General features: G+C 69.5%; 57 protein-coding genes and 1 tRNA gene (1 of these 58 only partly in view). 22 read left to right on the forward strand and 36 right to left on the reverse strand.

Features of this window, described 5'->3' with window-relative positions:
- The 4 genes from ABZV44_RS29395 to ABZV44_RS29410 form a co-directional block, all read left to right on the forward strand.
- Nucleotides 1-1,067: the 3' portion of an NAD(P)/FAD-dependent oxidoreductase gene (locus ABZV44_RS29395; RefSeq protein WP_354843048.1), read on the forward strand. Its footprint begins 550 nt before the window's first position; only the last 1,067 of its 1,617 coding nucleotides appear in the window; the start codon falls outside the window, past its left edge; it ends in the stop codon at nt 1,065-1,067.
- A 258-nt stretch (nt 1,068-1,325) separates the two neighbouring features.
- Nucleotides 1,326-2,138, forward strand: a complete 813-nt coding sequence (locus ABZV44_RS29400; RefSeq protein ID WP_354843051.1) for a carotenoid biosynthesis protein — start codon at nt 1,326-1,328, stop codon at nt 2,136-2,138.
- Nucleotides 2,139-2,246: 108 nt separating this feature from the next.
- Entirely contained in the window at nt 2,247-2,930 is a 684-nt protein-coding gene (locus tag ABZV44_RS29405) for a DUF3153 domain-containing protein (RefSeq protein ID WP_354843235.1), read from the forward strand.
- On the forward strand, nt 2,927-4,093 hold the full coding sequence (locus ABZV44_RS29410) for a glycosyltransferase family 2 protein (protein ID WP_354843054.1): 1,167 nt from the start codon (nt 2,927-2,929) through the stop codon (nt 4,091-4,093). Before ABZV44_RS29405 ends, ABZV44_RS29410 begins: the two co-directional genes overlap by 4 nt.
- A gap of 9 nt (nt 4,094-4,102) precedes the next feature.
- Here ABZV44_RS29410 and ABZV44_RS29415 read toward each other — a convergent pair whose 3' ends face one another.
- Both ABZV44_RS29415 and ABZV44_RS29420 read right to left on the reverse strand, forming a co-directional pair.
- Nucleotides 4,103-4,888, reverse strand: a complete 786-nt coding sequence (locus ABZV44_RS29415) for a hypothetical protein (RefSeq protein WP_354843057.1) — start codon at nt 4,886-4,888, stop codon at nt 4,103-4,105.
- A 93-nt stretch (nt 4,889-4,981) separates the two neighbouring features.
- Complete coding sequence (locus tag ABZV44_RS29420) at nt 4,982-5,980, reverse strand: methylenetetrahydrofolate reductase (RefSeq protein WP_354843060.1); 999 nt, start codon at nt 5,978-5,980, stop codon at nt 4,982-4,984.
- A 139-nt stretch (nt 5,981-6,119) separates the two neighbouring features.
- On the opposite strand from ABZV44_RS29420, the gene ABZV44_RS29425 reads away from it, so the two are divergent.
- The 4 genes from ABZV44_RS29425 (at nt 6,120) to ABZV44_RS29440 (ending at nt 11,600) form a co-directional block, all read left to right on the forward strand.
- Nucleotides 6,120-7,265, forward strand: coding sequence for a polyprenyl synthetase family protein (locus ABZV44_RS29425; protein WP_354843063.1), 1,146 nt, complete (start codon nt 6,120-6,122; stop codon nt 7,263-7,265).
- Nucleotides 7,266-7,290: 25 nt separating this feature from the next.
- The gene (crtI, locus tag ABZV44_RS29430; protein WP_354843066.1) at nt 7,291-8,904 is read left to right on the forward strand and encodes a phytoene desaturase family protein; all 1,614 of its coding nucleotides are present in this window, start codon (nt 7,291-7,293) and stop codon (nt 8,902-8,904) included.
- Between the two features lie 63 nt (nt 8,905-8,967).
- Nucleotides 8,968-10,632: an alpha-(1->6)-mannopyranosyltransferase A gene (locus ABZV44_RS29435; protein ID WP_354843069.1), complete on the forward strand. Its 1,665-nt coding sequence runs from the start codon at nt 8,968-8,970 to the stop codon at nt 10,630-10,632.
- Nucleotides 10,633-10,643: 11 nt separating this feature from the next.
- On the forward strand, nt 10,644-11,600 hold the full coding sequence (locus ABZV44_RS29440) for a phytoene/squalene synthase family protein (RefSeq protein WP_354843072.1): 957 nt from the start codon (nt 10,644-10,646) through the stop codon (nt 11,598-11,600).
- A gap of 208 nt (nt 11,601-11,808) precedes the next feature.
- Here the strand turns inward: ABZV44_RS29440 and ABZV44_RS29445 are convergent, their stop codons facing one another.
- On the reverse strand, nt 11,809-12,177 hold the full coding sequence (locus tag ABZV44_RS29445; protein WP_354843075.1) for an Rv2175c family DNA-binding protein: 369 nt from the start codon (nt 12,175-12,177) through the stop codon (nt 11,809-11,811).
- A 108-nt stretch (nt 12,178-12,285) separates the two neighbouring features.
- Here ABZV44_RS29445 and ABZV44_RS29450 point away from each other — a divergent pair, with 108 nt between their 5' ends.
- Nucleotides 12,286-14,298, forward strand: a complete 2,013-nt coding sequence (locus tag ABZV44_RS29450) for a PASTA domain-containing protein (protein ID WP_354843077.1) — start codon at nt 12,286-12,288, stop codon at nt 14,296-14,298.
- Nucleotides 14,299-14,654: 356 nt separating this feature from the next.
- On the opposite strand, the gene ABZV44_RS29455 is transcribed toward ABZV44_RS29450, so the two are convergent.
- Nucleotides 14,655-16,043 carry a class II 3-deoxy-7-phosphoheptulonate synthase gene (locus ABZV44_RS29455; RefSeq protein ID WP_354843080.1) on the reverse strand — a complete coding sequence of 463 codons (1,389 nt, stop codon included), beginning with the start codon at nt 16,041-16,043 and terminating at the stop codon, nt 14,655-14,657.
- Between the two features lie 138 nt (nt 16,044-16,181).
- Here ABZV44_RS29455 and ABZV44_RS29460 point away from each other — a divergent pair, with 138 nt between their 5' ends.
- Nucleotides 16,182-16,679, forward strand: a complete 498-nt coding sequence (locus ABZV44_RS29460; protein WP_354843238.1) for a polyadenylate-specific 3'-exoribonuclease AS — start codon at nt 16,182-16,184, stop codon at nt 16,677-16,679.
- 63 nt (nt 16,680-16,742) lie between these two features.
- On the opposite strand, the gene ABZV44_RS29465 is transcribed toward ABZV44_RS29460, so the two are convergent.
- From ABZV44_RS29465 to ABZV44_RS29510, 10 genes are all read right to left on the reverse strand, one after another.
- Entirely contained in the window at nt 16,743-17,468 is a 726-nt protein-coding gene (locus ABZV44_RS29465; protein ID WP_354843083.1) for a lysophospholipid acyltransferase family protein, read from the reverse strand.
- 283 nt (nt 17,469-17,751) lie between these two features.
- The gene (locus tag ABZV44_RS29470; RefSeq protein WP_354843085.1) at nt 17,752-18,756 is read right to left on the reverse strand and encodes an ROK family glucokinase; all 1,005 of its coding nucleotides are present in this window, start codon (nt 18,754-18,756) and stop codon (nt 17,752-17,754) included.
- Complete coding sequence (locus ABZV44_RS29475; RefSeq protein WP_354843088.1) at nt 18,753-19,652, reverse strand: hypothetical protein; 900 nt, start codon at nt 19,650-19,652, stop codon at nt 18,753-18,755. The genes ABZV44_RS29470 and ABZV44_RS29475 overlap by 4 nt, the downstream gene beginning before the upstream one ends.
- On the reverse strand, nt 19,649-21,025 hold the full coding sequence (locus ABZV44_RS29480) for an ArsA family ATPase (protein ID WP_354843241.1): 1,377 nt from the start codon (nt 21,023-21,025) through the stop codon (nt 19,649-19,651). Before ABZV44_RS29480 ends, ABZV44_RS29475 begins: the two co-directional genes overlap by 4 nt.
- A complete protein-coding gene (locus tag ABZV44_RS29485) occupies nt 21,022-21,459 on the reverse strand; it encodes an SRPBCC family protein (protein WP_354843091.1) in 438 nt (145 codons plus the stop codon). Before ABZV44_RS29485 ends, ABZV44_RS29480 begins: the two co-directional genes overlap by 4 nt.
- 19 nt (nt 21,460-21,478) lie before the next feature.
- Nucleotides 21,479-21,871, reverse strand: a complete 393-nt coding sequence (locus ABZV44_RS29490) for a polyketide cyclase / dehydrase and lipid transport (RefSeq protein WP_354843094.1) — start codon at nt 21,869-21,871, stop codon at nt 21,479-21,481.
- A 129-nt stretch (nt 21,872-22,000) separates the two neighbouring features.
- Nucleotides 22,001-23,155, reverse strand: coding sequence for a glycosyltransferase family 4 protein (locus ABZV44_RS29495; protein ID WP_354843097.1), 1,155 nt, complete (start codon nt 23,153-23,155; stop codon nt 22,001-22,003).
- A 73-nt stretch (nt 23,156-23,228) separates the two neighbouring features.
- Nucleotides 23,229-24,239, reverse strand: a complete 1,011-nt coding sequence (locus ABZV44_RS29500) for a hypothetical protein (protein ID WP_354843100.1) — start codon at nt 24,237-24,239, stop codon at nt 23,229-23,231.
- Between the two features lie 111 nt (nt 24,240-24,350).
- Nucleotides 24,351-25,355: an NlpC/P60 family protein gene (locus ABZV44_RS29505; protein ID WP_354843103.1), complete on the reverse strand. Its 1,005-nt coding sequence runs from the start codon at nt 25,353-25,355 to the stop codon at nt 24,351-24,353.
- Between the two features lie 257 nt (nt 25,356-25,612).
- Entirely contained in the window at nt 25,613-26,227 is a 615-nt protein-coding gene (locus ABZV44_RS29510) for a C40 family peptidase (RefSeq protein WP_354843106.1), read from the reverse strand.
- Nucleotides 26,228-26,898: 671 nt separating this feature from the next.
- Between ABZV44_RS29510 and ABZV44_RS29515 the strand changes: the two genes are divergently transcribed.
- Complete coding sequence (locus ABZV44_RS29515; RefSeq protein WP_354843109.1) at nt 26,899-28,638, forward strand: DEDD exonuclease domain-containing protein; 1,740 nt, start codon at nt 26,899-26,901, stop codon at nt 28,636-28,638.
- A gap of 108 nt (nt 28,639-28,746) precedes the next feature.
- The gene (locus ABZV44_RS29520; protein ID WP_354843112.1) at nt 28,747-29,367 is read left to right on the forward strand and encodes a class I SAM-dependent methyltransferase; all 621 of its coding nucleotides are present in this window, start codon (nt 28,747-28,749) and stop codon (nt 29,365-29,367) included.
- 76 nt (nt 29,368-29,443) lie between these two features.
- Here ABZV44_RS29520 and ABZV44_RS29525 read toward each other — a convergent pair whose 3' ends face one another.
- The 5 genes from ABZV44_RS29525 to ABZV44_RS29545 form a co-directional block, all read right to left on the reverse strand.
- Complete coding sequence (locus tag ABZV44_RS29525) at nt 29,444-30,403, reverse strand: AraC family transcriptional regulator ligand-binding domain-containing protein (RefSeq protein WP_354843115.1); 960 nt, start codon at nt 30,401-30,403, stop codon at nt 29,444-29,446.
- 112 nt (nt 30,404-30,515) lie between these two features.
- A complete protein-coding gene (locus ABZV44_RS29530; protein WP_354843118.1) occupies nt 30,516-32,135 on the reverse strand; it encodes a cytochrome bc complex cytochrome b subunit in 1,620 nt (539 codons plus the stop codon).
- Nucleotides 32,132-33,280, reverse strand: coding sequence for a ubiquinol-cytochrome c reductase iron-sulfur subunit (locus ABZV44_RS29535; RefSeq protein WP_354843121.1), 1,149 nt, complete (start codon nt 33,278-33,280; stop codon nt 32,132-32,134). Before ABZV44_RS29535 ends, ABZV44_RS29530 begins: the two co-directional genes overlap by 4 nt.
- Nucleotides 33,277-34,137: a cytochrome c gene (locus ABZV44_RS29540; protein WP_354843124.1), complete on the reverse strand. Its 861-nt coding sequence runs from the start codon at nt 34,135-34,137 to the stop codon at nt 33,277-33,279. The genes ABZV44_RS29535 and ABZV44_RS29540 overlap by 4 nt, the downstream gene beginning before the upstream one ends.
- 82 nt (nt 34,138-34,219) lie before the next feature.
- Nucleotides 34,220-34,831 carry a heme-copper oxidase subunit III gene (locus ABZV44_RS29545; RefSeq protein WP_083868641.1) on the reverse strand — a complete coding sequence of 204 codons (612 nt, stop codon included), beginning with the start codon at nt 34,829-34,831 and terminating at the stop codon, nt 34,220-34,222.
- Between the two features lie 169 nt (nt 34,832-35,000).
- Between ABZV44_RS29545 and ABZV44_RS29550 the strand changes: the two genes are divergently transcribed.
- Both ABZV44_RS29550 and trpD read left to right on the forward strand, forming a co-directional pair.
- The gene (locus ABZV44_RS29550) at nt 35,001-35,423 is read left to right on the forward strand and encodes a hypothetical protein (protein ID WP_354843128.1); all 423 of its coding nucleotides are present in this window, start codon (nt 35,001-35,003) and stop codon (nt 35,421-35,423) included.
- A 68-nt stretch (nt 35,424-35,491) separates the two neighbouring features.
- A complete protein-coding gene (gene trpD, locus ABZV44_RS29555) occupies nt 35,492-36,547 on the forward strand; it encodes an anthranilate phosphoribosyltransferase (protein ID WP_354843130.1) in 1,056 nt (351 codons plus the stop codon).
- 11 nt (nt 36,548-36,558) lie between these two features.
- On the opposite strand, the gene ABZV44_RS29560 is transcribed toward trpD, so the two are convergent.
- Nucleotides 36,559-37,113, reverse strand: a complete 555-nt coding sequence (locus ABZV44_RS29560) for a hypothetical protein (protein WP_354843133.1) — start codon at nt 37,111-37,113, stop codon at nt 36,559-36,561.
- Nucleotides 37,114-37,219: 106 nt separating this feature from the next.
- On the opposite strand from ABZV44_RS29560, the gene ABZV44_RS29565 reads away from it, so the two are divergent.
- A complete protein-coding gene (locus ABZV44_RS29565) occupies nt 37,220-37,528 on the forward strand; it encodes a hypothetical protein (RefSeq protein WP_354843135.1) in 309 nt (102 codons plus the stop codon).
- 9 nt (nt 37,529-37,537) lie between these two features.
- Here ABZV44_RS29565 and ABZV44_RS29570 read toward each other — a convergent pair whose 3' ends face one another.
- Both ABZV44_RS29570 and ABZV44_RS29575 read right to left on the reverse strand, forming a co-directional pair.
- Nucleotides 37,538-37,813, reverse strand: a complete 276-nt coding sequence (locus ABZV44_RS29570; RefSeq protein ID WP_040856541.1) for an Lrp/AsnC ligand binding domain-containing protein — start codon at nt 37,811-37,813, stop codon at nt 37,538-37,540.
- A gap of 66 nt (nt 37,814-37,879) precedes the next feature.
- On the reverse strand, nt 37,880-38,350 hold the full coding sequence (locus tag ABZV44_RS29575; protein WP_354843138.1) for a MarR family winged helix-turn-helix transcriptional regulator: 471 nt from the start codon (nt 38,348-38,350) through the stop codon (nt 37,880-37,882).
- Nucleotides 38,351-38,436: 86 nt separating this feature from the next.
- Between ABZV44_RS29575 and ABZV44_RS29580 the strand changes: the two genes are divergently transcribed.
- Nucleotides 38,437-39,288 carry an NAD(P)H-binding protein gene (locus ABZV44_RS29580; RefSeq protein ID WP_354843141.1) on the forward strand — a complete coding sequence of 284 codons (852 nt, stop codon included), beginning with the start codon at nt 38,437-38,439 and terminating at the stop codon, nt 39,286-39,288.
- 65 nt (nt 39,289-39,353) lie between these two features.
- On the opposite strand, the gene ABZV44_RS29585 is transcribed toward ABZV44_RS29580, so the two are convergent.
- A tRNA-Asp gene (locus tag ABZV44_RS29585) sits at nt 39,354-39,428 on the reverse strand.
- 300 nt (nt 39,429-39,728) lie between these two features.
- Entirely contained in the window at nt 39,729-40,193 is a 465-nt protein-coding gene (locus tag ABZV44_RS29590; RefSeq protein WP_354843144.1) for a carboxymuconolactone decarboxylase family protein, read from the reverse strand.
- A gap of 299 nt (nt 40,194-40,492) precedes the next feature.
- Between ABZV44_RS29590 and ABZV44_RS29595 the strand changes: the two genes are divergently transcribed.
- Nucleotides 40,493-41,257, forward strand: coding sequence for a YdcF family protein (locus ABZV44_RS29595; RefSeq protein ID WP_354843146.1), 765 nt, complete (start codon nt 40,493-40,495; stop codon nt 41,255-41,257).
- A 76-nt stretch (nt 41,258-41,333) separates the two neighbouring features.
- On the opposite strand, the gene ABZV44_RS29600 is transcribed toward ABZV44_RS29595, so the two are convergent.
- The 5 genes from ABZV44_RS29600 to ABZV44_RS29620 are packed head-to-tail and all read right to left on the reverse strand — an operon-like array spanning nt 41,334 to nt 46,420.
- On the reverse strand, nt 41,334-41,786 hold the full coding sequence (locus ABZV44_RS29600; protein ID WP_354843149.1) for a MaoC family dehydratase: 453 nt from the start codon (nt 41,784-41,786) through the stop codon (nt 41,334-41,336).
- Nucleotides 41,787-41,801: 15 nt separating this feature from the next.
- The gene (locus ABZV44_RS29605) at nt 41,802-43,289 is read right to left on the reverse strand and encodes a long-chain fatty acid--CoA ligase (RefSeq protein ID WP_354843152.1); all 1,488 of its coding nucleotides are present in this window, start codon (nt 43,287-43,289) and stop codon (nt 41,802-41,804) included.
- Between the two features lie 24 nt (nt 43,290-43,313).
- On the reverse strand, nt 43,314-44,471 hold the full coding sequence (locus ABZV44_RS29610) for an acyl-CoA dehydrogenase family protein (RefSeq protein WP_354843155.1): 1,158 nt from the start codon (nt 44,469-44,471) through the stop codon (nt 43,314-43,316).
- Nucleotides 44,472-44,489: 18 nt separating this feature from the next.
- Complete coding sequence (gene fabG, locus ABZV44_RS29615) at nt 44,490-45,239, reverse strand: 3-oxoacyl-ACP reductase FabG (protein ID WP_354843157.1); 750 nt, start codon at nt 45,237-45,239, stop codon at nt 44,490-44,492.
- Nucleotides 45,240-45,268: 29 nt separating this feature from the next.
- Entirely contained in the window at nt 45,269-46,420 is a 1,152-nt protein-coding gene (locus ABZV44_RS29620; protein ID WP_354843159.1) for an acyl-CoA dehydrogenase family protein, read from the reverse strand.
- 142 nt (nt 46,421-46,562) lie between these two features.
- Here ABZV44_RS29620 and ABZV44_RS29625 point away from each other — a divergent pair, with 142 nt between their 5' ends.
- Together ABZV44_RS29625 and ABZV44_RS29630 are read left to right on the forward strand one after the other, a co-directional pair.
- Complete coding sequence (locus tag ABZV44_RS29625) at nt 46,563-47,234, forward strand: TetR family transcriptional regulator (RefSeq protein ID WP_354843161.1); 672 nt, start codon at nt 46,563-46,565, stop codon at nt 47,232-47,234.
- A gap of 96 nt (nt 47,235-47,330) precedes the next feature.
- A complete protein-coding gene (locus ABZV44_RS29630) occupies nt 47,331-48,410 on the forward strand; it encodes an alkaline phosphatase family protein (protein ID WP_354843164.1) in 1,080 nt (359 codons plus the stop codon).
- Between the two features lie 294 nt (nt 48,411-48,704).
- On the opposite strand, the gene ABZV44_RS29635 is transcribed toward ABZV44_RS29630, so the two are convergent.
- A complete protein-coding gene (locus ABZV44_RS29635; RefSeq protein WP_354843167.1) occupies nt 48,705-49,118 on the reverse strand; it encodes a VOC family protein in 414 nt (137 codons plus the stop codon).
- A gap of 56 nt (nt 49,119-49,174) precedes the next feature.
- On the reverse strand, nt 49,175-49,777 hold the full coding sequence (locus ABZV44_RS29640) for a dihydrofolate reductase family protein (RefSeq protein WP_354843169.1): 603 nt from the start codon (nt 49,775-49,777) through the stop codon (nt 49,175-49,177).
- A 176-nt stretch (nt 49,778-49,953) separates the two neighbouring features.
- Here ABZV44_RS29640 and ABZV44_RS29645 point away from each other — a divergent pair, with 176 nt between their 5' ends.
- Complete coding sequence (locus ABZV44_RS29645; RefSeq protein WP_354843171.1) at nt 49,954-50,097, forward strand: hypothetical protein; 144 nt, start codon at nt 49,954-49,956, stop codon at nt 50,095-50,097.
- A gap of 11 nt (nt 50,098-50,108) precedes the next feature.
- Here ABZV44_RS29645 and ABZV44_RS29650 read toward each other — a convergent pair whose 3' ends face one another.
- On the reverse strand, nt 50,109-50,858 hold the full coding sequence (locus ABZV44_RS29650) for a helix-turn-helix domain-containing protein (protein WP_354843174.1): 750 nt from the start codon (nt 50,856-50,858) through the stop codon (nt 50,109-50,111).
- 129 nt (nt 50,859-50,987) lie between these two features.
- Here ABZV44_RS29650 and ABZV44_RS29655 point away from each other — a divergent pair, with 129 nt between their 5' ends.
- Nucleotides 50,988-51,518, forward strand: a complete 531-nt coding sequence (locus ABZV44_RS29655) for a DUF2231 domain-containing protein (RefSeq protein WP_354843177.1) — start codon at nt 50,988-50,990, stop codon at nt 51,516-51,518.
- 33 nt (nt 51,519-51,551) lie between these two features.
- Nucleotides 51,552-51,971: a hypothetical protein gene (locus ABZV44_RS29660; protein WP_354843179.1), complete on the forward strand. Its 420-nt coding sequence runs from the start codon at nt 51,552-51,554 to the stop codon at nt 51,969-51,971.
- A 76-nt stretch (nt 51,972-52,047) separates the two neighbouring features.
- Here ABZV44_RS29660 and ABZV44_RS29665 read toward each other — a convergent pair whose 3' ends face one another.
- The 4 genes from ABZV44_RS29665 to ABZV44_RS29680 all read right to left on the reverse strand — a co-directional run bounded on the left by ABZV44_RS29665 (nt 52,048) and on the right by ABZV44_RS29680 (nt 55,652).
- Nucleotides 52,048-53,403 carry a TIGR03118 family protein gene (locus tag ABZV44_RS29665; protein WP_354843182.1) on the reverse strand — a complete coding sequence of 452 codons (1,356 nt, stop codon included), beginning with the start codon at nt 53,401-53,403 and terminating at the stop codon, nt 52,048-52,050.
- A gap of 86 nt (nt 53,404-53,489) precedes the next feature.
- Nucleotides 53,490-53,990, reverse strand: coding sequence for a nuclear transport factor 2 family protein (locus ABZV44_RS29670; protein WP_354843183.1), 501 nt, complete (start codon nt 53,988-53,990; stop codon nt 53,490-53,492).
- Between the two features lie 13 nt (nt 53,991-54,003).
- Complete coding sequence (locus ABZV44_RS29675) at nt 54,004-54,837, reverse strand: TIGR03619 family F420-dependent LLM class oxidoreductase (protein ID WP_354843244.1); 834 nt, start codon at nt 54,835-54,837, stop codon at nt 54,004-54,006.
- A gap of 2 nt (nt 54,838-54,839) precedes the next feature.
- Nucleotides 54,840-55,652, reverse strand: a complete 813-nt coding sequence (locus ABZV44_RS29680; protein WP_354843185.1) for an SDR family NAD(P)-dependent oxidoreductase — start codon at nt 55,650-55,652, stop codon at nt 54,840-54,842.
- Nucleotides 55,653-55,685: the final 33 nt, after the last annotated feature.

The following is a 55,685-nucleotide window of genomic DNA, read 5'->3' on the forward strand; positions in this document are numbered from 1 at the left end:
GGGAGATGATGCAGACCGGAGACGCGCTGCTGGACAGCCTCTTCGACAGCGAGCGGCTCAAGGCCGCGCTGGCCTGGTTCGGCGCGCAGTCCGGGCCGCCCATGTCCGAACCCGGGTCCGCGCCCATGGTGGGATTCGCGGCGCTCATGCACGCGCTGCCGCCGGGCCGCGCGGTCGGCGGCAGTGGGGCGCTGACGACGGCATTGGTGGCGCGGCTGGAGTCCGACGGCGGCATCGTGAGCGCCGGGGACCCGGTCACCGCCATCGCCCGGACCGGCGACACCTGGGAGGTGCGCACCGCGGACGGGCGAAACGTGCAGGCGGACACCGTGATCGCGGGCACCCACATCCTCACCACGCTGAACCTGTTGGAGCAGGGCGGATTCGACGCCGGGGTGCTCGCCGGCTGGCGGCGGCGCATTCGGGTGGGGCCGGGCATCGGCATGGTGGTGCGGGCCGCGCTCAGCGACCTGCCCCGGTATCCGGGCGCGGAGACCGCCGAGTCCGCCCACGGCCTGCAACTTCTCGTCACCGATCGCCGCGAGCTGCGCCGCGCGCACGGCGCCGCGCTGGCCGGGGATCTGCCGCCGCGACCGGTCGTGCTGGCCATGAGTTTCAGCGCCCTGGATCCGAGCATCGCGCCCGTGGGCGAGCATCAGGTCACACTGTGGTCGCAGTGGCATCCCTACGACCTGGCCGACGGCACCGCCTGGTCCGCGCACGCCGACCGCGAGGCCGACCGCATCATCGCCGAAGTCGACGCGCACGCACCGGGATTCGCCGGGACGGTGACGCAGCGCTTCGTCCAGACGCCCGCCGACCTGGAACGCGAGATGGGCCTGCTGGGCGGCAATGTCATGCACGTCGAGATGTCCATCGACCAGATGTTCATGTGGCGGCCGCTGCCCGAGCTCTCGGGGCAGCGGGTTCCGGGGGCGCCGGGGCTGTACCTCACAGGCGCGTCCACGCATCCCGGCGGCGGCGTCTCCGGTGCGAGCGGCCGTAGCGCGGCCCGCCTGGTCGAACACGACCTGCGCCCGCGCCGCCTCCTCGCGCCGCGTCGATGACGGACCCCGGACCATCCTGCTCCGCCGCGAATCCGGTTGCGGCTGAGCCGGAGCCGACAGCACTCGGCGGCGATACCGCATGGCGGACCGGCGCGCGGCCCGCCTCCTGCACGGCGGTGACGTGGCCCGCACCGCACCCTCGACGGCCGGTTCGCGGATGCCGTCCCGTTTCGACCATCCGGCCGCCTTGCGGCCGCGGGTGGTCCGATGCGGCGACCCGCCTGGAGATCGGCTGATCGGGACATGGCGGGCAGCCGGATGCATATGTCGACCGCGGCGGCCGAGCAGGCCCCGAGGATCATTGCGATCCCGGCGGTGTTGCTGGTGCTGGTGCAGATTACGTATCCGCTGGCGCACGGGGTGGTGCGGGATCGGGTGACCGTGGTGGTCGTGTTGCTCTCGCTGGGGACGGCCCTCGTGCATGCCGGGGTGACGCGCGGGGTGCGGTGGGCTGCGGGTTTGCTGGCGATCGTGTCCGGGATCGGGTTCGGTGCGGAGGTGCTGGGGATCGCGACCGGGTTCCCGTTCGGTAGCTACGACTATGCCAGCGGGCGGCTGGGGCCCGAGCTGCTCGGGGTGCCGCTGACCGTGCCGCTGGCCTGGACCGGTGGGCTGTATCCGGTGTGGGTGGTGGCCGGGATGCTGGTTCATGGTGCGGCCGGACGGATTTCGCTCACGGCGCTCGGGGCCGTCGGGTGGGATCTGTTCCTGGATCCGCAGCTGGTCGCGGATGGGCAGTGGACGTGGCGCTCGACGGTCGCCGGACTGCCGGGGCTGGGCCAGATTCCGGTCACCAACTATGCCGGCTGGTTCGCGGTCGCGGTGGTGATGGCGGGATTGCTGGAGTGGTGGGATCGGACCGCCCCGGATACGGGTGCGGCGCGGGTGGTACCGGTGGCGGTGTTCCTGTGGACCTGGCTGGGCTCGACGCTGGCGCACGCGGTGTTCCTGGGGCTGCCGATCTCGGCCGGCTACGGGTTCTGCGGGCTCGGTCTGCTGGGGATTCCGCTGGTTCGGACGCTGAGCGCCCGTCGAATCACCCTGTCGCCCGGGTCGCATGGCACGATGTGACCCGTGCAGCCGAGTCCCAACATGTCGACAGCAGAGGAAACGCCCGAATCCATGACACCGTCGGATCCCAGCGCATCGGGAGCGCGGCGACCGCGCCGGTGGGTGCGGATGCTGGCCGTGGTCCTGTTCGCGGGGCTCGCCGTCATGCTGACCGGATGCCTGCGGGTGCAGGTGTCGATGGGTGTGTCCTCCAATGACCGGGTGTCGGGCCGCATCGTCGCGGCGGCCGTGCCCCAGAACGACAAGGACAAGGGGCCGCAGCTGAAGGCGCCCGACGGGTTGCAGGGCAAGGTGCGGGTCGATTCCTACGCACAGGACGGATACGTCGGCAGCCAGGTGTATTTCGACGACCTCACCTTCGGTGAGGTGCAGCAGCTGGGCGGCATGTCCGACCAGACCTCCGGCATGTTCAACCTGGTCTTCAGCCGCACCGGCGACCTGGTCACCCTGAGCGGCCGGGTGGACCTGAAGAGCCTGCCGGCCCAGGGTTCCGACGTGCAGCTGACCGTGGCCTTCCCGGCCCGCGTCGCCACCACCAACGGCACCCGCGAGGGCGACTCCGTGGTGTCCTGGAAGCTCCCCGCCGGCGATGTCAGCACGCTGCGCGCGGAAGTCGGCTACGCGGACCCGAATACGCGCTCCTTCGCCGGCTGGGCGGGCATCGTCGGCGGCATCACCCTCGCGGTGGCGGCCGTGGTCGCGGTCCTCGCCTTCATGACCCGTAACCCCGACCCGCCGGCCTACGTCCGCGCGGCCCGCTGGCTACGCCCCGATCGCACCAAGACTCGATGACCCTCGCCGCCAGGGCGGTGGCGGCCGGTAGCGCCGTCGCCGCCCTCGGCGCCGCCACCGCCCTGGCGAACCGCCTCGGCACCCGCCGCCTCCGGCCCGCCGGCCGACGCGTCACCGAACCGGTCACGGTCTGCGTCCCCGCCCGCAACGAGGCCGCCCGCCTCCCCGCCCTCATCGCCGATCTGCGCGCCCAGCAGGGCATTCCGCGGCTCCGGATCCTGATCCTCGACGACGGCTCCACCGACGGCACTACCGCCGCCGCCCGTACCGCCATCGGCGACGACGATCGATTCCTGCTCTCCCGCAACGACATCGACCCCGCACCCGGCTGGACCGGCAAGACCGCCGCCTGCGCCCGCCTGGCCGATCTCGCCCTCGAGCCACTTGCACCCGGATCCCCCGCCGGCGCGCTGATCTTCCTCGACGCCGACATCCGGCTCGCGCCGGCCGCGCTGGCGGCAGCCGTGCGCGAATTGCGTTCGGCCCGGGCCGACCTGGTGTGCCCGTGGCCCCGGCAGCGCGCCGAATCGCCCGTGGAGCGCCTGGTCCAGCCACTACTGTGCTGGTCCTGGGCCTCGACCTTGCCCATCGCCCTGGCCAACCGCACCCTGCGCCCCTCGATGGCCGTAGCCTGCGGCCAGTTTCTGGTCTTCGACGTGGCGGCCTACGCCGCCCTCGGTGGTCACGCGGCCGTGGCCGGCAGCATGACCGAAGACCTGGCGATCGCGCGCCGCCTCCGCCGCACCGGACGCCACACCGCTCTGGTCGCGGCCGGTCCCCTCGCCGAAACCCGGATGTACCGCAACACCACCGAACTCACCGAGGGATACACCCGCTGGCTGTGGTCCGCCTACGGCGGCCCGGCCGGCAGCCTCGCGGTCGGTTCGATTGCGGCACTGGCGTTCTGGGCCCCGCCACTGGCGGCAGTAGGTGGGCGGCGACGACTGCGCCGGATGGGACTGCTGGGTTACGGCGCGGCGGTCGCCGCCCGGCTGCTGGCCCGCTCGACCGAGAGCGGGGGCACCCCGGGCGGCGCGGATCTCGTTGCCGCGCTGGCACACCCGCTGTCGGTCGCGGCCTACCTGACGCTGTCGCTTCGCTCCCATCGCGCGTACCGGGCCGGTGGGCTGCGCTGGAAGGACCGCCCGCTCGGCACCCGCTGACCGTGCCGGTCAGGAGACGGGGGTCATGCCGATGGTCGGGAGGAAGAAGCAGGTGGAGGTGCCGTTGCGGACGGTGCCGAAGACGGCGGCCAGGACGGTGCCGGAGCCGGTGGTGACGGGGACCGCGCGGACGCCGCCGACTGGGAGGGCGGCGGTGAAGTAGTCGTGGACGGCCTGTTCGACCGTCGGGCGGAGTTCGGCGGGGACCTGGGGCGGGATCATGGCATTGAGGACCTGGCTCAGCGGGCCCATGGGGACGAGGCCGCCGCGGCCGGTGGACAGGTTGAACCAGGCGACCTGCATGCCGGAGGTGTCGGCGCCGTCGGGGTTGATGCCGTAGGGGACGAAGGCGAACATGGTCTGGCCCGCCTTGACGGCCGAAAGATCAAGGCCGGGAATGGAAACCGCGTACTTGGGCCACGGGCCGGGGATGGCGCCCGCCACGCCGGGGGCGATGCCGAGGGTGGTGCCGCCGAGGCAGAAGGGAGCGGCGGTCGGGTAGAGGAAGGGCTGGATGCCCAGGGCCTTCAAACCGTTGACGGCTTGATCGTAGGCCGAGAGCCAGTCGGCTGGGCCGGCGGTATTGGATCTGGCCGATGGATCGGGCCCGGCGGTCTTGCCCGCGGCGGTGATGGCTGCCAGGGCGGCGGCCGCCTCCTGGGTCACGGCCGCCGCGGGCGAATCGGCGGGGGCCGCGGCGGCCGGGCCGGCCAGGGTTGCCGGACCGGCGGCAGTCAGGACGGCGCAGGCGCCGACAGCGCCTGCGACACGGACGAGACTGTGGAACACGGACATGGATAGCTCCCCTCGAGGTCACGAATCGAGGGCGACGCTACTCCGCTGACCAGCACGTACCCGGGATTTGATCCGGCATGCCGGGTGGTTGGATCAGGCGTTCGCCGGAGTCGCCGATATGGTGTAGCCAAGGTTTGCCAAAACTTCGCTAGTGGCCTTGGCGAAATTCAGGGTGATGAAATGCAGGCAGGGCGCGCCCTCGGTGATGAGGCGCTGGGCCATCTCCGTGGCGATCTCGATGCCGACCTCGCGGACCGCCGCGCGATCCTCCTCCGGCCCGTCGCCCGCGGCCTTCCGCAGCCGCTCCATCACCGCGGCCGGCAGCGGACGGCCCGACAGCTCCTCCGCGCGCTGCACGGTGCGCAGCGAGGTGACCGGCATGAGCTCGGGAATGATCGGCTTGGCGCCCTCGACCGGATCGCAGGCGATGGCCCGATCCCGCAGGCGTAGATAGTGCTCCACGTCGAAGAACATCTGGGTGATCGAATACTCCGCGCCCGCACGGAGTTTCGACACCAGGAAGTGGGTGTCCTGGTCGAGGTCGGTGGAGCGCGGGTGGCCCTGCGGGAACGAGGCCACACCCACGTGGAAGTCGCCCAGGTCGCGGACGATGCGCACGAGCTCGTCGGCGTACTCGACGCCCTCGGGGTGCTTGATCCACTCCCCCAGCACGTCGCCGGGCGGGTCGCCGCGCAGCACCAGCAGATTCCGGATGCCGGCGTCGGCGTACGCGCCGACGATCGACCGCAGCTCGGCGACCGAGTGATCCACCGCGGTCAGGTGCGCGACCGTGAGCAGCGTGGTCTCACGCGCCAGCTGGCCGGTGACCCGGATGGTGCGGTCGCGGGTGGAGCCGCCCGCACCGTAGGTCATGGACACGAAGGCCGGGTGCAGCCGTTCGAACTCGCGTGCGGCCCGCCACAGGCGCGCCTCACCGGCGGCGTCGCGCGGCGGATTGAACTCGACCGAGAACGGGATCGACCCGTCCGGGCGCGGGCCCAGCTGCTGAACTATGGAGCGAGTTCCGGACACCCGAGGCGTGCGGGAAACTCGGCCTGGGGTCGAATATCCCCGTACATTGTCGAAACTCACGCGGACATTTTACGGGCCCGCACCGGGTGCTGGACCGCGACCTGCGCTTATCCCAGCAGGTGAGACCGATTCGAACCCGACCGATTCCCGTCGGCGACCCGGTGGTCGGTAGAGTCGGACGCAACCCCGCTGGCTGCGCATGCGCCGCGCCGCGGCTCTCACCAAGGAGGCTCCCCTGTCCGCCGGACCCGGTACCCCGACCCGCCACCCGGTCGGCGCGGGATCACTCGTCGCCGCCGTGGAGGACCGTCTCGCCGCCTTCTTCCGCACCCGGGAACCGATCGTCGCGCCGCTCGGACCGGTGTTCGTGGACGCGGCGGCGGCCCTGGAGGACTTCGTCATCCGTGGCGGCAAGCGGACCCGGCCCTCCTTCGCGTGGACCGGCTGGCTGGGCGCGGGCCGCAGCGCCGACGACCCCGACGCCGACGCTGTGCTCACCGCGTGCTCCGCGCTGGAACTGGTGCAGGCGTGCGCGCTCATCCACGACGACATCATCGACTCCTCGCGCACCCGGCGCGGCTTCCCGACCGTGCACGTGGATTACGAACAGCGGCACCGGGATCAGCGCTGGGCGGGTGACAGCGACCACCACGGCGTGAGCGTCGCCATCCTCATCGGCGATCTGGCCCTGGCCTGGGCCGACGACATGACCCGCGACGCCGGCCTGCCCGCCGACGCGGCCGCGCGTTTCGCCCCGGTGTGGGCCGCCATGCGCACCGAGGTGCTGGGCGGGCAGCTGCTCGACATCCACGGCGAGTCCGCCGGCGACGAGACCGTGGAGGCCGCGCTGCGGATCAACCGGTACAAGACCGCGGCGTACACCATCGAGCGCCCGCTGCACATGGGCGCGGCGCTGGCCGGGGCCTCCCCCGAACTGGTCGCTGCCTACCGCGAATTCGGCACCGATATCGGCATCGCCTTCCAGCTGCGCGACGACCTGCTCGGCGTCTTCGGCGATCCGGCCGTCACCGGCAAACCCTCCGGCGACGACCTGCGCGAGGGCAAGCGCACCGTCCTCATCGCCGAGGCCCTGCAGCGCGCCGACGCCACCGTCCCGGCCGCCGCGGACCTCATCCGCTCCAGCCTCGGCACCGACGTCACCCCCGAGCAGGTCGCCGAATTGCGTACGGTCCTCACCGAACTCGGCGCGGTCGACGCCGTGGAGCAGCGGATCGGCTCGCTCACCGACCAGGCGCTCACCGCCCTGGACGCCAGCACCGCCACCCCGGACGCCAAACGGCAGCTGCGCGCCATGGCCCTCGCCGCGACCGCGCGCTCCTACTGACCGGCCGGACGCGAGGGTGCGGGGCATGAGAACTGTTGGGGGACCGGCCGATCGGGTCGTGGTGATCGGTGCCGGACTGTCCGGGCTGGCCGCCGCACTGCACCTGGCGGCGGCCGGACGGCAGGTGACCATCCTGGAACGTGATGATCGCCCGGGCGGGCGGGTCGGCGCGTATCGCGGACCGGACTACGAGATCGACTCCGGGGCAACGATTCTCACCCTGCCCGAGCTCATCGACGAGACGCTCGCGGTGGTCGGGCAGACGCGCGAGTCGGTCGGCCTGCGGCTCCTCGATCTGGCCCCGGCGTATCGGGCCCGGTTCGCGGACGGCTCCGAGATCGGCGTCTACTCCGACGAGGAGCAGATGGCGGCCGAGGTCGCGCAGGTGCGCGGGGCGGGCACGGCGCGTCGCTACCGGCGGCTGCGCGGCTGGCTGAAAGACGTGTACGAGGCCGAGTTCCGGCAGTTCATGGACACCAACTTCGATTCCCCGCTGGACATGGTGCGGATTCCGGAGAAGCGGGTGGCGCTGGCGAAACTGGTGCGGCTCGGCGCGTTCGGGCGGCTCGGGCCCAAGGTCCGGCGCCTCGTGCGGGACCCGGAGGTGGCCCGGCTGTTCAGCTTCCAGGCCCTGTTCGCGGGCATGGCGCCGAACCGGGCGCTCGGGGTGTACGGGGCGATCCCCTACATGGACACCTGCCTGGGCGTCACCTACCCCGAGGGCGGGATGCGGGCCATCGCCGAGGCGCTCGGCCGCGCGTTCATCGCCGCGGGCGGGACGCTCGAACTGAACGCCGAGGTGATCGGCATCGACTACGCGGGCCGGCGGGCCACCGCCGTGCGCACCGCAGACGGACGCGTCGTCGACTGCGACGCCGTCGTGGTGACCGCCGACCTCGGATCGCTGCCGCGCTTCGGGCTGCGGCGCCGGATCGGACTGCGGGCCTCGCCGTCGGCGGTGGTGGCACACGGCACGATTCCCGCCGCCGTCGCCCAGAGTTGGCCCGTGCAGGCACATCACACCATCGACTTCGGCCAGGAGTGGGACCGGACCTTCCGCGAGATCGCCGCCCGGCGCGGCCGCGGGCGGCTGATGAGCGATCCCTCGCTGCTGCTCACCCGGCCCGCGCTCACCGATCCGGCCCTCTACATCGAGCGGGCCGAACAGCACATCGACCGGGACGGGCACCTGCGCGACACCGTGCGGTATGAACCGCTCTCGCTGCTGGCCCCGTGCCCGAATCTCGACGCCGCGCCCCTGGCCTGGGAACAGCTCGGCCTCCACTACCTGCGCGAACTGCTCGCCACCCTGGAAGAGCGCGGCTACCAAGGCATTTCGCGATACTTCCGGATCGACCACCTCGACACCCCGCGCACCTGGCGGGACAAGGGCATGATCGCCGGCACCCCGTTCTCGGCCGCGCACCTGTTCCGGCAGACCGGACCGTTCCGCACCCGGAACCTGGTGCGGGGCCGCGCGAATGTGGTTCTCGCAGGCTCGGGCACCGTGCCCGGTGTCGGCGTGCCGACCGTGCTGTTGTCCGGGAAACTGGCGGCGGCGCGCCTGACGGGTGATCTACGACATGCCGGGGTCGGATCCGCCGACTCCGGGGCTGTGGCCCCCGCGCCCACACACTAGACTGACCGCGTCCTGAACCAACGCGGCTGCCGCCGCCTACCTTTCCGGGGGGAACGACCGCCTATGCCGACCCCCTCCATGGACGCCGCCATCCCGGAGGCCGCGGGCGCCACGCGCCTCGCACCGGCCGAACCGGCCATCCCGAGCTCCCCCGCCATCGACGGCACCGCCACGCAGCGCTGGCTGCGCCACGCCTCCGACTTCACCCGCAGCCCCGAGGGACACGCGGCGACGCTCGGATTCTTCGGCGCCCTGCTGATCACCTTCGGCGGGTTCGGCGCGGGCAGTGTGCGCCGCAGCGACCCGCTGCTGGAGGTCATGCACCTGTCGTGGCTGCGGTTCGGGCACGGGCTGGTGCTGTCGTCGGTGTTCGTGTGGCTCGGCGTCATCGCCATGATCACCGCGTGGGTCCGGCTGGGGCGCATCGTGATCGGCAAGCAGCCGGGCGCCACCGTGTCGCTCAACGAGCTGCGCGCGATCGTCGGCATCTGGATCTTCCCGCTGCTGTTCTCGGTCCCCCTGTTCAGCCGCGACGCCTACTCGTATCTGGCCCAGGGCGCGATGCTCCGCGACCACATCAACCCGTACGTGTTCGGTCCGTCGGAGTTGAAGGCGAATGCCGCTGCGGTACTGGACAATGTGAGCCCCGTCTGGCTCAACACGACCGCGCCGTACGGTCCGGTCTTCCTGCTGATCGGGCGGGCCATCACCACCATCACCGGTGACAATGTGGTGGCGGGCACCATCGCGCTGCGGCTGGTGATGCTGCCGGGCCTGGTGCTGATGGTGTGGGCGATCCCGCATCTGACCAAGCACCTGGGCGGCAAGCCGACCATCGCGCTGTGGCTGGCGGTGCTGAATCCGCTGGTGCTGATCCACCTGATCGGCGGCGTGCACAACGAGATGCTGATGGTGGGCCTGATGGCCGCGGGCATCGCGCTGGTGCTCGAGCATCATCACGTGGCGGGCATCGTGGTGGTCGCGATCGGGGTGGCGGTGAAGGCGACCGCCGGTGTGGCACTGCCGTTCCTGGTGTGGATCTGGATGATTCACGAACGCGAGCGACGCGCGGCGCAGGACGAGGGCGATCTGCCGCATCCGATCCGGACCTTCGCCAAGATCACCGCGCTGGGCGTGGCCATCTTCGCGGCCGTGTTCGCGCTGGCCACCTGGGCCACCGGGCTGCGGGATCACCAGATCGGCTGGCTCACCGCGCTGTCCGGGTCCAAGAAGATCATCAACTGGCTGTCGCTGCCGACCATCATGGCGCACGTGGTCAGCTGGGTGACCCCGCTGCCGTTGGAGTCGGTGCTGCCGTGGACCCGCACCCTGTGCGCGGTGGTGATGGTGGCCGGCCTGGTGTGGGCCTGGTGGCGGTTCAGGAACAGTGAGCGGGAGGCCGTGCTCGGCATCCTCGTCGCGTTCGTGGCCATCGTGATCCTCTCGCCCGCGGCACTGCCCTGGTACTACTCGTGGCCGCTGGCGCTGGCCGCCGGATTCGCGCTGTCCACCCGGACCCTGCAGGTGCTGGTGGGGTTGTGCACCTGGCTCATGCTGGTGTTCCAGCCGGACGGTTCGCCCGTGACCAATTCCGTGCACGGCACGCTGGCCATCCTCGCGGCCGTGGTGGCGGCGCTGTCGCTGCGCACGATGGATCCGCTGAAGCTGCGGGCCGCCCGCCCGCAGACCGATCAGCTCGGCGTCGCGCCCGCGCCCGGCCCAGCGTGAACCAGCCCGCCGTGCCCGACCAGACCGTACTGCCGGATCAGTCCGGACGACTCGACCGCGCCTACCGCGACTGCCGCCGGATCGCGGCCGCCCACGGCCGCACCTACTTCCTGGCCACCCGGCTGCTGGAACCGGAGCGAAGACCGGCCGTACACGCGCTGTACGCCTTCGCCCGGATGGTCGACGACATCGTCGACGCGAGCGACGCGCCCAGCCGCGCAGCGGAATCCGCGGCGCGGCTGGATCGGATCGAACACGAGCTGCGGGCCCGCCTGGTGGACGCGCCCATCGACGCGGGCGCCGGGCCCGAGGACCCGGCGCTGCTCGCGGTGTCCGACACCATCCGCCGGTATTCGATTGCCGCCGAACACTTCTGGGTGTTCCTGGACTCCATGCGCATGGACATCCCCGGCGGGCCGCAGTATCGCGACCGCTACCCCACCATGGCCGACCTGCGCGACTACATGCGCGGCTCGGCGGCCGCCATCGGACTGCAACTACTGCCGGTGCTGGGCACCGTCGTCCCGGTGGCCGATGCCGAACCCGCGGCGGCGGCGCTGGGAGAGGCCTTCCAGCTCACCAACTTCCTGCGCGATATCGGCGAGGACCTCGATCGCGGGCGGGTGTATCTGCCCGCCGACGAACTGGCGGCCTTCGGCGTGGACGCCGAACTGCTGCACCACTGCCGGGAATCCGGCCGCACGGACCCGCGGGTACGACGCGCGCTGGTCCACCTGATCGCCATCAACCGCGGCGTCTACCGCCGCGCCACCCCCGGCATCGAACTGCTCAGCCCCCGCGTGCGCCCGGCCATCCGCACCGCGGCCACGCTCTACGGCAGCATCCTCGACGAGATCGAACGCGCCGACTACGCCGTCTTCACCCGCCGAGCGGTGGTACCGCAGCATCGCCGGTTGCGCGTCGCGGCACGGGAACTTGCCACTACACGGCGCATCAACCAGAACTGACCGCGGGCCGCATCGAAACACGACACGGCGCGCAGGTGTTCCGATCCCTACGTGTCAACTGATTTGGCACCGTGCGGGTAACTCGTCGGGTACGCCCAGAAGCCAACCCGCTCCCTACCGCCGGCCCGGCGACCTGCATGAGGGGGCTTCCCCACGACCGGCAAAAGGCGCGGAGAGGCGGATGAGCCGCGGGGAGGCGGGAGGCGGCTCAGAACGGGTCGGCCGCGGCGCGGCGCAGGACCTCACGGGCCAGCGGGCCGTGGATGGCGTCGATGGGACGGCCGGGGAGGCTGTCGTCCTCGGTGTAGATCCACTCGAGGATTTCCTCGTCGGTGTACTTGCCGTCGCGCATCACCGTGATCAGACCGGTCAGATGCTTGGCGACGGCGCCCGTGGAGTCGAAGAACTCCTTCGGGATGCCAGCTACGCCGTCCCGGCGGACGGCGAGGATCTGGTGGTCGCGCAGCATCTGGTGAACCCGCGTGACCACCATGCCCAACTGGTCGGCCACGTCGGGCAGCGGGATCAGGGTCACCGAATCCGGCAAAACGTCTTCGCTGCATGGAAAGGCACTCACGCCGACCACGGTAGTCTCTCGCGTCGCGACCGTCGCATCACACCCCGACGCGACTACCATCGGGTGAGCCGCACCGGGCGGGCTCGGGAAAATCGGAAGGGTTGCAGTTTGATCGGCCAGATGCTGGAAGGGCGCTACCGCATCGACGCGCCGATCGCGCGTGGTGGCATGTCCATGGTGTTCCGGGGAGTGGACACCAGATTGGATCGACCGGTCGCCATCAAGGTGATGGACCCGAAGTTCGCCAGCGACCCACAATTCCTCACCCGCTTCGAGCTCGAGGCGCGGGCGGTGGCCAAACTCAAGCATCCGTCGCTGGTCGCGGTCTACGACCAGGGCGTGGACGGCGACCATCCGTTCCTCATCATGGAACTGGTCGAGGGCGGCACCCTGCGCGAACTGCTGCGCGAACGCGGGCCCATGCCCCCGCACGCGGTGCGCGCCGTCGCCGAACCCGTGCTCTACGCCATCGGCGTGGCCCACGCGGCCGGGCTGGTGCACCGCGACATCAAGCCGGAGAACGTGCTCATCTCCGACTCCGGCGAGGTGAAGATCGCCGACTTCGGGCTGGTGCGCGCGGTCGCCGAAGCCAAGATCACCTCCGACAGCGTGATCCTCGGCACCGCCGCCTACCTCTCGCCCGAGCAGGTCACCAGCGGCACCGCCGACGCCCGCAGCGACGTCTACTCCGCGGGCGTCCTGATCTTCGAAATGCTCACCGGCCGAACACCGTTCACCGGCGACAACTCGCTGTCGATCGCGCTGCAGCGGGTCGAGAAGGACGTGCCCAGCCCGGGCCGTCTGATCAACGGCGTCCCACCGGAAATCGACGAGCTGGTCGCGCACGCCACCGCGCGCGAACCCATGCACCGCTACGCCGACGCCACCGAGATGGCGAACGACCTGCGCCGCATCGCCCGCGAACTGCAGCTGCCCGACTACCGGGTGCCCGCGCCCACCGAATCGGCCGAACATCTCAGCGCCAAGTACCGGGTCGGGCCCACCCCCGCACCGCGCGTACCGGTCTCGCCGCCGTCCCGGCCCCTGCCGGGCGCGGCCGATCTCACCACCCGGCTCCCCGCGGACCCGCCGACCGTGCACATGCAGCCGCAGGCGCAGCAGACCCGGGTGATGACCGCGGCGCGGGAACTCCCGCCGGAGTACCAGCCGCAGCCCGAGTACGCGCCGCCGCCCGGAGCGCCGGGCGGCCGCGGCTACGGCTCGGACCTGATCGAGGATCGCGGCAAGTCGCGGCGCAAGGTCGTCATCTGGTTGAGCATCGTGGTCGCGCTGGCGGTGCTGCTGGGCCTCGGCGGCTGGTGGCTCGGCGTCGGCAGATATTCGGCGGTGCCGTCGATCGCCGGCATGGACACCCAGAAGGCCGTTTCCACACTGCAGGGCGCGGGCTTCAAGACCGAGACCCGGCAGAAGGCCTCGGACATGATCCCGGTGGGCAATGTGGTCGGCACCGATCCGCCCGCGGGCACCCGGGTCACCAAGGGCTCATTGGTCGCCGTGCTGGTCTCCAGCGGCAAGCCGAAGGTCCCCGACATCCAGCCCGGACAGGACGTCACCTCGGTCGACAAGGCCATCAGAGACGCGGGACTGACGCCGGTGGACGCCGGTGAGATGGGCAGTACCGCGCCGAAGGGCACGGTCGCCAAGGTGGATCCGGGGCCCGGCACCGTACTCCCGGCCAATGCCCAGGTGAAGGTCTACCGCAGCAAGGGTTCCCAGCCGGTCAAGGTGCCGGATGTGCGCGGCAAGACCGAGGACGAGGCCAGGACGGCCCTGCAGAAGGCCGGGCTCACCGTCAGCTCCACCCGCGACCAGTACGACGCGAAGATCAAGTCCGGGCAGGTGATCGGCACCGATCCCGCCACGGGCACCAGCACCGAATCCGGCAGTGGCGTGGTCCTCATCGTCAACAGCGCGATCGACATGCCGAACCTGCTGGGCGCCAACGTCTCCACCGCCCGCAGCAAACTGCAGGCCCTCGGCCTCTCGGTCACCGTCCGGCAGCTCGCCAACAACGACAGCTCGATCGTCATCTCGCAGAGCACCGCACCCGGCGACACCGTCCAGCCCGGCTCCACCATCACCCTGGTAGCGATACCGTAGCTGTCCCGCCTCTCCGAGCCTTCAGCGGGCGGCCGGGAGCCGTTGACCGTTATGCATCCGTGCCGGCGGTTGGTTGCCGAACCGATTCCGGGCGTACCCGGTGAGTTACCCGCACCGGTACGAAATCAGTTGTCGCCTTGGGCGACGAGATGCGTAAAGCCAGAGCCCGGACCGCCTATCGCGGTCCGGGCTCTGAGCGTTCTTCACTTCGTTGCGAAGGGCGACAACTGATTTCGTGCCGGTGGGGGTAACTCACCGGGTACGGCCAAAATCGGTTCGGCAACCAACCGCCGGCACGGGTGCACGACCGGCAACGGCTCTCGGCCGCCCGCTCGAGTCCGGGGGAGGCGGGGGAGCTACCGCAGCATCTCCGCTACCAGGAAGGCCAGCTCGAGCGACTGCTGGGTGTTCAGGCGCGGGTCACAGGCGGTCTCGTAGCGCTCCTCGAGGTTGAGGTCGGAGATGTCCTGCGCGCCGCCGAGGCACTCGGTGACGTTCTCACCGGTGAGCTCGATGTGCAGGCCGCCCGGGTGGGTGCCCAGCGCGTGGTGCACCTCGAAGAAGCCCTGCACCTCGTCGACGATGCGGTCGAAGTGCCGGGTCTTGTAGCCGGTCGAGGACTCGTGGGTGTTGCCGTGCATGGGGTCGCACTGCCAGATCACCTGGTGGCCGGTGGCCTGCACCTTCTCGATGATCGGGGGCAGCACGTCGCGGACCTTCTGATTGCCCATACGCGCGACCAGGGTCAGGCGGCCGGGCTCGTTGTTGGGGTCCAGGCGCTCGACGTACTCCACGGCCTGATCGGGCGTGGTGGTCGGGCCGATCTTGAGGCCGATCGGGTTGGCCACCAGCTCCGCGAAGGCGACGTGCGCGCCGTCGAGCTGACGGGTGCGCTCACCGATCCACAGGAAGTGCGCCGACAGGTCGTAGAGCACCGGCTCGCCCGAGACCGGGTGCTCGCTCAGGCGCAGCATGGCCCGCTCGTAGTCGAGCACCAGCGCCTCGTGGCTGGCGTAGAGCCGGGCGCTGGACAGGTTGGGATCGTTGACGCGACAGGCCTTCATGAAGGCCAGCGCGCGATCGATCTCGGTGGCCATCTGCTCGTAGCGGGCGCCGGCCGGGGACTGGCTCACGAACTCGCGGTTCCAGTCGTGCACCTTGTGCAGGTCGGCCATGCCGGCGGAGGTGAGCGCCCGCACCAGGTTCATCGCGGCCGAGGCGTTGGCGTAGGCGCGGACCAATCGCGACGGATCGTGTTCGCGCAGCGCCGCATCCGCGACCAGCGAGTTCACCATGTCACCGCGGTAGGACCGCAGGCCCAGCGAATCGATGTCGGCGGAACGGGGTTTGGCGTACTGACCCGCGATGCGGGCCACCTTCACCACCGGCAGGCTGGCGCCGTAGGTGAGCACCACGGCCATCTGCAGCAGGGTGCGGATATTGCCGCGGATGTGCGGCTCGGTGTTGTCGGCGAAGGTCTCCGCGCAGTCACCGCCCTGCATGAGGAACGCCTCGCCGCGGGCCACCTCGGCCAGGCGCAGGCGCAGCTCCTCGACCTCGGCGGGCACGCAGATGGGCGGCACGCTCTCCAGTACGGTGCGCATCTTGGCGGCCTGCTCGGGATCCCAGGACGGCTGCTGGAGCGCGGGGCGGGCCAGCGCGTCGTCGAGACGCCGACGGAGCTCGGCGGGCAGCGGAGGAAGTTCCGGCAAGCGATCGATCGGTACGTCGACGGTCCAGTTCACCAGTTCAGGATACGGATTGCTCTTGGTGACCCGGAGCACCCCCAGGGCTCGAGTTCCTCACACCCGGTCGCCGCCTACGCTGGGACCCGATGATCTGCCCATCCGACCCGGACCTGAGCTGAGGAGAGACCCATCTCACTGCGGTACTTTTACGATTCGGAATTCATCGAGGACGGGACCGTCATCGACCTCGTGTCCATCGCGGTGGTGTGCGAGGACGGACGCGAGTTCTACGCGGTCTCTACCGAATTCGATCCCGAGAAGGCCGGGCCGTTCGTCCGCCGCAATGTCCTGCCCAAGCTACCGCCGCCGTCCTCGCCGCTGTGGCGTTCGCGCGAGCGCATCCGCGACGACCTCTACAAGTTCCTGGTCCCCCGCCCCGGCGTGGAACCCGAACTGTGGGCCTGGGTCGGCGCCTACGACCACGTGGCGCTGTGCCAGCTGTGGGGCTCCATGGTCGATCTCCCCAACGCGCTGCCCCGCTACACCAATGAGCTGCGCCAGCATTGGGAGCAGCACGGCCGCCCGCCTCTGCCGCCGGTACCGAAGGACGCGCACGACGCGCTCGCCGACGCCCGCCACAACCTCGCCAAATTCGAGGCCATCGAAGCGGCCCGGCGCCTGCGCGCGGTCTGAGATCAGCATGCGAAAGGCCCCGGGAGACTTGGTCTCCCGGGGCCTTCTCGATGGTCCGGCGGGCTAGCCCGCCATGGTCTCCGGAACGCGGTCCGCGTCGGGACGGCTGCCCGACGGCACGCCCTTCTTCAGGCTCGCGGCGTAGACGTCGACGTATTCCTGATCGCCCATCCGCATGAGCTCGTACATGATCTCGTCGGTGACGGCGCGCTCGACGAAGCGGTTGCCGCCCATGCCCTCGTAGCGCGAGAAGTCGATCGGCTCACCGAATTTCACGGTGACCTTGCGCGGCCGCCAGCGGAAAGGACCGGGCGGGCACACCTCGTCGGTACCGATCAGGGCGACCGGGATCACCGGCACTCCGGTCTCCAGGGCGAGGCGTGCCACACCGGTCTTGCCTTTGTAGAGGCGGCCGTCCGGGGAGCGGGTGCCTTCGGGGTACAGGCCCACCAGGCGACCCTCGTCCAGCAGCTTGCGCGCGGTATTGAGGGCGCTCTCGGCGGCGTCCGCGCCGGAGCGGTCGATCGGGTACTGACCGGCACCGGAGAAGAACCATTTCTGCAACCGGCCCTTGAGACCGGGCGTGGTGAAGTATTCGGCCTTGGCCAGATAGGTGATGCGGCGCGGGCTCATCAGCGGGGTGAAGAGCCAGTCGGTGAACGACAAGTGATTGCCGGCCAGAATCGCTGCGCCCTTGGCGGGAATGTTCTCGACGCCCTCAACCTGGGGCCGGTTGACGAGATGCATCCATGGACCCGGGAACACATACTTCAGCAGCCAGTAGAACATCGCGTCCTTTCCCCTGTTTTCGATACCCGGGACCGGCCTCGTTGCGGGCACCACTACTCGCTTGCCTACCCTACTCCACCGCCTCCCCGAACCTTCAGCGGACAGCCCGGAGCCGTTGCCCATCGTGCACCCGTGCCGGCGGTCAAGTGCCGAACCGATTTTGGGGATACCCGACGAGTTACCCCAACCGGCACTGAATCAGTTGTCACTTCGAGTGACGAGACACCAAATCAGTTGCTACTTCTAGCAACGGGACGACAAAGCGGAATCGGTCGGGCGGTGATCAGCGGTGGGCCGGCGCGACCGACACCGGGTCCTGCTGGGCAAGCACCGCTGCGCGGGCCAGTTCGGCAGCGCCGATCATGCCGGCGGCCTCACACAGCTGGGCGGTGCGGATGCGGGCCAGCCGGCGGTGCCGGGCGCCGGTGATGGAGGCCGCGTAATGCTCACGGGCATCGTCGAGGAACAGTGGGGCCGAACTACTCACGCCGCCCGCCACCACGATCAGGTCCGGGTCGAAGATGTCGCTCACGAAGGCCAGGCCCAGGCCGAGCCAGCGCGCGAAATCGGCCATCACGTCGAGGGCGACCGGGTCGCCGTCCTGCGCCGCGCCCGCCACCCGGCGACCGGTCAGCGAGCCCGGATCGCGCCCGGACTCCCGGGCCAGCACCGTGGAACGCTGCGGATCGGTGGCCAGCAGCTCGATCGCGGTGTCCACCAGAGCCGTTCCGCTGCAATACCTTTCCCAGCAGCCGCGCTTGCCGCAGGCGCAGGCGCGGCCGTTGGGCACCACCTGCAGATGCCCGAGTTCCGGTGCGACACCGAAGCTTCCGCGATACAGCTGCCCGTTGCTGAGCAGCGCCGCGCCGATACCGGTGCCGATGGCCACCAGCACCACATTGCGCCCGCCCGCCGCCGCACCGAAGCGATACTCCGCCCACAGCGCGGCATTCGCGTCGTGCTCGAGGATCACCGGCAGGCCGAGGCGGTCGGTGAGCCGCTGCGCGACCGGGGCGTCCTCCCACGGCAGGTGCGGGGCGAAACGCACGGTGGCGCGGTCCTCGTCGACGAAACCCGCCACCGCGAGACCGACCGCGCCGATGGCATGGCGGGAGCACAGGTCACGCACCGCCCGGGCCAGACCGTCCTCGAGGGCGCGGGCGGAATGCGGGGTCGGCGCGGTCACGGTGTCGAGCACCTCGCCCGCGCCGTCCACCACCGACGCCCGAATATTCGTGCCGCCCACATCGATACCCACGGTCAACGGCACGTCCTCACCGCCCGTCATGCCTTGATCGTCACGTCGATGGGCACGTACTTGGCGCGCTTGGACCGCCTTCCACCGGGCTGCGCACCACCGCGACCGGCGGCCGGGCCCGAGTCGCGGGCGGGCTGTCCCGTGGATCCGGCGGGACCGGGCTCGGCGTCCGGGTGCGCGACCGGCGGGCCGAAGGGACGGTCGGGGGCGGGCTGATCGCCGGTCACTCGTCCGCCGGCGGACTCGGTACGGAAATCGTTGCGCGGCACCGCGTCCGGGTCACGCGGGTCACTGCCTCCGGGGCGGCGTGCCGCACCCGGGCCGGGACCGAAGGGGTCGTCCGACGCCTCCGCGGCCGGGTAGGCCTGGGACCGGCTCCGGGCCGCCGCACGGCCCTGCGCACCGGCGAGGAAACGCGCGAACACCGCGGCCAGGCCCGCGGCACCGTGCGGGTCGCCGGATTGCCCGCCGGCACGGGAGAATTCGTCCTCATCGTCCGGGCCGACATCCCCGCGCGCGGCGGCGTCGTCGGCGAACGGCAGATCACCTGCACCGGAGCCCGTTCCGGCGACGTGCGAAAAGTGATGCCACGCTCGATATTCCGGCGATTCCGGATCCAGGTCCGGCGGGATCACCGGATCCACCGGCACACCGGCGAGCGCCTCGCGCAGCACGGTCACGATGGCGGTGCCGTGTTCGGCGATGGCCGCCACCACATCGTGGTGCTCGCCGCGCACGATGGCCGCGGCCGCGCACACGGGACACCAGCTGCAGCTGGACCATTCGGCGCGGCCGTCGGCGGCGGTGCGGCGCAGCACCGGTTCGACGCGTTCGAGGACGGCCTCGGCCAACAGCCGTAGCTCCTCGGCGAATTCGCCGAGATTCTCGTCGGGGTGGCCGGGACGCGGGTGATGCGTGGTGGTCATTTCGGCCAGACCTGAGGATCGGGCCGGAAACGGATCACCAGGTGGTCGCCGTCGAGCTCGGCGGCTTCGACCGTGCACCGCCGCAATACCGGGGCCAGCCGCAACCGCCGCCGGACCCCGTCCGCTCCCACGATCAAATCGTCCTCCACTCGTCCCAGCCGCAGGGTCGACGAATCGACCACCGGCAGATGCATGCGCATCGCGAACACCGAGTGCACGCCCGCCCCGGACTCGAGCCGCACCACCGGCTCGGCGGCGGTACTCGTCTCGGGGCCGGGCAGCACACCGTCGGCATCTGTGCCAAGCATAGGGACCGGACGCCCTCCCACCCAGTTACCACTCGCGTCCACCGCGTAGGACAGCGCCGCCAGCGAGCCGATCCCCACCGGTTCGGCTCCCGCATGCGCCACGACCTGGACCGGAACCCCGGGCAACCGCTTGCGCAGCTCCCCTGCGACATCGAGTTGCTCGCCGCGCCGGTTGAAATACCACTGCACCGCCGGATGCGGCGGCTCGACCGGATGCGGGGCGGGCATCTCGGGGAGCACCTTGTTCACCAGCACCGCGTCCAGGCGGAGACCCAGCAGCGCCGCCGCCGAGCGCACCCGCGCCGACTCGGCCACCGCGACCAGTTCCGCGGCGGTCACCAGGCGGGCGCCGGTGCGGGCCTGATCCGCCAGCAGGTCACGGGCTTCCGTCACCGCCTGCACGATCTGCTCGACGGTCACCGCCAGCACCGCCTTGCGGAAGTCCGCGCCGATCGCCTCCATCGTCCTGGTGTGCGCGGGCCACACCCGCTCCAGGTAACCGAGCACGGTGTCCGGCATGGTGACGATGCGCAGCATGTCCGCCGACGGCGGGCAGTCCACCACGATCACATCCCACCGCGCGTCGTTGGCGAACCGCGTGATCTCCAGCATGGCCAGCAGTTCCTGCACCCCCGGCAGCCCGGTCAGCTCCGCGGGATCCAGTGCCCCCAGATCGAATCCGTGCTCGTGCCCGGCCCCGGACGCCATGACCAGCACCTGCCGGAACCGATCCTCCAGCAGCGCAAGCGAATCCACCTCGATGACATCCAGCGCCGGCTCGGCGTCGGGGCCGCGGACGTCCGCGAAAGCCGGTGCCGGGCTGTGGAACATGGGGAGTGGCAGAGTGGCGACCGCGGGGGTCGCGCCGTGGCGCAGGCGGTAGCCCAGGGCATCGCCGAGGGAGTGGGCCTGGTCCAGGGAGGCCAGCAGGACGCGGCGGCCGTTGCGGGCGTAGGCGAGTGCGGTCGCGCAGGCCAGGGTTGTTTTTCCGACACCGCCCTTGCCGATGAACAGCTCGACGCGGGTGGCGGGGTGCGGCGAGCGTTCGGTACCGCCGGCGGTCAGCCTTCGACCCGTTTCTTGAGTTCCTTGAGGGCGGTGTCGGTGATGACCTTCTCCGCTTTGCGTTTGAACATGCCGATCATGGGGATGTTCAGATCCACGGTCAGTTCGTAGACCACCTGGGTGGTGCCGTCGGGCAGCGCGATCAACTCGTAGGTGCCGTCCTGTGCCTTCTGCAGGTCACCCGACACCAGGCTCCAACTCACCGCACGGCCGTCGGGCCGCCAGGTGTAGGACAGGGTGTAGGTGTCCTTCACGACGCCGGCGTCCAGCACGAAGCGGGCGGTGCGGGCGCGGCCGTCCGGCGATTTGTCCAGCACCTCGACCGAGCGGGCCGCGGAGACCCATTCCGGATACGACTCCAGGTCGGCGATGACCGCCATCACTCGATCCGAGGGGGCGTCGATCACGATCGACCTCTGAGTTCGATCGGCCATGGGCGGCAACGCTTCCTTTCTAGTGAGCGGCCGCGGGAGCGACCCCGGCCTTGCGCCCCGCCTCGAGGCGGGCCTTGATCTCGAAGGACATGGCCTTGCCCGCGACGCGGCGAGTCCGGTTCACGGCCAGCAGCTCACGTCCGGACATACCGCCGACGCCGCCGCGGGGTTCGGCGTGCATGAAGTAGTGCATGATGACGCCGTCCAGCATGGGCTCCAGCCAGACCTCCATGGTGCCGTCCGCACCACCGCTGACGGTCCAGCGAATTCCCTTGTCGCCCCGGTCTTCCCGGACCTGCAACTGCAGATCGGGCCACCAGCGGCGCCAGCGGGCACGATCGGCCAGCACCTCGGCCACGGCCGTGCCCGGCGCGGCGACGAATGTCTGGTCGGCAACCTGGATACTGCTCACGGTGCCTATCTTGCCCTACGCTTCGCTCCGGGCGGGTTCGCGGCCCCGAAGTCTCGATTCTTCCCTCCTCCGCTCCTCCGCTTCGCTCCCCCGCTCCGTCGGTCCAGAATCGAGACGGCCGCGAACCTTTCAGTGTTGTCTCAGTGCGGTTTCTGTCGGATTCAGTAGATGCTGTAGTCGCGCGCCCATCAGGTCCCAGCGCCACTGCTGCTGCACCCAGGCGCGCCCGGCCGCGCCCATACGGGCGGCGGCGTCCCGGTCGGAGAGGATGTCGACGATGGCGTCGGTGAGCTCTTCGGCGGAGCGGCCGTTCACCACCCGTCCGGTCTCACCCTCGCGCACGGTTTCCGGCGCGCCACCGGAATTGCCCGCCACCACCGGCACTCCCGTGGCGGAGGCCTCCAGGAACACAATGCCCAGGCCCTCGACGTCCAGGCCGAAACCACGGGTGCGGCAGGGCATAGCGAACACGTCGGCGATGGTGTGGTGGGCGGCGAGCTCGCCCGACGGGACGCGTCCGGCGAAGACCACGTCATTGCCGAGGCCCATGACCTCGGCGAACTGCCGCAGCTTCTGCTCGTACGGCCCGCCGCCGGCGATGACCAGCACCGCCCCGTCGACCCGCCTGCGAATCTCGAGCATGGCCGTGATCAGCATGTCCTGGCCCTTGCGCGGCACCAGCCGCGACAGGCACAGAATGGTCGGCCGGTCCCCCAGCCCGTAGCGGGCCCGCAGTTCGGCGCGGGCGGCCGGATCCGGCTTGAACACCTCCGAATCCACGGCGGGGGGCAGGTATTCGAGCGCGGCCTGCGCCCCGAACGCGGACGAGAACCGCCGCCGCGTGTATTTGCTGACATAGGTGACGACATCGGTGTGATCGCCGATGACCCGCAGCGCCTGCCGCGCCGCGGGCAACATCGACCAGCCCACCTCGTGCCCGTGCGTGGACGCCAGGATCCGCTCCGCGCCCGCCTGGCGCAGCACCGGCGACAGCAGCGCCAGCGGCGCCGCCGCCCCGAACCACACCCGATCGCACTTCTCGTCGCGCATGAGCTTCTTGGCCCGCCGCGCCACCAGCGGCGTCGGCAGCATCAGTGTCGTCGGATGCCGGACCACCTGAAAGGGCTGCTGCGCATCGAACTTCCAGTGACTGTCGCCCCGCCACCGCGGCGCGTACACCACCAGCTCGTCGGCGGGCAGCTGCCGGGCGAGCGCATGCAGATACGACTGAATCCCACCCGGTCGCGGCGGGAAATCATTGGTAACCAGCAGAGTTCGCCCCATGCCGTCAAACCTACTGCACCCGGGGCCCGCACTCCTCCCACCCCGAAACCTCGCACCCCCGGGCCTCCGAGTGCTACGCGCCTTCGGCGGTACGGGTGGCGAGCCAGGCGCGCCAATCGGTGACGAGGTCCTGGTAGCCGGTGCCGAGGATGGCGCGCAGGGCGGTGTCGACGGCGGCGCGGTCCTTCGGGCCCGACGCCAGTTGGCGGTAGAGCGCGACGAGTTTCGGGTCGCCGTACCGGTCGGCTATGAAAGCGCAGACGGACCAGCCCTGTTCGTAGGCCAGGGAGGCTTGGCCGCTGGTGGGCTCGAACATGGCGTCGGGCGGGAGGTCGGCGGGGAGGTCGCCGGCGCGGGCGCGGGTGGTCAGGGTGGGGGCGATATCGGTGATGGGCCGGCGCAGGTTGCGATGGGCCGAATACTCGGCGAAGCCCTCGAGCGTCCACATCGGGGAGCCGTCGACGGTGACCGCGCGCGAGGCCATGTGGGTGAGTTCGTGCCGCAGCACCGAGCGCAGGCCGTCGGGTCCCAGGCGGCGTCCGGCGTCGGGTCCGAAAACCACGCGCTGGCCGGTCAGTTGGGTGCCGGGGCGGAAGGGGTCGGCGACGGTCGAGGCCGCGACCTCGGCGGGCACGTCACCGGCGGCGTGGGTGAGGGCGGCGAATTCGGAGACGCTGGACGCCACCACCACGACGGGGGCCTGATTCCAGTCCGGACCCCACAGCGCGGTGACCGCGGCGGTGCTCGCCGCGAGTTCCCCTGCCAGCACATCGATATCGGCGCGCTGCCCGGAATGACCGAGCACGACACCGATCCGCCCCGACCCGGTAGCCGTGGTCTCGGCGACCACCCTGCCGTAGCTCTCCATGGTCCGCTTCACCTGCGGCACCTGAGGATCGGAGGCCGTGGCCTGACCCGAGTCCTGCCCCGGTACCACCGCACGCAGCTTGGGCAGCACCGAGTTCGGCAGCATGAGCAGCGCCCCGCAGGCCGCGGTCAGCGCGCTGACCATGACCAGGGTGGCGACGAACTGGAACCGCCGCCGCGCCGCCAGCCAGCCGCGCATCTGCCGCAGCGCGCTCATCGCCACCTCGTCGTGATCATGCTCTGCGCATCGGGCACGAGTGGGGACCCCACGTGGTTCCGCAAGCTGCCTCCTCCGGGTCCTGACCACTCATGCCGGGTCCGCGAGAGCTCAGAACCGGCGCGCCGAATGGAACGGTGTGGAGCTCATCGGCGCGACCTGAACCGGTATGCCGAAAGTCGAAGCGTGCAGCATCAATCCGTTGCCGGCATAGATGCCCACATGCGAGATGTCAGAGTAGAAGAAGACGACGTCTCCGGGCTGGAGGTCCTTCTCGTCGACCGGCGTGCCGTAGCTGGACTGCTGCTGGCTGGTGCGCGGCACGTTCTTGCCGACCTGGTGGAAGGCCCACTGCACCAGGCCGGAGCAGTCGAACTGGTCGGGACCGGTGGCGCCCCAGACATAGGGATCGCCGACGCGGGTGAGGCCCGCGGCCAGCGCGCTGGTGCCGGAACCGGGCACCAGGCCGCGGAGCAGGCTGTCGCGATCGAAGCCGGGCGGGAACATGGAGCCCGCGAGCGCGGACTTGTCACCGGCGGAGAGCTGACCCCAGGCGGCGATCACCTGAGCCATGGATCCTTGCAGCGCAGCACGTTTGGATTCCAGGTCCTTGCGGACCGCGTCGGCGGCGGCGCTGGCGGCGCGCGCGGTGTCGGCGGCGGAGCGGGCGGCGGCCTCGGCGACCGAGGCCGCGTCGGTGGCCTTCTCGTACTGGCCCAGTTGATCATTCGTGCGCGCGCCCACGAAGTCCACGATGGACATCTGGTCGAGCAGCTGCTGCGGCGAATTGCTGACCAGTAGCGAAGTGAGCCGGTTGGTGCGGCTGCCGAGCAGCGCGGAGGTCGCGGCCCGATCGATGACCGGTTGGTAGCGACGGATCTCCGCCTTGGCCGCATCCAGGGTGGCGGCCGCGTCGGCGGCCCGCTGGTCGGCGACGCCGGCGGCGGTGGCCTTGGTGTCCAGATCGGACTGCGCGTCGAGCGCCTGCTGATTGAGCTGTTCGGATTGCCGCGACAGATCGATGAGCCGCTGCACCGCTTCCCCAGCAGATGCCGGTGCGGAGGCCGGGTCGGCTGTCGCGGATCCGAGGCCCAGGGTGCCGTAGGTGCCGACCATGAGTGCACCTACCGTGAGGGCTTCACCCACCAGTCGCCTGGTTCGCTGACTGTGTGTCCGATGATGTCGCTGCTGCGCTGCCACCGCTGGTGTCGTCCCGTTCTCTTACCCCGAGCCGGTTCAGAAGGTCTCGGTAAGATTACGAAACGGCGACCGCTTGTGTCCAGCAGGCCACGGAATCATCACGGTCGCCGCCTCTTCCGCAGGTCGGCCGCCTGCGGTCGGCTACGGGGAAGACTCCCCGGTCGAGCAGGGGATCAGATGCGGCGCGCGCCCGCGAACGGCATCGAGGAGACCGGGGCGACCTTCACCGGCTGACCCGAGGTCGACGCGTGCACCACATTGCCGTCGCCGACGTAGATGCCGGAGTGGCTGCCGCCGTAGAACGACACCACGTCGCCGGGCTGCAGATCGTCGAACGACACCGGGCTGCCGGTGTTGAGCTGCTCATAGCTGGTGCGCGGCAGGCTGACTCCGGCCTGCGCGTAGGACCACTGCACCAGACCGGAGCAGTCGAAGGCGTCCGGGCCGGCGGCGCCGTAGACGTAGGGGTCGCCGACGCGGCTCAGGGCGGCGTTGACCGCGGCCTGACGCGGGCCGCTCTGCGGCGCGGGGGCGGCCGGGCCCCACGGGGTGATGATGCCGGGGATGGCGGGGATGTTGACCGGGAGGCCCGGGATGCCGGCGGGCAGCTGGATCTGGTCGGGCACGTCGATGGTGCCGACCGGAGTGTTCACCGGCTGGGCCGACGCGGGGGTCGCTGGCAGCAGCAGCGCGCTCACCGCGGCGGCGCCGACGGCACCGGCCGCAGCGGCACGACGCGCAGTGCGCTGCATGCCCTGGACCTGTCGCTTGACGGTGGTGGTCGCCATGATGAGGTACTTCCAATCTCCCCCGCGACGCCGCACCCGGTGGTGCGTCGGACTCCGCGAGGTCTCAGGAAGATTACGAGTCCATAACGGTGCTTTGTAAAGCCGAGACGGACGGCCCATCGGTCGAAATTGTTACGCGACCCTATTTCGGTGCGATAAACGTCACAGCAATCACGAAACGATAACAGCGGCCATTTTCCAGGGAGCGCACCAATAGCTACCGGCGAGTAGCCAGCGCTGACCCGAGGCCCTCCCGACCTCGACAAATTACGCATAACACAAGGTCAGGGCCATGGCCGCCGACCTGGGCGATTCCGACACGCCCACGCGACACGCCCGACCGCAGGACAGCGGGGCGGCACACGCCGGAGGCCGGTGCGAATCGACCACCCCCACGCCGGTGATTGATTCACTTTCCGAATAACTGTGACCCTGACCACAATCTCGCATATTTCCGCATTTTGGGGATTTCATCTCGAGAATCTCCACCACTTATTCAGAGCTTTCCCCAGGTCGCGCGGAGCAACTCCCGGGGCCCTGCCCGAGTTCCCGGCCCGACCTGCGGAAAGTGCCGGATCACGCGTTCCCGGAGACGGTCACGACCCTCCGGAGCTGCGGTGAATGCCTTGGCGGGGAAAGGTTGTCGGACCCTGCGCCTAGGCTTCCCGTCCGTGTCCGGACAGCTGGCCTTCGACGAGCTCGAAACCCCGCTCTATGACACGACGTTCGTGGTGGTGGACCTGGAGACGACCGGCACCAGCCCCGAGGGCGACTCGATCACCGAGATCGGCGCGGTCAAGGTGCGCGGCGGCGAGGTGCTCGGCGAGTTCGCGACCCTGGTGAATCCCGGCTGCGCGATTCCACCGCAGATCGTGCAGATCACCGGGATCACGACCGCCATGGTGGTGGACGCGCCTCGCATCGAGCAGGTGCTGCCCGGGTTTCTGGAATTCGCGCGCGGGGCGGTGCTGGTCGCCCACAATGCCCGCTTCGATACCGGATTCCTGAAGGCCGCCGCGGCCCGGTGCGAATTGCCCTGGCCCGCTTTCCAAACGCTGTGCACGGTCCAGCTGGCGCGGCGGGTGCTCGGCAAGGACGAAGCGCCCTCGGCCAAGCTCTGGTACCTGGCCCAGCTGCTGGGCGCCGAGACCCGGCCCACGCACCGCGCCCTCGACGATGCCCGCGCCACGGTGGACGTGCTGCACGCACTCATCGCCCGGGTGGGCAACCAGGGGGTGCAGAGTCTCACCGAGCTGCTCGACTATCTGCCCGAGGTGACACGCCGCCAACGCGCGAAACGTGTGATGGCGGCGGATCTTCCGGCCACGCCCGGGGTGTACCTGTTCCGCGGGCCGTCGGACGAAGTCCTCTATATCGGGACGGCGGTGAATCTGCGCCGTCGTGTCCGCACCTACTTCACCGGTTCCGACACCCGCCCGCGCATGCGCGAGATGGTGCAGCTGGCCACCCGGGTCGACCATGTCGAGTGCTCGCACGGCCTGGAGGCGGGTGTGCGGGAGCTGCGGCTGCTGCTCGCCCACACCCCGCCCTACAACCGGCGATCGAAGTTCCCGCAACGCGCCTGGTGGCTGACGCTGACCGACGAGCCGTTCCCGCGGTTCGCGGTCTCGCGCACCCCGGCCCGGGACGCGCTGGGCCCGTTCACCTCTCGCGCCGACGCGCTGGAGATCGCCGCCACCGTCGCCGAACAGTCCGGCCTGCGCACCTGCACCACCCGCATCCCGCGCACCGGCCGCCATGATTGCCCGCCGGCGGTGGTCGGCGGTTGCCCCGCGAGCGCCCACGGCAGCCCCCTATATATAGAGGAGTACGAGCGAGCTCCGGCCATGGTCCGCGCCCTGTTCGCGGGCGCCGACGACGCCCTGCTGCACGCGATTGCCGAGCGGCTCGAAAGCCTTTCCACCGCAGAACATTTCGAGGCCGCAGCGCGGCTGCGGGATCGCACCGTGACGGTAATCCGTGCCCTGCGCCGCACCCAGCGCCTGGTCGCCCTGGCGGCCATCCCGGAACTGATAGCTGCCCGCCCCGACGGTGCGGGTGGCTGGGAGTTCGCGATCATCCGCCACGCCCGCCTGGCCGCCGCGGGCACCGCCGTGCGCGGCATCTCCCCCATGGCGGTGGTGGATCGCCTGGCGGCCGCCGCCGAAACCGTCATCCCGCCCCGCCTCCCCGGCCCGGACGACGAGCCCGCCTATCCCCCACTGCGCGGGGCACTTCCGGAGGAGGCGGGCCTGCTGGTCCGCTGGCTCGAACAGCCCGGCACCCGCATCGTCCGCACCACCGACGGCTACGGCGAACCCCGCCGCGGCGCGGGCGCCTGGTTCGACTGGGTCACCCGCGCCGAAGCCGCCGCCCAGATCACCACCCCGGACCAGTCCCCACGAGGCTGATGACCAGCGCGGTGAAAACGCGCGGCTTCGAGGCCATTCCGGGGTAGGTGCGGATGTGAGTACCGCAACGTGCGGACGGCGGAAGCGGCGCGCTGCCAGAATGGCGGGATGTATGTGCCAGATGCGGAGCGCTGGAATCACAACATCGAGTACCACCCACTGCTGGCGGCGGCGGTCGCGGGGGCGCGGGAGGTGCTGGACGTCGGGTGCGGGGAAGGCATGCTGGCCAGGCGGATTCGACGGGGCGGGGCCGCGGTGACCGGGATCGATCCCGACGCGCGGAGTATCGAGCTGGCCCGGGACCAGTCCGGGGCGGACGACGTCACCTATCTCCAGGCGGATTTTCTCGAGTACCCCTTCGAGCCGGAGTCGTTCGACGGCATCGTGTCCATCGCGGCTCTGCACCACATGGACACCGTCAAGGCGCTCACCCGGATGCGGGAGCTGCTGCGGCCGGGCGGGACCCTGGCCGTGGTGGGGATGGCGCGCAACGACTTTCCGGCGGATCTCCCGTGGGAGGCCGCCGCCCTGCTCACCAGTTTCAAGGACCGGCTGTTCCGGGCGCAGTGGGCGCACCCCTCGCCGGTGGTGTGGCCGCCACCGCAGACCTATGCCGAAACGCGGCGGACGGCCGCCGAGATCTTGCCGGGCGTGCGCTACCGACGGCACGTACTGTGGCGGTTCTCACTGGTGTGGACCAGGCCGAATCCGGCTGCGCCGCAGGGTTAGCCGCCGAAGTGGGTCAGCGCCGACCGCGAGTGCGGCACGTCGGCAGGAACCCGATCGCGCACTGTCGACTCCCTCGCTAGCGCGGGATGTCGTGGGTGCGGCCGGGCTGGGCGCCCGGGCGCCCTCGGTAACCAGGGCCGAAAATGGGCTGGGCAGGTGCACCGACCATGCGGGCGACGGTCTCGGTGGTGAGTCCGAGCTCGAAGAGTTCGGCAGCGAGCTGCTGCCGGATCTGATCGACCAGGCCGCGAAAGCTGATGTGCTGGTCGGCGAGTCGGCGGTGCAGTCCGCGTTCGGACAGTGTGAGTTCCAGGGCGACCTCGGCGAGCGACGGCGCGGTCGCGGGGGTCCGTAGCAGCACTCGGCGCACCTGCGCTGCCGGACCGGTGTATCGATGCCGGCGGTCCAGTGCCAGCTCGCACTGCTGGACGCACAGCGCACCGGTGTGCGCGTCCGGCGGCCGGGCGGGGTATGCGAGCACCTCGGGCGGCACGGTGAACCCGCCTCGGCCGGGCCCGAATTCGAGGCCGAGCAGCACATCGGTGTCCGGGACCAGCGCCGAGACCAGCGTGCAGGCGGCGGTCAGATCGCGGGCCAGCAGGAACGCCCGCACTTCGCCGCGCACCTCCCCGTCCCCGGCTGTGACCGTCAGCCCCGCCTCGGTCTCGGTGAACGACGGCCCGAATCGGACGGAGGTCACCGCGAAGTACCCGGGCAGCAGCCGGATCGCCTCCCGCACGGTCGGACTCGTCATCATGGCGTAGCCCACGATCCCCGCGCCGGGGAGCGCGTACCGCCGCCCGGTCGCGGCCCCCAGTTCGGCCGGGTCTCCCCCGTGCGCGATCAGATTCCGGATGACCCGCAGTTCCTGGCCCGACCGCACCTGTGCGCCCGGTTCTTCCAGGTCACTGCGCCGCAGCCCCGTCCCGGCCAGGCAGGCCGAGGCCGGAATCCCCTGTGCCCGACCGGTCTCCACCGCATAGCGGGTCGCCACCGCGGGCCGGGCTACCGCCCGTCGATCCGGCTGGACGGCCATAGTCCGGAAGCTAACAGGTCCCGGTCACCTTGTCATCCGATCGGCCGAGTCCCGGAACGGGGAAGGCCCCGAGTCGAATTCGACTCGGGGCCTTCCCGTGTGACGGCGAGGATCAGTGCTCGTGCTTGCCGGCGGCGGCGTTCTGCGCCTCCTCCAGCACCTCGAGCATCTTGTGCTCTTCCTCGTGGGCGACGGCGACCAGGTCCGCCTGCTCCGACGCGGGGTCGGCGCGCAGGAAGGAGCCGGTGCCGGGCTTGCCCGCGGAACCCAGCTTGGCCATCTTCTTGGGCACCGGGGCGCCCTGGTACTCCAGCGGGATCGGGTGGCCGTGCGAGTCGACCGGGCCCAGCGGCTGGTGCACCTCGATGTACTCACCGTGCGGAAGCCGCTTGATGACACCGGTTTCGATGCCGTGCTCGAGCACCGCACGGTCACTGCGCTGCAGGCCGATGCAGAACCGGTACGCCGCGAAGTACGCGAGCGGCGGGGCCAGCAGCAGCGCGATGCGGAAGAACCAGGTCGTCGCGTTCAGCGAGATGTCGAACTTGAGCGACAGGATGTCGTTCACACACGCCAGGGTCAGCACCAGGTAGAACGCGATGGCCATGGCACCGATGGCGGTGCGGACCGGCACGTCGCGCGGACGCTGCAGCAGGTTGTGGCGGGCGGTGTCGCCGGTGAGGCGCTTCTCGATCCACGGGTAGGCGATCAGCACACCGAACACCGCACCCATGATCAGCGCGACCCAGAACGGCGCCGGGACCGTGTAGCGGCCCAGGTACAGCTCCCACGGCGGCATGAGACGCGCCATGCCGTCGGTCCACATCATGTAGAAGTCCGGCTGCGAACCCGCCGAGACCTGAGACGGGTTGTAGGGACCCAGGTTCCAGATCGGGTTGATCTGGAACACGCCACCCATGATGGCGACGACACCCAGGGTGAACGCGAAGAACGCGCCCTGGTCGGCGGCGAACACCGGGATGATGCGGGCGCCGACGACGTTCTTCTCGGTGCGGCCCGGTCCGGGGAACTGGGTGTGCTTCTGGTACCACACCAGCGCGACGTGCGCGGCGATGAGCGCCAGGATGATGCCCGGCAGCAGCAGCACGTGCGCGATGTACAGACGCGGAATGATGATGGTGCCCGGGAAGTCACCGCCGAAGATCAGCCAGTGCATCCAGGTGCCGATGACCGGGATGCCCATGGTGATACCACCGAAGGCGGCGCGCAGACCGGTGCCGGAGAGCAGGTCGTCCGGGATCGAGTAGCCGAAGAAGCCCTCGAACATGGCCAGGATGAGCAGCAGCGAGCCGATCACCCAGTTGGCCTCACGCGGCTTGCGGAAAGCGCCGGTGAAGAAGATGCGGAACAGGTGGATGATGATCGACGACGCGAACAGCAGCGCCGCCCAGTGGTGCACCTGGCGCACGAACAGACCGCCGCGCACCTCGAAGGAGATGTTCAGCGCGGTCTCGTAGGCCCGCGACATGGTGACACCGCGCAGGGGCTGGTAGGCGCCCTGGTAGACGGTCTCCGACATGGACGGGTCGAAGTACAGCGTCAGGTAGATACCCGACAGCAGCAGGATGATGAACGCGTACAGCGCGATCTCACCGAGCAGGAACGACCAGTGGGTCGGGAAGACCTTGTTGATCGATCGTTTGGCGAACGCCGCGAGGCGGTAACGCTCGTCCATCTCGTTGGCCTGGACGGCCACTTTGCTAGGGCTCATGAACGACGCTCCCAGTAGGCCGGGCCGAGGGGCTCGATGAAGTCGTGCTGGGCGACCAGGTAGCCATCGGCGTTGACGGTGATCGGCAGCTGCGGCAGCGCACGCGCGGCGGGACCGAAGACCGGCTTACCCCACTCGGTCGCGGAGAACTGCGACTGGTGGCAGGGGCACAGGATCCGGTTGGTCTGCTGCTCGAACAGCGAGGTGGGGCAGCCGAGGTGGGTGCAGATCTTCGAGTAGGCGAAGTAGTCGCCGAAGTTGAAGCTCTCCTGCCCCTTGCGCTTGATGGCGTGCTCGGCATCGTGGGTGCGCAAGCGAATCAGCATGACCGCGTTGCGGATACCGCGCAGCGATTCCAGCGTCTTGTGCTCGTCACCGCGCCAGGATTCCTTCCAGGGGAAGACGGTCTCCATGGCGCCGGCGTCCAGATCCTCCGGCTTGACCAGGACGATGTCCTCGGGACGGCCGGTGTCGCGACGCAGATAGATGGTCTCGCCCGGGTAGTCCGGGGTCCAGCCCGAGACCCACAGCGGCGACTTGTCGCGCTTGGCCCACGGGTTCTTGATCATGCCGCCGACGAAGACGAGCAGCGCGCCGACGCCCATGACGCCCACGCCCAGGCCCGCGGTGCGGGTGATGAGCTTGCGGCGGCCCAGGGTCGAGGTCTCGGCGGCGTCCTGCAGCTGCGCGACCAGGGTGCGCCGGTCGACCTCCTTGGACGTGCCGTCGTGGCGGTCCTGGATGGAGATCTCGGCGGGGATGAAGTGCTTGCGGATCAGCACCACCGCGACGCCGACGGCCAGCACGGCGATGCCGAGGGTGAGGCCGTAGAGCGGGGTGGTCAGCGTGTACATGCCGTTGCCGTCCTGGTGACGGCCCTTGTACTCCCAGGGCCAGAACAGGAAGACACCGATCAGCGCGGCACCCGCGAGCGCGGAGATGCCGAACCAGAGCGCCACCCGGCGCTCGGCGCGCTTCTCGGCCCGGGTACCCGGGACCGGCCAGCGCGGGGCACGGTAGGCGACGTCGACGCCGTCCAGCTCGGTGCCGAGCTTGACCAGCTCGTCCCGCGACATGGCGTCGAGCTGCTCATCGGTGGGTTCGGTGGGGTTGTCCCCCATGCTGTTTCGCTCCTGTTCACTCATGACCGGGAACCGATCCACATCGCGGAGCCGACCAGGACCACGATGCCGACGACCCAGATGGCCAGGCCCTCGGTCGCGGGACCGAAGCCGCCGAGGCCGTAGCCGCCCTCGGACGGGGTCTCCATGCGGTCCTTGATGTAGGCGACGATGTCCTTCTTCTCGTCCGGCGTCAGCTGCCGGTCGGAGAACCGGGGCATGTTCTGCGGGCCGGTCAGCATGGCCAGGTAGAGCTGCTGCTCAGTGGCCTCTTCCAGCGGCGGCGCGAACTTGCCGGACGACAGCGCGCCACCCTTGCCGGTGAAGTTGTGGCAGGAGGCGCAGTTCATGCGGAACAGCTCGCCACCGCGGCCGAGGTCACGGTCCTCGACGATGGACTCCTGCGCGATCTCGCCGTTGCTGTCGCGCAGCACGGTGGGACCGCCGCCCTGGGACTGGACGTACGCGCCGAGCGCGTCGGTCTGGTGCGCGTCGAACTTCGGGGGCTTGCGCACGATCTGCGCCTCGTTGCGGGCGGCGGGCATACGACCGGTGGAAACCTGGAAGTAGACCGCGGCCTCACCGACGCCGATCAGGCTGGGGCCGCGATCCTGGACACCCTGCAGGTTGGCACCGTGGCAGGTGACGCAGGAGGTGTCGTAGATCTGCTTGCCCTCGCGGATCAGCGCGGACTGGTCCTCTTTCGCGGTGGCGACCTGAGCCTGCGGGGTCAGGGCCGACGCCGCGAAGCCGGCTCCGACGAGGCCCATCAGGAGGACCAGACCGCCGGCCAGCTTCCGGCGCATCCGGCGCTGCTTGCGGATCTTGGTGGCCTGGCCGATCCCCTCGGGATCTGGCGCTGACGGGGGAGATGAACTCATCTGTGTCCCTTTGGAGTAGACGGAACCGACTTGTACAAGTTTCTGGGTTGCCGACGCGGGCTGGGCCTCGGCACGTCCGGTGCTAGCGGACGAAGTAGATCGTGGCGAAGAGGCCGATCCAGACGATGTCGACGAAGTGCCAGTAGTAGGAGACGACGATCGCCGCCGTGGCCTGCGCCGGGGTGAACTTGCTGAGCTTGGTGCGGATCAGCAGGAACACGAACGCGATGAGACCGCCGATGACGTGCAGACCGTGGAAGCCCGTGGTGATGAAGAACACCGAGCCGTACACGCTGCTGGAGATCGAGGTGCCCTCCGAGTACAGGGCGTGGTACTCGGTGGCCTGGCCACCGACGAAGAACGCACCCATCAGGAAGGTCAGCAGGTACCAGCGGCGCAGGCCGAAGACGTCACCCTTCTCCGCCGCGAACACGCCCATCTGGCATGTGAAGGAGGAGGCGATCAGCACCGCGGTCACCGGCACAGCGAGCTTCATGTTCAGCTCGGTCGGCTCCGGCGGCCAGTTTCCGTGCGCCTGCGCGCGAGCAACGAAGTACATGGCGAACAAGCCGGCGAAGAACATCAGCTCGCTCGACAGCCAGATGATGGTACCGACGCTGACCATGTTGGGCCGGTTCAGCGAATGCACACGCTGGGTAATGGCCGATCCTGGGGTCCCTACTGCGGTCGTCACGCCGGTAAGTATGACTTGTCGTAGTACGACAGGCGTAGGCGGGTACGAAACTTTGTCGTACGTGTCGGAAAGCCCAGGGCGAGCGCTCGTCTGGCCGGGCTCTCGGCGTGTCCCGGATGAGCCTAGATTGCGCAGGTAAGAGGAAGCTGAGCCCTGTGGAGAGGGATGTATGAGCGTGAAATCGTGGTGGCGGCGGATAGCCGGACGCGGCGGGGCAACGGAACTGGACCCGACACGGCCGGATCTGGTGGTGGTGGCATCGAGTTTCGATGACGCCGAAGCCTGTTCGGCGGCCCTCGGCAAGGCTCTGCAGTGGACATCGGACGATCCAGTAGTCCTTCGGCATCACCTCCGGGTTCCCGCCGACCGCGTCGGTGAGGTGCAAGTCATCGCCGCGCAGATCGGCTATGACACCGCCTCCGTGGACGCGGCCGACCCCGCGAACCTGGTGTTGCAGCGCGTGCAGGTGCTCGACGCCCTGCACTGCTCCCAGGAGCGTTCCCGCATGACGGGAATCGCCCATCGCTACGACGGCCATGTCCTCGGCTGGGACGCCCTGCAGCCCGCCGCCGGTCCTGGCGGAAAGAACTAGCCCCGCACACTAGGCTTGCCCCAACAACACTGGTGTCCGGCGTGGACCGGCAACGGGAAGAGAAGGCAATGAGCGCGCGCAGCTGGAGAGAAATTCTCGGCATCCTCACCGACGGCAACGATCTGTCCTCGGATGAGGCCGCGTGGGCGATGAACGAGATCTTCTCCGACAACGCCACCTCCGCGCAGATCGCGGCCTTCGGCGTGGCCCTGAAGATGAAGGGCCCGACCCCGACCGAGCTGAGCGGCCTGGCCACCGGCATGCTCTCGCACGCGAAGCGGGTGCCGTTCGAGGGCGCGGCGGTGGATATCGTCGGCACCGGCGGCGACCGCTCGGGCAGCGTGAACATCTCCACCATGTCCTCGATCGTGGTGGCGGCCAGCGGGATTCCGGTGATCAAGCACGGCAACCGGGCGGCCTCGTCCAAGAGCGGCGGCGCGGACGTGCTGGAGGCGCTGGGCGTGAAGATCGCGCTCGGACCGCAATCGGTGGCCGAGTGCGTGCGCCGGACGGGCATCGGGTTCTGTTTCGCGCCGGTGTTCCATCCCTCGCTGCGGTTCGCGAGTCAGGCGCGCGGTGAGATCGGGATTCCGACGGTCTTCAATATTCTGGGGCCGCTGACCAATCCGGCCCAGCCCAGCGCGGGCCTGATCGGCTGCGCTTTCCCGGATCTGGTGCCGGTGATCGCGGGCGTGTTCGCCGAACGCGGCGCCTCGGCGCTGGTGGTCCGCGGCAACGACGGCCTCGACGAGATCACCACCGCCGACACCACCGATGTGTGGGTGGTCGCGGGCGGCCGGTTGCACGAAACCACCATCGACCCAACCAAACTCGGCATCGAGCGGGTGGATCCGTCGGCGCTGCGCGGCGGCGACGCGGTGATGAACGCGGAGATCGCGCGCACCATGTTCGCCGGCGACCCGGGCCCGGTGCGGGACGCGGTGCTGCTGAATTCGGCGGCGGCGCTGGTGGCGTTCGAGCTGTCCGCCGCGGAGGTGGACGACGATCTGCACACCAAGCTGGCCGCGACATTGAAGCGGGTGGCCGAGACCGTGGATTCGGGTGCGGCCTCGGCCCTGCTGGATCGCTGGGTCACCGTCTCCAACGGGCTCGGCGCGAACTGACCCGGGGGGCTTCAGGCCCCCGGTTCGGACACGGAGTCCACGGCCTGCTTGAAACGACTCATGGCATCGAAACTCTTGATGCCAGGGGCGGTTTCGACCGAGCTGGAGACGTCGACGCCGAACGGCCGATGGGTCGTGATCACCTCGGCGACATTGCCGGGGCTGAGGCCACCGGCCAGCACCACCTGTCCGGGCACCTGCTCCAGCCAGTCCGGGAATTCGGCGAAGACGCCCGATCCGGTGCTGGCGTCGTAGAAGAAGTATTCGCAGACCTGTTCCGGGGTGGGTGCGACGGCCGAGCAGTAAGCCAGATTCGGCAGGTCGGTCCAGGTGTAGAGCTGGATGACGTCGAAGTCGCCGATCACCTCGGCGACCTCGGTCCGGTCGAACGCCACCACGAACGAGCGGATCCGGCCGCGCGCGTACGCCGCCAGCTCACGCGCCCGGGCGGGCTCGACATACCGCTTGCTCTTGGCCGTGCCGACCACGCCGATGGCGGAGTAGCCGAGCTCGACGGCCCAGTCGATCTGTTCCTCGGTGGTGAGCCCGCACACCTTCACGAACATGGTTCCTGGCCTCTCATGGAAGAGTTCCTCCGAGTGTCCTGAGAGTTCGGGTCACCCAGCTGTGTGTTTGCCGTTCGGGTCACCGAGGCGGCGTTACAGTTTCGACATGCGATACGGAGTGGTGCTACCCGGCCTGGTGGCCGTGTTCCTGGGCATCGGCATTCCGGTGAGCGCCGCTCACTGGGCTCACGACGAGACCGCCGATCCCGGCACCCTCAGTGTGGACGGCCGCAGCTACGGCATTCCGGGCGACTGCGTGACCATCCGCAGCGTGCCGCGCCGGCTCAGTGTCGACAATGAAACCGCTCTGCGCGCCCAGGTGTACCTGTTCCCCGGTTGCAAGGGCGGCGTCACGCACACCATCGAGCCCGGTCACACCGGCACCGCGCTGGGCGCGTCCGTGCAGACCCGCTGACCCGGGCGGCTATTCGCCGATCGAGAAGCCGGCCTCCACGTCCGCGCGCGAGTAGGACTTGAACGCGATGTGGGTGGCCGTGCGCAGCACGCCCGGCGTCTTGTTGATCCGGCCGGTGACCACGTCGGCGATCTCCTCGTGGTCGCGCACCCGGACCACGGCGATCAGGTCCACATCCCCCGCGCACGAATAGACCTCGGCCACCCCCTTGATGTCGGCCAGTTCCTGCGCGGTCTCCGGAATCCGATCCGGTTCGGCGGAGATCAACACGATCGCGGTAATCATGAGCCCAACTCTAGGTGATGGCCGGGACGGCAGCGCCGGTCCGGGATCGGACAGCGCGGGTCCGGGTCAGTCCGGGATCGAGTCGGTGTGGTCGAGCGGTTCGCCGAGGAGGTCGGTGGCGGCGCGGTGGATTTTTTCCAGCGCCGACATCAGGTGGCGGCGCTCGGCGTCGGTGAGGTCGGCGGTCACCTTGTCGGACAGGGTCTTCCGGTCGGCTTCGACGGGGTCGCGAAGGTCGCGGCCGCGGTCGGTGAGCCAGAGCCGGACCAGGCGGTTGTCCCTGTCGTCGCGGCGGCGGGTGAGCAGGCCGGCGGCGGCCATGCGGGTGGCCATCTTGACGACGGTCGGCCTGGTGACGTTCAGCACGGCCGCCATCTCCCCCGGTGTGCGGCCGTCCTGTTCCCACAGCACGGCCAGCACGTGATTCTGACCGAGGTGCAGGCCGAGGCGGCGCATATCGCGATCAGCCAAGGCGCGCAAGGCTTTCGAGGTGCGGCCGTGCAGGTCCAGGAAGTCGGCTGAGCCTGGGGAAGACATGAGGCCTCCGGTCGGGTGCGGGTATTGACCATCGATCGTTAGCCGTCTAACGTTTTTCGATAGACGGCTAACGATCTGGAGATGCCATGCTACTGCTGACCGGAGCGACCGGGAACATCGGCCGCGAACTCACCCGCATCCTCGATGCCAACGACCTCGATTTCCGTGCCCTGGTGCGTGATCCGGCACGGGCGGCGACCCTGCCCGCGCGTACCGAGACCCGCCTGGGCGACCTCGACGATCCGGCGAGCCTGGACCGGGCCATGACCGGAGCCACCGGCCTGTTCCTGCTGGTCCCGGGCATCGGGCTGGACCACACCCGCAACCTGCTGCACGCCGCCACCCGGGCAGGGGTGCAGCGGATCGTCATGATTTCCTCCGCCCACGTGCTGGTCGAACCGCTGCCCGCCATGGGCAGCTGGCACCACGAGCGCGAGAATCTGGTGCGCGCCAGCGGAATTCCGTGCACGATCCTGCGTCCGGGCGGGTACATGTCCAATGCCCTGGAGTGGATTCCGGCATTGCGGGCGGGCGACCCGATCCTCGACCCCGCCGGTCCGGGCCGCTTCGCCCCGATCGATCCCGCCGACATCGCCGCGGTGGCGGCCCGCTGCCTCACCCAGCCCGGCCACACCGGGGCCGCCTATCACCTCACCGGACCGGAGAGCCTGACCGTCGGCGAGCAGGTCGCGATCCTCGCCCGAATCCTGGACCGCGACATCAAGATTCGTGAAGCCGCGACGCCGGAGGAGGCGGTGGCGGCCCGCTTCCCGAACGGCGCTCCCCCGCCGCTGGCCGCGGCGATCGTGGCGGGCTTCGCCCTCATGCGCGCCGACACCGTGGGCGCGCGCACCGACATCGTCGCCTCACTGCTCGGCCGCCCGCCGCGCACCTTCGCCGAATGGTGTGCAGCCCATCGCGCCGCCTTCGAGAGCTGACCGAGCCTTCGAGAACCGACGGGGCCTTCGAGGACTGCCGGACCGCACCCGGCCGACATCACCTGCACCAGTGACGGGATTCGAACCCGTGGTTTCTTCCTGGACGGGGAAGCGAGGACTCCGGACTCCTCCACACCGGCTGGACCACCCCACGACCTGCGCGCCAGGGCGTCGGTGGCGACGACGACAGTAATGACACGCCACGGAAAGCGGTACCGATTTTCCGCAGCCGAGCCGGGCACGCTCGATCGGCCGCACGGACAAGGGTTGGCCGCCCGTCCTGAAAGATCGGGCCCGGCAGCCGAATCGCGGGGTCGGTTACGCGGCCCGAACGCCGAGTGGCACACCGCCGCGGGGATTCGATCGATTCCCCTCGGTGGTGTGCCACTCGAGAAGTGTCTACCCTTGCGCCCCAGGGTGATTGGGGCGCGGGCAGGTGGTCACCACTGGCCGGGGACGTACTGGCCGCCCAGCTGGCCGGAGATGACGTTCAGGCGGTTCCAGGCGTTGATGGTGGCGATGAGGGAGATCAGCGCGCCGATCTGGTCGTCGTCGTAGTTCTTGCGGACCAGGGCCCAGGTGTCCTCGGAGATGCCGCCGCCGTCCGCGAGGCGGGTGCCCTCGTCGGTGAGGGCGAGGGCCGCGCGCTCGGGCTCGGTGAAGACGGTGGATTCCTTCCAGGCGGCGACCATGGCCAGGCGGACCGCGGTCTCGCCGGCGTGGGCGGCGTCCTTGGTGTGCATGTCCAGGCACATGCCGCAGCCGTTGATCTGCGAGGCGCGGATCTTCACCAGTTCCTGGGTGGCCTTGGGCAGGCTGGACTCGTCGACGACGCGGGCGGCGGTGACGAGGCGCTTGTTGAACTTGGCGGCGATTTCGTTCTCGTACAGGGCGAAGCGGGTCATTGTTCTCTCTTTTCTCTGTGTCGTTCGTTGCCTTCGCCAGGTTGACGACACGGCCCATGCGGGTGTGACATCAGGTGTTATGTGATGCCGATCACATCCTACGGAGCGGTCCGACCGGTCGCGCCGACCTCACGACAATGCCGGTCCGGCTTGATATTTCCGCTGTTCGGACGCTGTCTCGCGACGATGTGAATCCTGATTTCGCGAAATCGCCTCCATGGAAGTGGATCCGGCGCGATCATGATTCGGACGATTGTGAACCGACCGGTAGTCACATCCCGGCTACCTAGGGGGTTGCGATGCTCGACGCAGGCAGACATCGGAGAATCTCACCCAGTGGTCAGTGGCAAGGAGTCCGCCCCCAGCTGGGGCGCGTCCGGCCCGGCCGCCATCACCGCAGGACATCGAATCAGTTACGCACCAAGGCCATCCGGGCCCTGCTGCCCGGCGCGACCGTCATCGCACTGGCGGCGGCCGCCGCCCCGGCCCACGCCGACGCGCCGCCGCAGCCGGTACAGATCGATTCCATCGCCGGGCTCTCCCAGAACATGCTGGAGACCATCAATGCGTTGCAGACCTTCAATATCCCCGGCATGGACCTGCCGGGCCTGAACCTGCCCGCGCTGTTCACCCCGGACACCGCGATCGTGGTGCTCGGATACGGTCTGCAGCCCGACGGCTCGATGCGCCCGGAGCTCATGGCCCGGCTCTACGCCGGCTACGTCTCGGCCCTGCTCTCGCCGCAGGCCCCGGTCATCGTGACCGGCGGCAATCCGCAGAACGGGGTGACCGAGGCGGACGCCATGGCGGACTGGCTGGTCGAGCGCGGTATCGACCGCACCCGCATTCATACCGAGACCAAGGCGAATTCGACGGTCCAGAACGCGGCGTTCTCGGCGCAGCTGATGGACGCCATCGGCGCGCACGCGGCGATCCTGATCACCTCGGCGAACCATATCGCCCGGGCGCTGATGAATTTCCAGGCGGCCGGCATCTCGGTGGTGGCGACCATGACGCCGGACGCCGCACCGCTGTCGGCGGTGCCGTTCGGACCACGCGGCTAGCCCGCGGAACACCGCCGGTCCGCGAAAAGCCGGGGCCCGCCGATCGATTCGATCGGCGGGCCCCGGTCTGCGCGCCTCAGGCGAGGTAGCGGGCGATGCTCTCCGCGACGCAGGCGGGCTTGTCCTGCCCCTCGATCTCGACGGTGACCGTCCGCACGGCCTGCACGCCGCCCGGGATGTCGGTGACGGCGTCGAGGGTGAAGCGCCCGCGGATGCGGCTGTCCACCGGCACCGGGTTGATGAACCGAACCTTGTTGAGCCCGTAGTTGATCGCCATGTTCGCGGCGCTGACGGTCATGACCTGCGCGGTCATCGGCACCACCAGCGACAGCGTGAGGAACCCGTGGGCGATGGTGCGCCCGTAGGGTCCGGCGGCCGCGCGGGCAGCGTCGACGTGGATCCACTGGTGGTCGTCGGTGGCGTCGGCGAAGGTGTCGATGCGCCGCTGGTCGACGGTGATCCAGTCGCTGACACCGATTTCGGTGCCGGCGGCGGCGCGCAGGTCGTCGAAGTCGCTGAAGTCGATCATGCGATGTTCCTCCCGTTAGGCGTAGCGCTGCTTCAGTTCGCGCTTGAGGATCTTGTGGGTGGGCCCCATGGGCAGTTCGGTGACGAACTCGACGCGGCGCGGGTACTTGTACCGCGCCACATGCTCTTTCGCGTAGTCGATGACGTCCTCGGCGGTGAGCGGCCCGGACGGCACGACGACCGCGAGGATCTCCTCGCCGTAGTTCTCGTCCGGCACACCGATGATCGCCACCTGCGCGATGTTCGGGTGCCGCAGCAGCGCGGCCTCCACCTCGGTCGGGTACACATTGAACCCGCCGCGGATGATCATCTCCTTGATCCGGTCCACGATGCGCAGGTAGCCCTGCTCGTCCTTGATGCCGAGGTCGCCGGTGCGGAACCAGCCGTCCACCATGACCTCCGCGGTGGCCTCGGGCTTGCCGGTGTAGCCACTGAACACATTGTGGCCACGCACCACGACCTCACCGATGGTGCCGGACGGCAGGAGTTCGATGCGGTCGCGCACGTCGGCGGCGGCGATCTCGACGTCGACGCCCCACACCGGGTGCCCGACGGTGCCGATCTGCGGGCCGAGCAGCGGCTGGTTCACCGTTGCGGTGGGCGAGGTTTCGGACAGGCCGTAGCCCTCGAGGATGTGCGAGCCGAAAACCTTCTCGAACTCCTCGATGATGACCGGCGGCATGGCCGCGCCGCCGCTGATGCACAGCCGCAGCTTCGGCAGTTCCGCCGCACCGCCCTCGGCCGCGTCGAGCAGCCCGTGGTACATGGTCGGCACACCATGGAAGGTGTTGATGTTCTCCTTCACCATGAGCTCGAGCGCCTGTGCCGCATCGAATCTCGGCAGGAGCACCAGGGTCGCGCCGAGCCGCCAGTGCGAGTTCATGGAGACGGTCTGTCCGAACACATGGAACAGCGGCAGCGCGCCCAGGGCGATGTCCTCGCGCTCGACCTCGTTGGCGTCGAAGGCGTTCACCGTCGCGCACATGACCATATTGAGGTGGCTGAGCTCCGCGCCCTTGGGGCGGCCGGTGGTGCCGCTGGTGTAGAACACCACCGCGGTGTCGAGCGGGCTGCGCGCCACATACGCCGGAATCGCCTCGCCGGAAAGCTCTTTCGGGCTCAGGCAGTCGATGCCGGCCCGGCCGGCCGCCTCCTTGCCGACGGCCTCCACCATCGGATGACAGATCATGACCTTGGCCTCGCTGTCGCGCAGCACGTATTCCGCCTCGTCCGCGGTGAGCAGCAGGTGCACCGGCACCACGGTCGCACCCGCCGCCAGAATGGCGAAGTACGCACGCGGGAAATCAGCGGTATTGGGTCCCATGAGCGCGACCCGGTCGCCCGGACGCACCCCGAGTTCGATGAGGGCACCGGCCTGTTCGCGGGCCTGCCGCCACAGGTCGCGGAAGGTGATGCGCTGGTCACCCTCGATCAGGGCGATGTGGTCGGGTCGCCGCCACGCTGGTTCGGCGAGGATGCCGGCCAGGGAGAGAGTCGCGTTCATCGATACCTCGGTTCGATCGGTTGGTCAGAGACCCATGTCCTTGGCGATGATCATCTTCATGACTTCGCTGGTGCCGCCGTAGATCCGGTTCACGCGGTTGTCGGCGTAGAGGCGGGCGACCGGGTACTCGTTGATGAAGCCGTAGCCGCCGTGGAGCTGCAGGCAGCGGTCGATGACGCGATGCGCGACCTCGGTGCAGAAGAGCTTGGCGGAGGCGGCATCCGCCGGGGTCAGGGTGCCCTCGTCGAGGGCCTCGAGGCCGCGATCCACCACGGCCTCGGCGGCGTCCACCTCGGCCTGGCAAGCGGCGAGTTCGAACTTGGTGTTCTGGAATGCCGCGACCGGCTGACCGAAGACGTTGCGCTGCCGGGTGTATTCCTTGGCGAAGCGGATCGCGGCCTTGGCCTGCGCGTACGCGCCGACGGCGATGGACAGCCGCTCCTGCGGGAGGTTCTGGCCCAGGTAGGAGAAACCCTTGTGCTCCTCGCCGAGCAGGTCCTCGACCGGCACCTCGACATCGGTGAAGTTGAGCTCGGCGGTGTCGGAGACCTTGAGGCCCAGCTTGTCCAGCTTGCGGCCGACGCTGTAGCCCGGGGACTTGGTGTCCACCACGAACAGCGAGATGCCGTGGCGGCGATCGGTGTCGCCGGGCGGGGCGGTGCGGGCGCAGACGATGACGCGGTCGGCGAGCACGCCGCCGGTGATGAAGGTCTTGGCCCCGTTCAGCACGTAGTGCGTGCCATCCTCGGAAAGCTTTGCGGTGGTGCGCATTCCGGCCAGGTCGGAGCCGGTGCCGGGCTCGGTCATGGCGATGGCGAACATGATCTCGCCGGTGACGAAGCCGGGCAGCCAGCGCTGCCTCTGCTCCTCGGTCGCGAGATTCTTGAGGTAGGGCAGACACAGTCCGACGTGCACGCCCGAGCCGCCGAAGGACACCGCGGCGCGGGCACATTCCTCCATGAGGATGGCCTGGAACTTGAACGACTCGATGCCCGCGCCGCCGTACTCCTCGGGCACCTCGATGCCGAAGACGCCGAGTTCGCCCAGCTTGTAATAGAAGTCGCGCGGCGCGATACCGGCGGCGTACCACTGCTCGTAGACGGGCACGACCTCGGCTTCGATGAACGCGCGCACGGTCTCGCGGAAGGCGTCGTGGTCCTTGTCGAAAACTGTTCTCTGCATGGGGAAGATCTCTCCGAACTAGAGGCGGCGGCCGCCGTCGACGTAAATGGTCTGGCCGGTGACGAACGAGGCGTCGTCGGAGACCAGGAAGGACACCACGCTCGCGATGTCGGCGGGCTCGCCGACCCGGCGCAGCGGGGTGATCTTGGCGGCCTCGGCGCGGAACTCCTCCGGCGAGACGCCCACGCGCGCGGCGGTGGCATCGGTCATCTCGGTGACGATGAAGCCCGGCGCGACGGCATTCACATTGATGCCGAACGGGCCCAATTCCATGGCGAGCGTGCGGGTCAGGCCCTGGACGCCCATCTTGGCGGCCGAGTAGTTGGCCTGGCCGCGGCTGCCCAGCGCGGACACGCTGGAGGTGTTCACGATCCTGCCGGACTTCTGCTTCACCATGTACTTCTGCGCTTCCCGCGAGCACAGGAACGTGCCCTTCAGGTGCACGGACATGACGATGTCCCAGTCGTCCACGGACATCTTGAACAGCAGGTTGTCGCGCAGCACGCCGGCATTGTTGACCAGCACGTCGACCGAACCCAGTTCCGCGGCAATGCGTTCGAACGCGGCGGCGACCTGCGCCTCGTCGGTGACATTGCAGCCCACCGCGATGGCCGTGCCGCCCTGGGCGGCGATGGCGTCCACGGCGTCCTTGCAGGCGGCCTCGTCGAGATCGACGATGGCGACGGCGAAGCCGTCGGCGGCCAGGCGGGCCGCGGTGCCCGCGCCGATTCCGCGGGCCGCACCGGTCACGACTGCGACTTTCGACATGACTGAATCTCCCTGTCTGTGAATGACGTTCAGAGGAAGGCGTTCACGCCGGTGAGGGCGCGCCCGATGAGCAGTTTCTGGATCTGGCTGGTGCCCTCGTAGAGGGTGAGCACGCGGGCGTCGCGCAGATACTTCGACACCGGGTACTCGTCGATGTAGCCGTATCCGCCGAACACCTGGATGGCATTGTTGGCGGCCTTCACCGCGGCCTCGCTGGCGAACAGCTTGGCGACCGAGGCCTCGGTGCCGAACGGCTTGCCCTTCCCGACCAGGTCGGCGACCCGCCAGGTGAGCAGCCGCGCCGCCTCGACATCGACGGCGATATCGGAGATGAGTTCCTGGACCAGCTGATAGGAGGCGATCGGCTTGCCGAACTGCTCGCGTTCCCGAGCGTATTTCACGGCGGCCTCCAGGCAGCCGCGCGCGACGCCGACACACCCCGCGGCCACCCCCATGCGGCCCTTGTCCAGCGCGGCCATGGCGATCTTGAAGCCTTGGCCGAGCTCGCCGAGCCGGTTGGCATCGGGCACCCGCACCTGGTCGAGGGCGAGTTCGGCGGTGGCCTGGCCGCGCAGGCCGAGCTTGCCCTTGATCTCGGTGCGCGCGAAGCCGGGGGCGTCGGTGGGCACCAGGAAGGCGGTCACGCCCTTGGGGCCGGGGCCGCCGGTGCGGGCGAAGATGATGGCGATATCGGCCCAGGTGCCGTTGGTGATGAACATCTTGGTGCCGGAGAGCAGCCAATCGTCGCCGTCGGCAACGGCTTTGGTGGTGAGGCTGCCCGCGTCGGAGCCGGTGCCGGGTTCGGTGAGGCCGAAGCAGCCCAGTGATTGCCCGGCGCACAGGCGCGGCAGCCATTCCCGTTTCTGGGTCTCGGTGCCGTAGGTCTTGATCGACTTGGCCACCAGGCCGAGCGAGACGGACACGATGCCGCGCACCGAGCTGTCGCCGCGGCCGAGTTCCTCGAGCAGGACGCAGTAGTCCAGGGCCGTGCCGCCGGAGCCGCCGTACTCCTCCGGGATCTCGATGCCGAGGAACCCCATCTCACCGAGCTTGCCGACGATCGCGGTATCGACCGCCTCGGCCCGATCCCAGGCGGCCGCGTGCGGAACGACCTCTTTGTCCACCCAAGCCCGGGCCAGTTCGCGCAGTTCGCGCTGCGACTCGCCGAGTTCGAAGTCCATGGTTGTGATAGCTCCTAACCAAACGTTGTTAGGTTTATGACTCGAAGTTATACTAACAGTGTTCGGTTAATCAAGGATCGAATGATAAGTTCGACGTCCGCCGGGGGATCGCCGAGGTCTTCCATCGAAGGAGGTGAGCCGGATGGCCAGGCCGAAGGTGCCGCTGCTGAGCCGCGAACGGATTCGCGACGCGGCCCTGACCCTGATCGATCGCGACGGGCTCGCCGAGCTGTCCATGCGCAAGCTCGCCGCCGAACTGGGTGTGCAGGCCGCCTCCCTCTACACCCACTACCCCACCAAGGACGCCGTCCTCGACGACATCGCGGGCGGTCTCATGGCGCGGGTCGATGCGTCGGCCTTCGACCAGGGCTGGCGGGCCGGCCTCACCTCGTGGGCCCACTCCTACCGCGACGCCCTGGTCCGGCACCCCAACTTCGTCGCCTACCTGGCCGCCGGACCCGGCACCCGCGACGAGAACCTGCGCGCCGCCGACGCCGTCCACGGCGGCCTGGTCTCCGCGGGCTGGCCCCCGCGCGACGCCACCATGATCGGCGCGGCCACCCGTTACCTGGTCATGGGCGCCACCATGGGCTCGTTCTCCCGCGGTTTCGTCGACGACGTCCAGGTCTACCGCGACCGCTACCCGCATCTGGAGCAGGCGCATCTGCTGCGCGCGAAGGCCGACGAGATCGATTCGGAGAGTTTCGAATTGGCGCTGTCGGCCTTCACCGACGGTCTGCAGTTGCGCTTCGACGCCATCGAGAAGGAGCGGGCCCGCCGGCGCCGGACCCGCTCGAACCCCCGCTCCGGCTAGGGGATGCGACCCGCCGACGTTTCACTCAGCGGGACAGTTCTGGTCAATTGTCCGAATTTGCTGCGGAAGTGCCGAACCCCGGCTAGGTTGCCGCGCATGTCTCGAACTCGTGCAATGGTGGCCGCCGCCGCGCTGGCCGCACTCCCGCTGGCCACGGCCGCCCCGGCAACGGCCGCACCCGTGGTGAACAAGGTCGTGGTGATCGGCATCGACGGCACGCTGTGGAGCGAGGTGCAGGCGGCCAATGCCCCGAACCTGGGCCTGCTCGCGGCCCAGGGCACCCTGGCGCGGACCTCCATCGCCCCGCACACCACCATGTCGTGCGTCTCCTGGGCGACGGCCTTGACCGGGGTGTGGGATACCAAGCACGGCATCAAGGACAATGACTCCACCTGCACCCCTGCGCCTTTCGCACAGTATCCGACGGTGTTCACGCAGCTGGAGCGCGCGAAGCCGAGCCTGGCCACCGCGTCCCTGGGTACCTGGGACAAGATCGGCATGATCGCCCGGACCGGAAATCCCGCGGCGGACAGGGTGTCCGTGACGCAGGTCGATCCGACCGGCGCGGGAGTCTGTGAGACGACCGCGGATTCGAATGCCGCGGCGGAGGTGGTGTCCGCCATCACCGACGACGGAACGGATTTCGTGTTCACCCACCTCGATCAGGTCGATATCGTCGGCCACACCCTGCGCGGCATCTGGCCGCAGGCGTACCGGGATGCCATCGGCCGGGTGGACGCGCTGGTCGGCAAGATCACCAAGGCGGTCGACGACCGCGCCCGTACGCACGCCGGCGAGCGCTGGACGATCCTGGTGACCACGGACCACGGGCACAAGCCCGAGGGCGGCCACGGTGGTCAGAGCGCCTACGAGACAGCGAGTTTCATGATCGCGCGGGGGCCGGACTTCGCCGCGGGTGCGCAGAACAACGGCTACACCCTGGCCGACATCACCCCGACGGTGCTGGACCTGCTGGGTGCACCGGCGGATCCGAACTCCGATGGCCGCTCGGTGCGACTCGGCGGTTCCGGTGATCCCGCCGCTACGCCGCCGAACACACCCGCCATCGACTCCGGCATCACCGGTTCGTCCTCGGGCTCGGCGCAAATGCTCATGGTCAACAATCCGCTCTGCCTGGTGGCCAGCGGCTCGGCCGGTGGATCCTTCGGCAAGTAACCGGTCGGAGCGCCACCGCTCGACAAGGAGCGGGCCCGCCGTCGGCGGGCCCGCTCCTTGTCCTCGACCCTCGCCGCCGTGGCGCCCCGGAATCCACTCCCTCCTACGGTTGAATGCCAGCCTGTGGAGCCCAAAGCGAAGCGCCTGCTATTCCTCGCTGCCGCGATCATCCTCGCCGCATCCACCTACACCTACGCCCTCTCCCCCGGCCGCTACGGCGCGGCAATCGCCCTCGGCGCAGTCCTGACCATGTTCTTCGTCGGCAAGGCCATGAACTGGTCCCGGCCCCCGCACCTACTTCGGCGCGACCAACTCCAGCGCGATGTTGTCCGGGTCGCGGAACTCCAGGATGTAGCTGACGCCGATGTCCTTGATGTCCTCGTGCGCGACACCGCAGGCATCGAGATGCGCCGCGGCGGCCTCCAATTCGGCCAGTGAACCGACCGGGAAGGCGAGATGGTCGAGACCGACACGGTCCTCGTCGAACCGATCGGTTCCGACCGGCCGCAGACCGATCAGCCCCTGCGCCATCCGGTAGATCACCCCGCCGTCCAGGAAGCTCAGCCGCTGCCGTGTTTCGTCGTCCGCATCGGCCGCGACCTCCAGCGCCACCGGCCACCCGAAGACCGCATCGTAGAAGGCTCTCGACCGCCCGATGTCACCCACGGTCAGCCGGATATGCGCAACAGACTCCACAGAGATCGCCATGCGGCCGATGCTGGCATACCGCGGCCCTACTCGCTGGTTCGACACCGCGCGGCTGCTCAGGCGAGGTGCGCTCGCGCGTCCTCGTAACCGGCCTCCTCGGGAGCGTCGGCGGGGCCGTAGATCAGGTGCAGCACACCGGTTTTGAACGACGCGGCCGACAGCAGCCGCAGCGGGATGGGAGTGCCCTCGTCGAAGAGCCGCAGGCCGTCGCTGCGCAGGGCGATGGGGTGCACGAACAGATGCAGTTCGTCGATGAGCCCGGCCGCCAGCAGCTGGCGCACGATCGAGGTCGAGCCGCTGAGCGAGATGTCGCCGCCCGGCTCGGCTTTGAGGGCGGCCGCGGCCGCCACCAGATCACCGCGGCGCTGTTCGGAATTGCGCCAGGTGAAGTCGAGTTCACGACGGGAGAACACGATCTTGCGCAGATCGCCGAGCGCCTTCGCGAAACCTGCGTCCTCGGCTCCGGCAGCCTCGCGTTCGGGCCACGCGCCGGCGAACGAGTCGTAGGTGACGCGGCCGAACAGCAGGGTGTCGGCGGTGGCGACCAGGGCCGAGACGGCCTCGCCCATCTCGTCGTTGTAGTAGGGGAAGTGCCAGTCCTGCGGGTCGGCGACGATGCCGTCGAGGGAGATGAACAGTCCTGCGGTGATCTTGCGCATCGGTGTGCTCCTTGCGAATGGGGTCGGGGTGGGCCGCGCGGTTACCCATGGGACGGGGCGACCGTCCCGGATTCATCGGCCGGGCCGCTGCCACTGCGCTGCCCTTCACCCATTACGCTGTGGCACAACCGAATCCACCGCTCGTACGGTTGGGAACGAGTCAGTGGGAGTCTGCGGTGAAGCGCTTTCTTTTCGTGATCATGACGATCGTCGTCGCCGCCTCCACCTATGACTACGGCCGCTCGTCCGGCCACTACGGAGTGGTCGTGGTGATGGGCATCGTCCTCACGCTGTTCCTGATCGGGAAGACCATGGAATAGCCGTATCTCCCTCAGGCGGAGGCTGCCGACGAGCCCGGGGCGGCAGAGTGGTCCGGGCGGTCACGGCCGTCGGCTGCCGGGCGCAGTTCGACGCAGCATTCACCGGGGGCCGGAGCCAGGACGGCTTCGACGCTGTTCGCACCCAGGCCGTCGAGGATGCCGGAGAGGTAGGCGTGGTTGAGGGTGCAGACGAGTTCGGGGGCGGAGGCGGCGAGGGGGTGGAAGGGGCAGTTGTGCAGGCGGATGCAGGACGGGGTCGGGCGGCCGGGTTCGAAGCCCTGGCCCGACAGTAGGGCTTGGAGGAGGGTGAGGGCGCGTTCGGGGCCGAGCCGGCCGGGTTTGCGGAGGTCGCGTTCGGCGGCGCCGAGGGCGGTGCCGCGCTCGGTGGCGACGCGGACGGCGACGTCCCGGGCGGTCTCGTCCGTGCCCTCGCGGAGCACCGCGCTGATCAGGATTTCGGCCAGAATCTCGTAGCGGCGCTCCGGAATGCTCACGCGCACATCGGTTTCGGCGGGTTCGTAGACCTTGGGGGCGCGGCCGACACGGCGGCGGGCGCCGACGGCCTCGTAGCGGGCGCGCAGCAGGCCCGCGTCGACGAGCTTGTCCAGGTGGAAGGCGGCGAGTTTGCGGGAGATGCCGACCTCGGCGGCGGCCTCGTCGCGGGTGACGGGGCGGCGGGCACGGCGGATGTACCAGTACATGCCGCGGCGCAGGTCGTCATCGAGAACGGCGACGGCACCGATAGCGGAAGTGCTGGTCACATGACCACATTAGCGCCGATCGCGTTGACCGAAAAGGAGTGGGTACTCCGCCAGCGTGTAGTCCTTGACCCGGCCGAGTAATTACGCCAAGAATTATTTCCTTAATTAAAGGCTGGTTGGGAGGTTGTCGTGACCGCTGATCCGCAGCAGGCCGAGCCAGATCCACGCCAGGCCAAGCGCCCGGTGAGCGCGGCGCTGGCCGGGCCGTACGGCCATCCGTTCCACCCGATCCTGGTCACCGTGCCTATCGGAACCTGGGTGGCGAGCCTGGTCTTCGACCTCGCCTCACACGTGGTCGGCGATCCGGAGTTCCTGGCGCGGGGCGCACTGTGGTTGATCGCCATCGGCGTGCTCGGCGCACTCGCGGCGGCCACCGTCGGATTCCTGGACTTCCTGGCCATTCCGGCCGGCACCCCCGCCTTCCGCACCGGTCTGCTCCACCTGAGCCTCAACCTCGCGGTGACCGTCGCCTTCGCTCTGGATTTCGTCTGGCGGCGAGCCGAGGGCACGCACGGTCCGGTGCCGTGGGGCCCGCTGCTGCTGTCCGTGGCAGCCCTCGCGGCCCTGACCGTATCCGGTTATCTCGGCGGCAAACTCGCCTATCGCTACGGCGTCCGGGTCGCCGACGAGACCACCCAGGCCACGGGTTTCCAGCGCTGAATCCCCCGCCCCCTCTCTCGACAGGAGTTGATCATGGCCATCGCGGCACTCATCACCTGGCTGCTCACCGCGGCCGGCGGTTTCGTTCTGCTCGGCACCTGGATCGCCAAAGGCGGTGTCCGGCAACCGAGTTCCAGCCATCTGCCCCCGCCCGTCATCTTCGGCCACTTCCTGCTGGCCGTCGCCGGGCTGGTGCTGTGGATCATCTACCTGGTGGTCAGCACCAAGGCCGTTGCCTGGGTCGCCTTCGCGCTGCTGATTCCGGTGGCGCTGCTCGGCTTCTTCATGCTGCTGCGCTGGCTGCCGGTCTATCGGGGCCGGACAGGCGGCATCCTGTCGTCCACACCACCCGAACACCACTTCCCCGTCATCGTCGTGGGCGGGCACGGCGTCTTCGCCGTCGTCACCGTGGTGCTGGTCCTGCTCACCGCACTGGGTGTCGGCGCGAGCTGACCTCGGCGACGAGCCGGCCCCGGAAAAGGAGTGAGCCCCGAGCCGGAATCGACTCGGGGCCCGGGGCCTTCGCGGGTTACTTCAGGCGGAGGCTGCCGAACAGGCCTTCCTTCTCGTCGTTGGGGCCCGCGGTGAAGTAGAGCGCATCGGCGTCGCCGAGGCTCTCACCGTTGCCGAACATGAGGCCCCAGAGGCCCTCGATCTCGGCGGGCTTGCCATCGGCGTCGCGCAGGTAGTCGACGAACTTGCCGGACTGGTCGTCGAGGGCCAGGATGTGGCCCGCGCCGCCGAAGTTGCCGACCAGCAGCTTGCCCGACAGCGGGCCGAAGCCCTGCGGGGCGATGGTGACGGCCCACGGCGCGTTGAGGCGGCCGTCGGCGTCGAGGGTGCGAACCAGCTTGCCGTTCTTGTCGAACTCGGCGACCTGGCCCTTCTTGGCCTTGTTGCCGGCGTTCTTCTCCTGGTCCTTGTCGAGCTTGTCCTCTTCGCCGGCCTTCAGCTTGTTCGGGTCGCCGCCCTCGGACTGGGTGACGGCGTAGGCGACGAAGACGCGGTCGCCGATGGTGGCGACATTGAAGGGGGCCGGGTCGCCGACCTTCACCTTCTTGCCCTTGGACGCGTCGGCCGGGTCGATGGCGTCACCGGTGGCGAAGGGGTTGGCGAAACCGGTGGTGGGCACCAGCTTCCAGTCCTTGTCGAAGGTGCGGACCTGCGGGTCCTTGCCGAAGTCGGCGGCCAGCAGCTTGGAACCGGACGGGTCCAGGGCGATGCCCTTGAACTTCATGCCCGCCGCGGTGCCGTCGTACTCGAGCACGGCCGGGCCGTCGTGGCGCACGATGGCGCCGCCCGCGCCCTGCTCGGTCCAGCCGGAGATCTTGCCGGAATCGGTCGCGAAGATGAATCGCGCGGAGCCGGTGAGCTTCTCATCCTTGCCGTCGTAGCTGACCGGCTGGTCCTTCACCGCGAAGATGTCGGAGGTGATGGGGGCCGGATTGAAGACGACGCCGGTGGTCTTGCCTTCGCTGTCGTCGCCGTCGTCGTCCGGGATGGAGTCCGCGCCCGGGATGGTGACCAGCTTCAGCGGGTCCTGGAACATCTTCTGGTACTTGGCATCCGGCGACTTGGTGACGTCACCGACGAACTGGAAGGAGTAGCCGCCCGCGCCCACCCAGAAGTGTCCGCCGGCGCCCTTGGGACGGTCCGCGATGCCCCAGGCGTTGATGAACTTCGGGTCGGTGAACTGAGCCTTGTCCGACTCCTTGTTCGAAGCGATATTGACCTGGGCGTAATGGTTGCCGTCGAGCGCCTTCACGTCGTCGCTTGCCGACTTCGAATTACTGCATGCCGCCGCGACCACCAGCGCCGCCCCCAGCGCCGATACGCGCAGCAGGGTCTTGCGCACCGGCGGCATGCCGCTCGAGCGTCCGTTCATCTCAGGTCCTTCCAGCAAACGCCCAGGTGCGGCGTTAGGTGATGCTAACCATAACTGGAAGAATCGGCGGTGTCGTTAGGGGACCCTCATTTCCATTCGGAAACGACATCTCCGCTGGCCCAGGGCGCATTGAGCAGTTTTCGGGCGGCCTCGGAGCCATCCAGAGCCCGGGTGATCCGCTGCGCGATCCGCCAGCCGTCGGAGGTGCGGACCAGGCGGAAGTGATTCGCCCCGGCCCGCCACACGAAGAATCCGCCGTCCCGCCGCCGGACCAGCAGCGACTCGCACACCGCCGTCGCGGTGTCCCCGTCCACGGTGACTGCGACGGGACCCAGGAAGTGCGCCGACCCGGCGGCGATGAGCGATTGGTGCGCCTGCGATTCGACCATGTCGCGGACCTGCCCGCGATCGCGCATGTGCCAGCCCTCGACGTCGTATTCGCCGTCCTGGGTCCACAATTCGGCGACCGCCTCGGCGGCCCCGGCATCGACCAGCGGGCCGTAGGAGGCGATCAGACGGGTGATGGCCAGCTCGTCCTCGACCCGGCGCAGCCGGTCCTCGAGCACGGCGAGACGCTCTTCGATCATGGAAATCCTTCTGCTACAGGAGATGACGGTCGACCAGATCGCGCAACGCCGCGAGCTGATCGCAGTAGTGGGCGGCATCGGTGGCCCGGACCGTGCAGGTGAGGTGGGTCGCCCCGGCCGCCCGCAGCCCTGCCAGCCGGCGCAGGGAATCCTCGGAGTTCCCCCGCGGATCCAACGGCACACCGGGCGAGAGCACCACATCGAAACCGTCGGGCACGGTCACCGTGGCCAGCAGGCCCGCGATCTGGTCGGCGGGCAGGCCGAACGGCACCCAGCCGGTGCCCAGCGACACCGCGCGGCGCAGCGAGCGGCGAGTGCGCCCGCCCACCCAGATCGGCACGGTGGTGGCGGTGGCGTGCGGCTCCAGCACGAAGCCTTCGACATCGCGGCGACCCCAGGCCCGGCGCAATCGGGTCAGCGCCGCATCGGCCCGCGCGCCCCGGTCCTCCCAGGTCGCGCCGAGCAGAGCGAATTCCTCGGCGAGAGAGCCCACTCCGACCCCGAGCACCACCCGGCCGCCGCTGAGCCGGTCGAGGGTGCCGTAGCTCTTGGCCAGCGCCAGCGGATGGTGGTAGCCCAGCACCAGCACCGAGGTGGCGAGCCGGATCCGGGTGGTGTGCGCCGCCAGGTACGACAGTGTGGCCAGCGGGTCCCAATAGGTCGCGCCGCGCACCGAGGCGGCCGCCGCGGGCACGCCGACGTGGTCGGAGCAGGTGAGGTGGTCGAAGCCGAGTTCATCGGCGGCCGTGGCGATCCGGGTCAGGTCCTCGGGGCCCGCGGTGGCCTCCCAGGGCGAGGCGACGCCGGGCACCTGCACCACGATCGGTGTGGACAGACCGAGCCGGATACTCATCGCACCACCCGTTCCGGCAGACCCATGAGCCGCCGCATGCCCTTGTCGGCGCGCAGCACGGCGGCGGCCCGATCCGGGTCATTGCGCTGGGCGGCTCCCGCCTCGTTGCCGGACATGATGTGCACCGGCCCGTGCCCGAGCCGCGAAAGTCCTTCGCGCGCCACGTCATCGGGCTCGGACACCGTCATCCCCGGCACGGTGAAGTCGAGTCCGACGCGTTCCATGGCCGGCGTCCGGGTCACGCCGAGCACCAGTTCGAGCACATCCACCCCGTACTCCCCGAGCTCCAGCCACAGGCTCTCGGCGAAGATCCGCCCGAACGCCTTGACCCCGCCGTACACGGTGTGATGCTGCGAGCCCAGATACCCGGCCAGCGACCCGACCATCAGAATCCCGCCTCGTCCACGGGTTTTCATGGCGCGCCCGAAGTGATGGATCAGCGCGAGCGGCGCGGTGATGTTCAAATCGATGACCTGCCCGAACGCGGTCAGATCCCCATCCACGAAGGGCGCGCTGTGGGTATTGGCCCCGGCATTGAGAACCAGCAGGCCGACCTCCACGTCGGCGACCGCGGCGACGATCTCGCCCACCGCATCGGCAGCGGTCAGATCGATTGCGAGCGTGCGCACCTCGACCCCCAGCTCCCGGCATTCCGCGGCCGTCGCCGCGAGCGGTTCCACCCGCCGCGCCACCAGCAGCAGCGCGATCCCGGCCCCGGCGAGCTCCAACGCGAACGACCGCCCGACCCCCTCCGATCCCCCGGTGATGACCGCCCACGGCCCATAACGCTGCGGGTCCACACCGTTCATCGCTACTTCCTCACCTGTGAGATCGAACTCGGT

This window comes from Nocardia sp. NPDC004860 (genome assembly GCF_040609015.1).
GTDB lineage: Bacteria > Actinomycetota > Actinomycetes > Mycobacteriales > Mycobacteriaceae > Nocardia.

Coding starts and splice junctions, on each gene's coding strand:
- ABZV44_RS29400 (WP_354843051.1), top strand. CDS start 1,326: ATGCATATGTCGACCGCGGCGGCCGAGCAGGCCCCGAGGATCATTGCG.
- ABZV44_RS29405 (WP_354843235.1), top strand. CDS start 2,247: ATGCTGGCCGTGGTCCTGTTCGCGGGGCTCGCCGTCATGCTGACCGGA.
- ABZV44_RS29410 (WP_354843054.1), top strand. CDS start 2,927: ATGACCCTCGCCGCCAGGGCGGTGGCGGCCGGTAGCGCCGTCGCCGCC.
- ABZV44_RS29415 (WP_354843057.1), bottom strand. CDS start 4,888: ATGTCCGTGTTCCACAGTCTCGTCCGTGTCGCAGGCGCTGTCGGCGCC.
- ABZV44_RS29425 (WP_354843063.1), top strand. CDS start 6,120: ATGCGCCGCGCCGCGGCTCTCACCAAGGAGGCTCCCCTGTCCGCCGGA.
- crtI (WP_354843066.1), top strand. CDS start 7,291: ATGAGAACTGTTGGGGGACCGGCCGATCGGGTCGTGGTGATCGGTGCC.
- ABZV44_RS29435 (WP_354843069.1), top strand. CDS start 8,968: ATGCCGACCCCCTCCATGGACGCCGCCATCCCGGAGGCCGCGGGCGCC.
- ABZV44_RS29465 (WP_354843083.1), bottom strand. CDS start 17,468: ATGTTCTACTGGCTGCTGAAGTATGTGTTCCCGGGTCCATGGATGCAT.
- ABZV44_RS29470 (WP_354843085.1), bottom strand. CDS start 18,756: ATGACGGGCGGTGAGGACGTGCCGTTGACCGTGGGTATCGATGTGGGC.
- ABZV44_RS29475 (WP_354843088.1), bottom strand. CDS start 19,652: ATGACCACCACGCATCACCCGCGTCCCGGCCACCCCGACGAGAATCTC.
- ABZV44_RS29485 (WP_354843091.1), bottom strand. CDS start 21,459: ATGGCCGATCGAACTCAGAGGTCGATCGTGATCGACGCCCCCTCGGAT.
- ABZV44_RS29495 (WP_354843097.1), bottom strand. CDS start 23,155: ATGGGGCGAACTCTGCTGGTTACCAATGATTTCCCGCCGCGACCGGGT.
- ABZV44_RS29500 (WP_354843100.1), bottom strand. CDS start 24,239: ATGAGCGCGCTGCGGCAGATGCGCGGCTGGCTGGCGGCGCGGCGGCGG.
- ABZV44_RS29505 (WP_354843103.1), bottom strand. CDS start 25,355: ATGGTCGGCACCTACGGCACCCTGGGCCTCGGATCCGCGACAGCCGAC.
- ABZV44_RS29510 (WP_354843106.1), bottom strand. CDS start 26,227: ATGGCGACCACCACCGTCAAGCGACAGGTCCAGGGCATGCAGCGCACT.
- ABZV44_RS29520 (WP_354843112.1), top strand. CDS start 28,747: ATGTATGTGCCAGATGCGGAGCGCTGGAATCACAACATCGAGTACCAC.
- ABZV44_RS29525 (WP_354843115.1), bottom strand. CDS start 30,403: ATGGCCGTCCAGCCGGATCGACGGGCGGTAGCCCGGCCCGCGGTGGCG.
- ABZV44_RS29530 (WP_354843118.1), bottom strand. CDS start 32,135: ATGAGCCCTAGCAAAGTGGCCGTCCAGGCCAACGAGATGGACGAGCGT.
- ABZV44_RS29535 (WP_354843121.1), bottom strand. CDS start 33,280: ATGAGTGAACAGGAGCGAAACAGCATGGGGGACAACCCCACCGAACCC.
- ABZV44_RS29540 (WP_354843124.1), bottom strand. CDS start 34,137: ATGAGTTCATCTCCCCCGTCAGCGCCAGATCCCGAGGGGATCGGCCAG.
- ABZV44_RS29550 (WP_354843128.1), top strand. CDS start 35,001: ATGAGCGTGAAATCGTGGTGGCGGCGGATAGCCGGACGCGGCGGGGCA.
- trpD (WP_354843130.1), top strand. CDS start 35,492: ATGAGCGCGCGCAGCTGGAGAGAAATTCTCGGCATCCTCACCGACGGC.
- ABZV44_RS29560 (WP_354843133.1), bottom strand. CDS start 37,113: ATGTTCGTGAAGGTGTGCGGGCTCACCACCGAGGAACAGATCGACTGG.
- ABZV44_RS29565 (WP_354843135.1), top strand. CDS start 37,220: ATGCGATACGGAGTGGTGCTACCCGGCCTGGTGGCCGTGTTCCTGGGC.
- ABZV44_RS29570 (WP_040856541.1), bottom strand. CDS start 37,813: ATGATTACCGCGATCGTGTTGATCTCCGCCGAACCGGATCGGATTCCG.
- ABZV44_RS29575 (WP_354843138.1), bottom strand. CDS start 38,350: ATGTCTTCCCCAGGCTCAGCCGACTTCCTGGACCTGCACGGCCGCACC.
- ABZV44_RS29580 (WP_354843141.1), top strand. CDS start 38,437: ATGCTACTGCTGACCGGAGCGACCGGGAACATCGGCCGCGAACTCACC.
- ABZV44_RS29590 (WP_354843144.1), bottom strand. CDS start 40,193: ATGACCCGCTTCGCCCTGTACGAGAACGAAATCGCCGCCAAGTTCAAC.
- ABZV44_RS29595 (WP_354843146.1), top strand. CDS start 40,493: ATGCTCGACGCAGGCAGACATCGGAGAATCTCACCCAGTGGTCAGTGG.
- ABZV44_RS29600 (WP_354843149.1), bottom strand. CDS start 41,786: ATGATCGACTTCAGCGACTTCGACGACCTGCGCGCCGCCGCCGGCACC.
- ABZV44_RS29605 (WP_354843152.1), bottom strand. CDS start 43,289: ATGAACGCGACTCTCTCCCTGGCCGGCATCCTCGCCGAACCAGCGTGG.
- ABZV44_RS29610 (WP_354843155.1), bottom strand. CDS start 44,471: ATGCAGAGAACAGTTTTCGACAAGGACCACGACGCCTTCCGCGAGACC.
- fabG (WP_354843157.1), bottom strand. CDS start 45,239: ATGTCGAAAGTCGCAGTCGTGACCGGTGCGGCCCGCGGAATCGGCGCG.
- ABZV44_RS29620 (WP_354843159.1), bottom strand. CDS start 46,420: ATGGACTTCGAACTCGGCGAGTCGCAGCGCGAACTGCGCGAACTGGCC.
- ABZV44_RS29625 (WP_354843161.1), top strand. CDS start 46,563: ATGGCCAGGCCGAAGGTGCCGCTGCTGAGCCGCGAACGGATTCGCGAC.
- ABZV44_RS29630 (WP_354843164.1), top strand. CDS start 47,331: ATGTCTCGAACTCGTGCAATGGTGGCCGCCGCCGCGCTGGCCGCACTC.
- ABZV44_RS29635 (WP_354843167.1), bottom strand. CDS start 49,118: ATGGCGATCTCTGTGGAGTCTGTTGCGCATATCCGGCTGACCGTGGGT.
- ABZV44_RS29640 (WP_354843169.1), bottom strand. CDS start 49,777: ATGCGCAAGATCACCGCAGGACTGTTCATCTCCCTCGACGGCATCGTC.
- ABZV44_RS29660 (WP_354843179.1), top strand. CDS start 51,552: ATGGCCATCGCGGCACTCATCACCTGGCTGCTCACCGCGGCCGGCGGT.
- ABZV44_RS29665 (WP_354843182.1), bottom strand. CDS start 53,403: ATGAACGGACGCTCGAGCGGCATGCCGCCGGTGCGCAAGACCCTGCTG.
- ABZV44_RS29670 (WP_354843183.1), bottom strand. CDS start 53,990: ATGATCGAAGAGCGTCTCGCCGTGCTCGAGGACCGGCTGCGCCGGGTC.
- ABZV44_RS29680 (WP_354843185.1), bottom strand. CDS start 55,652: ATGAACGGTGTGGACCCGCAGCGTTATGGGCCGTGGGCGGTCATCACC.